Source organism: Arthrobacter sp. P2b, from assembly GCF_900168295.1.
Classification (GTDB): Bacteria; Actinomycetota; Actinomycetes; order Actinomycetales; family Micrococcaceae; genus Arthrobacter.
This window is the reverse complement of the sequence record NZ_FVZL01000009.1, coordinates 1-57671: the sequence shown is the minus strand read 5'-3', so window position 1 is coordinate 57671 and position 57671 is coordinate 1. Positions and strand designations below refer to the sequence as shown.

Here is a 57671-nt window from a genome sequence, read left to right as displayed (position 1 = left end):
ACAGGCTCAACCACCGGTGGTTGAGCCTGTCGAAACCAAAAGGAGTGAAAATGACTGAGAACAAACTGATCATCGGCACCGCTCCGGACTCCTGGGGTGTGTGGTTCCCGGACGACCCCAAGCAGACGCCATGGGAGCGCTTCCTCGACGAAGTGGCTGAGTCCGGCTACAAGTGGATCGAGCTGGGCCCGTACGGCTACCTGCCAACCGACCCCACCCGCCTCGCAGAGGAACTGAAGCAGCGCGACCTCAAGGTCACCGCCGGCACCGTGTTTACCGCGTTCCACCGTGGCCTGGACCAGTGGGAAACCGCCTGGGAGCCGGCCCGCAAGGTGGCTGAACTGACGGCAGCCATGGGCGGCGAGCACATCGTGGTGATCCCGGCCATGTGGCGCGATGACGTTACCGGCGAAGCCGTGGAAAGCGGCACGCTCAGCGACAAGGCCTGGGGTGACCTGTTCGCCGGGCACAACCGCCTGGGCAAGACCCTGCTGGAGGACTTCGGCCTGAAGCAGCAGTTCCACTCGCACGCGGACTCCCACGTCGGCGTGCAGGAGGACATCGAAACGCTGCTGGGCGCAACGGACCCGCAGTACCTGAACCTGTGCCTGGACACCGGACATGCTGAATACTGCGGCGCCTCAAGCCTCGAACTCATCAAGAACTACCCGGACCGGATCGGCTACCTGCACCTGAAGCAGATCAATCCGGAGATCCTCAAGAAAGTCAACGAGGAAAACATGACCTGGGCGGCCGCCAACCTGGCCGGCGTCATGACCGAACCGCCGAACGGACTGCCGGACCTCCGCGCCGTCATCGAAGCCGTGGAAGCGCTGGACCGCCCCATCTTCGGCATCGTGGAGCAGGACATGTACCCCGTCGCCTTCGACGTGCCCATGCCCATTGCCAAGCGCACGCGCAACTACCTGCTGTCCTGCGGCTCCCGTACCGCCGTCAGCTAACCCCCGCCACAGACACTCAAAAGGACAGAACAATGACTGAAACCCTCCGCGTAGCCGTCATCGGCGCCGGACGCATGGGCGCCGACCATATCCAGCGGCTCCACACACGCATCCACGGAGCCGAAGTTGCCGCCGTCGTGGACGTTGACCTGGCCCGTGCACAGGCGGCCATCGAAGGCATCCCGGGCGCCGTCGCCCTGGCCGACGCTGAAAAAGCCCTCAACAACGGCGACGTCAACGCCGTGCTCATCGCCACGCCCGGTTTCCTGCACGAGGACATCCTGCTCAAGGCGATCGCGAAGGACATCCCGATCCTCTGCGAAAAGCCCCTCACGCCGGATGCCGAGTCCTCCTGGAAGATCGTCCAGGCCGAGATTGAACTGGGCCACAAGCGCATCCAGGTGGGGTTCATGCGCCGCTTCGACGCAGAGTACGCCTCGCTGGGCAAGATCATCTGCGACCATGAACTGGGCGAGCTGCTCATGCTGCACCACCAGCACCGCAACCCCACCACGCCGGAGGGCTTCACGAACGAGATGCTGATCAACGACTCCGTTGTCCACGAGTTCGACGCGATCCGCTTCTTCACCGGCGAGGAGATCACCAGCATCCAGGTCCGCCTGGGCAAGGCCACCAAGAACGCGCCCTCCGGCCAACACGATCCCCAGCACGTCCTGCTCGAGACCGAGTCCGGCGTCCTGGCCGACGTCGAGATCTACGTCAATGCCAAGTTCGGCTACGAAGTGGCCACCCAGGCTTCCTTCGAAGAAGGCATCGTTAGCATCGGCGGCGACAAGGGCCCCTACACCCGCAGCGCCGGCCGCTGGGGCGGTAATGTCACCCCGGGCTTCGAAGAACGTTTTGGTGCGGCGTACGACGTCGAAATCCAGTCATGGGTGGATGCCGCACTTCGCGGCGAAATCGGCGGTCCCACCGCCTGGGACGGCTACGCCACCGCGGCTTGCTGTGAAGCCGGCGTTGAGGCGCAGAAGAACGGCGAAAAGGTGGCTGTGAAGCTGGCCGCCAAGCCCGACCTGTACAAGTAGATGCAGGAGAAGGGGGCGGAAAAGTCCGTCCCCTTCGCGGCTTCTCCCATAACTGATCCACAATGGAGTGTTTTACGTGAAAATCGCGCTTGACCCCACCCCGTTCCACCACTCGCACAGCCTGCTCGAGTTCCCGAAGGTGGTTGCGGACCTCGGCTACAAGTACATGCAGATGACCCCGCACGCGGACTTCATCCCCTTCTACAACCACCCTAAAGCGGATGATGAACTGGTGGGCCAGCTGAACAAGGCCTGCAGGGATGCGGGAATCGAAATCGCATCCGTCCTGCCTGTGCTGCGCTGGTCCGGCCCGGATGAGGATGCCCGGGAGGCGGCGGTCCGCTATTGGAAGCGTGCCATCCAGATCACCGTGGACCTCGGTGTCAGCACCATGAACACCGAGTTCAGCGGGCGCCCGGAGAAGGCGGAGGAGTCCGAGCGGGCCTTCTACCGCTCCATGGAGGAACTGCTGCCCATCATCGAGCGGGAGGGCATCGACCTGCTGATTGACCCGCACCCGGACGATTTTGTTGAAGAAGGCCTCGCCGCCATCCGCGTGATCCGCGGCCTGAACTCGAAGAACGTGGGCATAGTGTACGTGGCATCGCACAGCTTCCACATGAAGAACCAGCCACTGGACATCATGCGGGCGGCAGGGGATAAGCTGCGCCTGGTGCACGTGGCCGACACCATGAACCACCACGCCTCGCACGGACTGCGCTACATCACCAACCCGCCGGGCAACCCCGTGCGCGTCCACCAGCACCTGAAAATCGGCGACGGCGACGTGAACTGGGACGAGTTCTTCGGCGGCCTCAAGGAAATCGGCTTCCTTGACAGGGACGACACCGTGATGGTGTCCAGTGTCTTCGCCGAGGACGAGAACGCCGAGGACGTCTCCCGCTACCAGCTGGACGCCATGAAGCAGTACATCCAAAAGGTCAGCCAATGAGTGGCCCTGCGCCTGCGGCAACCGGAACGAAGCCCCCCAATCACAGGAAGGCGCTCCGGACCGTCACCATCATCTCCACGTTCGGTGGCCTGCTCTTCGGCTACGACACCGGCGTGATCAACGGCGCCCTGCCGTACATGCAGGAGGACCTGGGGCTGACTCCCCTGACCGAAGGGCTGGTGACGTCCTCGCTGCTGTTCGGTGCAGCGTTCGGTGCCCTGTTCGGCGGCCGCCTCGCGGACCGCAACGGACGGCGCAAGATGATCATGGTCCTTGCGGTCATTTTCCTGGTGGGAACGCTGGCCTGCACGTTCGCCCCCAACACCGAGGTGATGATCGCCGCCCGGTTCGTGCTGGGCCTCGCCGTCGGCGGCGCGTCCGTCACCGTGCCCGTCTACCTCGCCGAAGTATCGCCAAGCGCGCGCCGCGGCCGGATCGTCACCCAGAACGAACTGATGATCGTCACCGGGCAGTTGCTGGCCTTCATCTTCAACGCCTACCTTGGCAACACCTTCGGGGAATCCGGCGGCATCTGGCGCTGGATGCTGGTGATCGCGACGCTTCCCGCCATCGCACTGTGGATCGGTATGAACTTCATGCCGGAGAGCCCGCGCTGGCTGGCGTCGATGGGCAGCTTCGGCGAGACCCTCAGTGTGCTGCAACGCATCCGCTCACAGGCCGAGGCCCGGACGGAGTTCGAAGAGGTCAAGGCGATGGCCGTTGAGGACTACAAGTCCAAGATGGGTTCCTGGAAGGACCTCGGCATCCCGTGGCTCCGCCGGATCTTCTTCGTGGGCCTGGGGCTGGCCGTTATCCAGCAAATTACCGGCGTGAACTCCATCATGTACTACGGCACGCAGATCCTGGCACAGTCCGGTTTTGGCCGGGAAGCGGCACTGACGGCCAACATCGCCAACGGCGTGATCTCTGTGCTTGCGACGTTCGTGGGCATCTGGCTGCTGGGCAAGGTGGGCCGCCGGCGCATGCTGATCACCGGCCAGGTGGGAACGACGTCGGCCCTGCTGCTGATCGGCCTGTTCTCGTTGATCCTGCCCGAGGGCGCCGCCCGCGGCTTCGTCATCCTGTCGCTGACGGTCACCTTCCTGGCGTTCCAGCAGGGGGCCATCTCACCGGTTACCTGGCTGATGCTCTCCGAGATTTTTCCGCTCAAGATGCGCGGCCTGGGCATGGGTGCTTCCGCGTTTGTGCTGTGGATCGTGAACTTCCTGGTGGGCTTCGGCTTCCCGCAGCTCCTGGCCGCCATCGGACTCTCCAGCACGTTCTTCGTATTTGCCGTTCTGGGCGTCGGCGCCATCGCCTTCGCCGCGAAGTACGTCCCGGAGACCAAGGACAAGAGCCTGGAAGACCTGGAGCACTACTTCAAAAACGTGGCGGGAAAGAAGCCTGAAGCCGCAGTGGGCCGCAGCCTCTAACAGCAGCCGCCGTACAGCACGGGACGGACGAGTGCCCCTTTGAGCCAGTCTCAAAGGGGCACTCGTGGTTGTCGTGTCAGGCCCGGACGTGCAGCTTTGGCAGGGCGTCCACGAGGGGTGCCAGTTCGGGGATGTCCAGCGCCCCGGCCAACGCGCGTTCCAGCGTTTCGTCATGAACCGGCCGGGCTTTTTCGAGAAGGCTGATGCCGCTCGAGGTGAGTTCGGTGTAGATTCCGCGCCGGTCGTCGTCGCAAAGAATCCGCGTCAGGAGTCCCCTGTCCTCCAACCTGTTGACCAGCCGGGTTGTGGCGCTGGGGCTCAAGGCGGTGGCCCGGGCGAGCTGCTGCATGCGCATGTGCCAGCCATCCTGGCGGCTGAGTGCGTCCAGGACCGTGTACTCCACAACGGACAGCTTCGAGTGCGCCTGGAGTGACCGCTCCAGTTCGTTCTCAATCAGTCCGTGGAGGGCCGCCAGGGTCCGCCATCCCTGCGCGCGGACCTCTACGGCGTCGTCCTTGATGCCCATGACAATGCTCCTTGAACGGGCGGCCACGGAAGGCCGCGCACCGGTTGCGGCGGGATAGTTGCTTGCGCGGGGTATTTGCGCGTGCAACAATAAATACCGCGTCTGCAACTATCTTAGGTGCCTTCCCGTACCGAGTACAGCTCAAAGGAGCATTTCGCATGCCTACTGGTTTACTGGCCCTTGCCCTCGGCGGGTTCGGAATCGGACTCACGGAATTCGTCATCATGGGGCTGCTGCCCGAGGTGGCCGCCGACTTCGGTGTCAGCGAGGCATCGGCGGGGTGGTTCATCTCGGGCTACGCACTGGCCGTGGTGGTGGGCGCCCTGGGACTGACGGCAGCGGTGACCCGTCTCGACCGGAAACCCGTGCTGGCCACCCTGTTGGTCCTGTTCATCGTGGGGAACCTGCTGGCGGCAACGGCGTCAGACTATTGGCCCATGATGCTTGGCAGGGTTATTGCAGCCCTTGCCCACGGCGCTTTCTTCGGCATTGGTGCCGTTGTGGCGGCGGACATGGTGGCGCCGGCGAAGAGGGCAGGCGCCATTGCCCTGATGTTCACCGGCCTGACGGCAGCCAATGTCCTGGGTGTTCCGTTCGGGACCCTGCTGGGCCAGGCTGCCGGATGGCGCGCCACCTTTTGGGCCATTACCGTGATTGGCGTGGTGGCGCTCGCCGGGATCCTGGCACTTGTTCCTGCCACCGCCGGCACCAGGGGGCAGGCCGGCGGGCTGCGGCGGGAGCTGCAGGCCTTCCGGTCGGGCCAGGTCTGGCTCTCCATCGCAGTGACCATCCTGGGATTCGGCGGCATGTTCGGGGCCTTCACCTACATTGCGTACACACTGACCGAAGTGTCCGGTTTTGCCGCCACCACCGTGCCGTGGCTTCTTATTGTGTTTGGCGTTGGCCTCTTTGCCGGCAACACCCTGGGCGGCAAGGCCGCCGACCGGAATGTGGACCGGACCCTGCTGGTGGTGCTCGCCGTCCTGGGTGCAGTTCTGGTGGCCTTCGCGCTCACGGCCGGTAACCAGGTGCTGACGGTTGCCTCCCTGGTCCTGATGGGCGGCTTCGGTTTCGCCACTGTTCCCGGACTGCAGATGCGGGTGATGAAGTATGCCAGCAATGCGCCCACGCTGGCGTCCGGCGCCAATATCGGTGCATTCAACGTGGGCAACGCGTTGGGCGCGTGGCTGGGCGGGGTGACCATCACCGCGGGGCTTGGCTACACTTCGCCGATCTGGGCCGGCGCGGGCATCACGCTCCTGGGCCTGGCAGTGATGGCCTTCGCCGCGGCAGCCGCCAGGCGGAGTGACGCACCCGGTCCGGTGGAAGTACCGGAGCGGGCCGGTGACCCACTTCCCGCCCGCTGATACCGGCGGGGCCCGAGTGCAGGGACTGTTGCGCACCGGGGTTAACCAGGTGTGACCTGCACAACCTGTTGGCTGGCAGGTCACACCTGGCATTGGCGAAGATGCCGTGGACTATGCGGACTTACTCAGGTTTTGGACCTGCATCCGCGTTGGCAAGTGCTTTCCTGGCGTAGGCCCGATACCGGAGCACCTTGTACGCCAACAAGGCGGCAGCAGCCAGGAGGCCGCCGGTGGTGATGGCCGCGACCACGGCTCCGGGCCCGGTGGAAACGTACCCGGCCAGGGCCGCGAGGGCAATCGGTGCCACCGTGCCGAACGTGCCCCCGAAAGGTGCACTGCCCGGAGCCGGCGGCTGGTCCTGTCCGGCGGCTGCCAAGGGTGCTTCCGCATCCCGCTCCACGGTGCCGCGCTGGTTAGCCCTGGTGCGTTCCTCGGCTGTGGCGCCGGGGGTGACGGGCTTACTCAGCTCGGAAAAGACGGGTTCGCCTTCCCCGGCGGGGGCAACCTGGAACCGGTATGCTGCACCGTTCTCCAGGCCACGGACCACCATCCTCGAGGCGCCGTTCTCAGCAGCCTGGATGGCACCCACCTGGTTACCGTTGGAATCGACGGTCCGGACGAGGAAGCCTGCCGGTGCGGGATTCGCAGGTGCCGGGTTGACCGGTGCGGGATCGACGGGTGCCGGGTCCGCGGGTGCGGGGTCGACCGGCGCGGGATCGGCGGGTGCCGGGTCCACTGGTCCCGAATCCACGGGTGCGGGATCGACGGGTGCCTGGTCCACCGGTCCCGAATCCACTGGTGCGGGGTTCGGGTTGGCCGGAGCGGGATCCACCGGTGCGGGGTTGGGAGCTGGATCCGTACCCGGCGCCGGGTCAACGATCACCACAACCTCGCCATCGCCCGGAATGACATCCACGCCGTCGTTGGCACCGTCGTCGGTTCCGCCGTCGGTCCCTTCGTCGACCTCGTCCTCGGTCACGTCCTCGGTCCCGTCGTCGGTTCCGCCGTCGACGCCGTCTTCGACTTCGTCCACGTCGTCATCCACGTCTACGGGATCCTCATCCTCCACCCCGTCCCCTTCACCGTCGTCGAGCCCGTCGCCGAAGACCAGGGTTTCGATGTTGTGTAGGGTGTCCGTGCCGTCCTCGCCGCCGTTGTGGGTGACTGTGGTGACAGAGCCAGGGGAGCCCATGGTGCCGTCGCCGCCGGTGGTGGTGATGGTGTAGTTGGCTTCCAGGTCCGAGAAGACCGCGCTGTCCGTCCCTTCGGCGGAGGTCAGGATTTCCCGCACCACGATGATGTTGGCTGGATCCACGGTCCCTGCGAACACCGCCTGCTGGAGCGTGGGTCCGGTGAGGGCGCCGTCGGCGGTGCGCTGGTACTGGGCGGTCATCGAGGTGGCGCTGCCGATCTCGGTGGACGCATCTGCAGCGTTGGTGCGGATGCTGAGCCGGATGCTCAGGTAGCGGTCGCCGTCGATGATATCGTTGCCGCCGCGGCCTTCGAGGACGTCGCCGCCACCGCCGCCGAGAAGGATGTTGCCTTCGCCCCAGACCTGGGGCCCGTTCAGCACGGGGCATTCCTGGGATGCGGATGCGTTGACGACGTCGGCGAGGGGCGTCGGAAGGGACGGGATGAGCTGGTTGAGCCCGGCGATGCGGTCCACGCCGGCCTGGTCCAGGACGTCGCAGCCGATGAAGCCGCCACCGCCCCTTGTGCTCGGGATGATGTCATCCCCCCGGAGCACGTCATTGAGCGGGCCGCCGGAGAGGGCTTCCACCTCGTTGTACCTGTCCCGGACGCCAACCTGGAGGATGTCCAGCGGCTCGATCGGAAGCTCGAGGTCGGCGTCCTGGGGCTGGGGATCGAAGAGCCCGATTTCCCAGTCGTAGCCGGACGCGCCCGCCACTTTTTCGACGCCGGGGCCGGCAATGCCGATGTCGTCGCCGCCCTCCATGTCGTAGTCGTCGTCGCCGCCCTGGCCCATGAGGATGTCATTGCCGGGCTTCTGCGAGTCGTCCAGGAAGAACAGGTTGCTGGAGTCGCCGATCAGGAGGTCGGGGCTGTCGCCGCCTTCCACCCAGTCATTCCCGCCGCCGCCGAAGACGGCGTCCAGGCCTTCACCGGCAATCACGAAGTCGTCATCTTCACCGGCGAACGTCTCGTTTGAGTTCGCACCGCCGTTGATGAAGTCCCTGCCGTCGCCGCCGATGAGGATGTCCAGGCCGGGGCCGCCGTCGATCGCGTCATTGTCCGGCCCGCCCTTCAGGATGTCGTCCCCGGCGAGGTCGGTGATGATGTCGTTTCCGTCCCCTCCCAGGACGGTATCGGCGCCGTCACCGCCTTCGATGACGTCGTTGCCGAGGCCGCCCCACATGGTGTCGTTGTCCACACCGCCGTAGATGCGGTCGGCATTGCTGGATCCGTTGTACACGGCCTGGCCGTTGATGCCGGACGGGTCCACCGAGTTCGAAGCACGGTACTTGATGGTGCCGTCGGGCATGCGGATCAGCAGTGCTGCCTCGTTGCATTCCGACGCCGGATCGTCCGCGACGGTGTTGCCGGAAGCGGCGAAACCTTCCGGAGTTCCGGCCAGGTTCTTCAGCTCGAACTTGCAGTCGGCAGTGGCAAATGCGTCGGCTTTCAGCGCCTGGGCATTGGTGTTGCGCATGATGATCTCCGCGAAGGAGTTCCCTTCGAGCTGCGCCATCAGGTTCATCCCGGGGGTGCGGGCCAGGTAGTAGAGCCGGTCACCGTTCTGCAGATCGGTCATCTGGCTCTCGAAGACGTAGTTGAACGTGCTGCCGAGCAGGCCGCCGAACAGGTTGGTCCGTTCGGCCAGGCCGCCCATCCACAGGTCGATGTCATCGAGTCCGGTGGTTGAGGCGGTGCCGTTGTTGGCCCAGCCGTCGATACTGTTCATGAACGCCACGGCGTCCTCCGGCGCAACCTCACCGGCCAGGGTGTCCGGGCTGACGATCAGCCGGGCCGCCGTGCGCTTGGCCTCAAGGGTGGTGGCCTGCACGATCGAGGGGTGCTTGCCGTAGGCGGCCACGAAGTTGACCAGCGACTCCGGGTGCTTGATGTTTTCGCCGAAGTCGATCCAGTTGGTGTACGGCTTGAGCTGGCTGTCGTTCGTGGCGCCATGCAGTTCCCGGCGCAGCGCATTCAGCGTGGGCAAACCTTCCGACCGGGCACGGGTCAGGTTGATCGCGGCCAGGTCCATGGGCAGTCCCAGCAGCTTGTTCCGCAGCGTATCCGTGACGAACTCGTCCAGTTCGCTCCCGACCTGGTCCGACATTCCCATGATGATGCTGCCCGCGGCCTCCTCGGAGGTCAGCGGCCCGGCGGGGCCGCCGTCGGTGTATTCGGGCGGATTCAGGAAGCCCTCCAGGAGGGAGATATCGTTCTGGGACCCGCGGACGTCGTCGGAATTCCCCCACACCCCGTCGGCACCCGGGCCGTCCTCGTTCCGGCGGGAAATGGTCTCCGTCAGCATCGAGTGGCCGAACCGGTACACGGCGTGGGCGAACTCGGCGCTGACCGCGGGATTGATGTCCGTCTGCGAGAAGGCGAAGGGTTCGAAGAGGTTGATGGCGGGCTGGATTTTCCGGGCGAACTCCTCGAAGACCAGGTGCTGGTACTCCATTTCCGCGATGAACCGCGCGGCCTGGAAAAGCCGTTCGCCGTTCCAGCCGTCCGCGCCGGTGGCAAGCTTCCACTCGGGCAGGGCGGCAGCGCCCCGGGTGGACGTATCGGTGCTGAGAACGCGCTTGATATCTTCCACCAGGCGGTCATGCTCGGAGTGGAAAACCTGGTGGATGGCGGTCAACCCGATGTTCTCGTTGACCCTGCCGTCGCCGGCGATGAAGTGTGCGTTCAGCATTTCGTCGTCATACGTGCCGGGAGCCTGGCTCATGAAATCTGCAGACGCGGAGGTGTCTGCATCCGGCACCGGCGCGACACGCGGTGTTGCCGGGTTGTGGTCGGTGTCCTGCGGCGACGGATCGGCGTTGTGCGCGATGTCCGTCAGGAACGGTGTGTGGAAGTACAGCACGTCCTGCGGCACCAGGGTTCCCAGGCCACCGTTCGCGGTGCGGTCTGCCTCGACCAGTCCTGACCTCGTGACAAACTGCGGGAGCCCGTTCTTCGGGCCCGGGATGAACTTCCCATAGGCATCGGCGGCGAGCATGGGGACGTTGAGGACATCCTTGTCCAGCAACTGGATGCCGAGCAGCTCCCGGGCCTGCTTCTTGGTGGTGGCCCAGGTGGCCATGCCGCCGGCCTCGGGCGTGCCGGCCGGGCCGCCCAGCAAGGCACCCGTCGATACCGGCTGCCCGGCTGCGTTATTGACGTACTCGCGCAGGAACACCTGGTGGGAGGAATGGGACGTGTACGTCTGGCTCTGGTCTACCCAGGGCGAGTTGGTGTTCAGGGCATCCTGGACATCGTCCTGCGTCCCCAGGACACCGTCCGCGCCCGGCTGGTTCATGCCGCGCGTCAGGACCATAAAGCGCATGTGCGGATTGAGGTCATCCGCGTTGCCGAACACGTGGTCCGGCCCCGCGATCAGCGGGTCATCGGCCTTGAGCGGAACATAGACGGTGCCGCCGCCCTTGACCGTCTGGTCGATGCCATGGTCAAAGAACTGGCCGAAGAGGGTGAAAAGGGAGTTGTAGGGCGGTGAGAGTCCGACGTCGGTGGTTACGTTGGGAATGAACAGGGTGTTGTGCGAGGGGACGCAGCCGTCCGGCTCGGCGGCAACGGGAGGAACCGCCTCCGGGTCCGGGTCGACGACGCAGGGCACCACGCCCTCGTTGCCCTGGGTCCGCGCCGGGAACCCGGCGGCGGCCACAGCGGCGGGGTTGGTTGACGTTTGGTCGGCGATCAGGTTGCTGATGGTTCGCGGCCGCGAGTCGAAAACGCTGCCGGACTTCTGCATGTAGCTCGTGGCGACGGGGGGACCGCCAAAGGAGCCCCTTTCGGCGTCGCCGAACGACTTGGATCCCAGCCGCGGGAACACCTGGTCTGCCGCGCCGAAGGTCTCCTGGCCCTGCTGGAGGTTGTTGCAGCTTCCGTCAACTGTGCGCAGCCCGTGGGACAGCAGCGGGCTGGCAAGCTGGTTGGGGCCGGGTCCCACCAGGGCGCCGCAGGGCCCGGTCTCGGACGTGGTGTTGGCCACGTGCGCTTCGGCGATCTTGATCTGCTTCAGGATGAAGGACAAGTCCGAAGGTGTCACCGTGAACCCTGCGCCCACGGGGGCCTGCACGGCATGGGCCGCGAGCGGCGGCAGGCCCATGGAGGCAGCCAAAGCGACTGCTCCTGATGCTGCCAGCGCCTTAAGGCCCCTTCCGCCGGTTTTCTGCTGTCCTGAGTGCGCTGACCCGCGTCGTATCGCTTTCATCCTGCACATGCTCCCCAGTAGCGCCGACTTCCCAGTCGAGTCGGCTGAACAAGGTCATGGTGCAGGGATGTTCTAGGGAAAAGCTTGGTGCCATCCCAAGGTCTACCGGTCACCGCCTTTGTCGTCGCCCGGGCCGTCGTCTGACTCGCTGTCGTCCCTGAGCCCGCCTTTGTCGTCGCCCAGGTCGTGCAGGGGGCCGTCGTCGGAAACCCCGTCCGGCCTGAGCCCGCCCTTGTCGTCACCCACATCGTGCAGGGGGCCATCGTCGGAAACCCCGTCCGGCCTCAGTCCGCCCTTGTCATCGCCCACGCTGTGGGTAGGGCTGTGGGTCGGTTGCAGCGGGGGATACGTCTGCAGTTCAACCTGGATGCGTTGTGTCTCCGGGGCCGTGTGGTCAGGTATCGCGGTGATGCTGGGCGTGGAAGTGGGCGTGGGCGTCGGAGTGGCAAGCAGGGCCGGCTGTTCCCCAGGTTTGGCGGTGCCGCTGCCGGACTGCACGTCGGCCACCACCACTCCGGGAGAGACTGCAGGGGGCGGGCCCGCATTGGCCTGTGCCCACACCGTAAGACTCGCCGCACCTGCCACTGCTGCGATGGGGAGGTACCAAAACTTTTTCATCGGTTCGCCTTTCCTTGTTGTGTTCCCACCCTGCCGGGCCACGGTGAGAGGGGGATGAGACTTTTATGAGAGACCTCTCATCCGCCGGAACGGGCAGGGGATGGGGCATCCTGAAGGGCCACGAACCGGTACCCGGCGCCGCGGACTGCCACAATTCTTTGGGGGCCGAGCTTGTTGCGCAGGTACCCCACGTAGACATCCACCACGTTGGAGGACCCGTCAAAGTCGTAGCCCCACACCCGGCTCAGCAGCTGTTCCCTGGTCAGCACCTTGCCTTCGTTTTCCACGAACACCCGGGCCATCGCGAACTCCCGGGCGGACAACGGCACCGTCCTGCCACGGACAGTTGCGCTGCGAAGGTCGACGTCCAGGCTGAGGTCACCGCTTGTGGGGGCCGGTGGGGCCGGAAAGCCCGCCGTGTGGCGCAGCCGCAGGCGGATCCTCGAGAGCAGCTCCTCGAAGCGGAACGGTTTGCTCATGTAGTCGTCCGCGCCGCCGTCGAGCGCTGCCACGGTGTCCTGGACGGAATCCTTGGCGGTCAGGACGATCACCGGAACCGTGCAGCGCATAGCGCGCAGCGCGGTAAGCACCGCAAAGCCGTCCATCCGCGGCATAGCGATATCCAGGATGAGCAGGTCGAACTCGCCGGAACTGGCGTAGTCCAGCGCCCGGATGCCGTCCTCCGCCGAGGAGGTGATGTACCCGGCAGCCGTGAGGCCCTTGGCGATGAAGCTCACGATCCGTGGTTCGTCGTCGGCGATCAGTATTCGGGTCATGGGGTTCCTCCGGGCAGGGAGAGTACGAATGTGCTGCCTTCATTGACCTGCGAGATCACCCGCAGTGACCCGCTGTGGGCTTCGGCGATGGCCTTGACGATCGGCAGCCCCAGGCCGGATCCTTCCGTGCCACGCGATACTCCGGCCCGGGCGAAACGGTCAAAGATCCGTTCCTGGTCGGCAGCGCTGATGCCGCATCCCGAGTCCGCCACCCAGATTTCGACGCCGGCCCCGGAAAGTGCGGAAGGTGCAGGCGGCACAGTGCCGTCCGGCGCCGCAACCCAGGCTGCGCCGAGGGATATCAGGTCATGCCGCCGGGTGGACTGCACTGCATTAGCCGCCAGCTGCTCCACCGCCTGGGTGAGGCGGTTGCGGTCCGCGCGGAACCGTCCGCCCGGCATAGTGTCGATCTGCCACCGCCGGTCCGCCAGGACCTTGATCCTGTCCATGGCCGCCACAAGGAAGGAATCGGCGTCGACCCACTCCAGCCGGACAAAGTCGGGCCGGCCGCTCCTGGCCAGCAGCAGGAGCTCGTCCACCAGAGACTGCATCCGGTCCAGTTCCTCCAGGAGCAACGCCTGGGTCTCACGGACGTCCCGGGGGTCTTCCGCCTGCAGCAGTTGAAGATGGCCGCCGATGATGGTCAGGGGAGTCCGGAGCTCATGGCTGGCGTCATCCACAAATTGGCGCTGGTCCGCGATGCCCGCCTCCAGCCTGTCCAGCATGCGGTTGAAGTCCGTTGCCAGCTGCGAGACGTCGTCGTCACCGGGCGGCACAAGGACGCGGCTGCTCAGGTCCTCGAACGTAATGGATTCCGTGGCCTGGCGCAGGCGGCGGACCGGAACAAACAGCCGGCCCGTGACGGTGAAACCTACCGCTCCCGCCAGCAGCAGCGTACCCAGCGAAGCCACGCCGAAGGTGCCAAACGACGCCATCATCTGCTCGCGCTGGCGGCCAATTTCGTTCGCTGCCACCAGGAGCCCGCCGGGGGCCCCGCGTTCCAGGGATACGGACGTGATGGCCAGGCGCACCGTCCGGCCGTCCAGCGTCACGTCATGGAAGGCGGTGCGGCCCTCCACCTGCGCGGCGCGTGCTGCATCCAGCACTTGGGAAGCATCGGGGGTGCTGGGTTGCCCGGCGGCTGGCAGGAAGGTGTTGCCGCCGATCACGGTGGCCATCACCGAGCCGTACCTGCCCGGAGCGTCACCCTGGAGGAACACGGTGAACAGCTCATCCAGGGAGGTATACGGCCCTCCACCCGGAACGCCCTGCTCCACGATGTCGTGCAGCCGCCCGGATTGAAGGAGGAGGTCCTCATTGACCCGGTTGTTAAGGTTGCCCAGGTCAAGGGTGAGGGTGGTGATGCCGGCGGCCAGCAGCCCGGCCGCCAGGAACCCAAGGACCGTGGCCAGGACACGGAACCGGACTGTTCGCAGTCCCGCCCGTACCAGGTGCCAACCCCGGCCCACCCGGATGGTGGCCACCCTCGCGGTTCCGGTACGCAGTTTCATCGTGTTTCCCATCCTTTGCCGGACGGCTGCACCACGGCAGCTGCCCGTTGCAAACCGCCCAGCAGCGGTTTTCTGCCACCGTAGGCTGGCCGGCTTGGGGAATTCTTTGGCGGCGGCGCGCTGGCTCCGCCCAGGACTACCTAGGTTTTTCCCAACATTTGAACCCGAAAATGAATCCGCGTGTTGACCAGCAAAAACGCGCTAATAGGCAGCTTTTTTCCCCGCACATCTGCCGGGCTTCCGCCGGATGGATTCCGAGTACCTGCCCTTAGGTACCAAGTACCTGGAAGGAAAGGCCACGTGAAGAAGCGAGTAATGAGCACTGTTGTTCGCCTGCTGACCCGTCAGTTCAATGGGACGCAGGCAGTACTCAACTACTTGGGGGGCACCATCGTGGCTACATTGGAGATGGCGAAGAAGAGCGGCGGTCCGGGGCTGGTTGCCGAAGTGTTGCCGCAGGCACCGGTGCTGACGATTTCGGTTTTTGGCCCGTTGACCATCCGCCGCGGGAATACGGAGCTGGGCTCGAATGATCTTGGCGGGCCCAAGCCCCGGCAGGTGCTGGAGATCCTTTTGTTGAACTTCGGCTCGGCGGTGTCCAAGACCCGCATCATGGACCTGCTGTGGGGTGACAATCATCCGTCGGTGGCGTTGCCCACCCTGGAAAGCTATGTCAGTGTCCTGCGGCGGCATTTGCAGCCGGGCACCGGGCGGAGCGGTCCGCTGCGGACGGTCACCGGCGGCTACGCGATCGACAGGTCGCTGGTGGACCTGGACCTGAACCGGTTCGACACACTGACCAAGCAGGCCAGCCAGGCCGACGCGCCGGCAGCGCTGGCGCTGCTTACCGAAGCACTCGAGATCGCTTCTGCCCCGCTGCTGGGGGATGAGTTGCTGCCGGCCTGGGCCGAGGAGGAACGGGCCCTTCACGCAGCCCGGGTCAGCCTCGCCCGGGTCCAGGCTGCTGAGACCGCCCTGGCCGTGGGGGAGGTGGTCAAAGCGATAACGTGGGGCGGCGCGGCGGCCAAGGAAGACCCCCTGAACGAACGGGCCTGGACCGCCCTGATTCTGGGGCTGGAACGCAACGGCGAAAAAACCGAGGCGCTGCGGGCGTATGACCGTTGCCGCCGGGTAATGGACGAAGAACTGGGTTGCGCGCCCAGTCCGGTGCTGAAGGAGGCACACGCCAGGCTCCTGACCAGCACCGCAGCCGCCCAGGGGCCAGCAGAAGCCCGTCCCTCCATCCACGTGGTGGCCGGCAGCCGCGACGCTGCACCGCAGCTGACCAAGCAGGAAACCGAACGGCTGCGGATCCTGATCGTTGATGACCACACCACCTTTTCGGACCTGCTGGCCGGGGCACTGGACCGGGAACCGGACCTGAAAAGTGTGGGGGCGGCGAAGTCGGTGGAGTCCGCGGTGACCATGTTCCGCGAGCTGCAGCCCGACGTCGTCATTATGGACCTTTACCTGACGGACGGCTCCGGCCTCAAGGCCGCCGAACACATCCTGTCGGAAGCCTCGGAAGCCCGGATCGTTATGCTCACCGGCAACCCTTCGCAGGACGCGCTGCGTGAGGCTGCCTCGATGGGTATTTGCGGGTTCCTCCCCAAAGACGGAGCCCTGGGAGTCATGCTTGACACCCTGCGGCACGCCCACCCCGGCAACATGATCGTCCACCCGGCCCTGGTGGCGGGACTGGGCGGCGCTGCCGGATCCCTTCCGGAACCTGCGGGCATGTAGTTAGGCCACCTACAGTGCGCGTACACCACGTGGAAGCGGCCTCCCACAGCATGAACAAGGCCCCTGGAGTAGACGAGCGTCGTGAGGTCCGGTCAGCTGTTACACGGTTCCTCACCGCGGGGTTCGTGGCCCTCGTCCTGGTTGCCACCCCCGTCGCGTTCTGGATCTGGGCTGAAGCGGAACGGCACGCCCTTGCCAACGCAAGGGACTTCACGCAGCGCCTGGCCGATAACGTGGTGGGGCCGCTGCTAACCGACCAACTCCTGGCCCGCGATCCCGCCGCGCTGGAATTACTCGACGAGCGGTTGGCGCCATGGCTGGCCAACGGCGGCGTAACCAGGATCAAAGTGTGGGACGAGCACGGCCGGGTGGTCTATTCGGACGTGAAGTCGCTCATCGGGCAGGATTTTGAACAGGAGGAATGGGCGCGCCGCCTCCTTGAGGGCGGGCCGGCGACCGCCACCTTGGAATCCCAGACCGGGGAAGAGAACGAGTACGAGGCTGATTCCGGCGAACTCGTGGAGGTCTACGCCCGCTCTTCTTCCGCGAGCGGCGCACCGATGATCTTTGAAACATACTCGTCAGGTGTGGCGGTGCGCGGCGAACAGCGGGCAGTGCTGATGGGCATGATTCCACCGATGCTGCTGTCCCTGGCAGTCCTGCAGCTGACGCAACTGATTCCCGCCGTCCGCCTGGCCCGGCGGATCCAGCTCGATCAGGTGACGCGCAATGCGCTGCTGCGCTGCGCGATTGAAGCGTCTGACCAGGAGCGCCGGCAGATCGCCAGTGAACTCCATGATGAAGTGATCCAGGACTTGTCGGGGCTGGCGTACGCTTTGGAATCGGAGGAGCGCTACGGTCCGCCCGAACTTCAGACGGTTTTCTCCAAGGCCAGGACGATGCTGCAGAACAACATCCGCAGCCTGCGCGCCATGACCAGTGAGCTCTATCCTCCAGACCTCGAAGAGCTTGGGCTGAAGGCTTCCCTCCTGCGGCTGGAGACACCCCTGGTGGAGCGCGGTATTGCCTTGACCATGGAGATCCCGGACAAGCTTGTGCTGGACCGGGACCGGGCCGTCCTGGTCTATCGCGTGGCGCGGGAAGCCCTGGTGAACGCCACGAAGCATTCCGCGGCCCAATCGGTGGCACTCCGGATCCGCCATGCCGGCCAGCGCACCCAGATCACGGTTTCAGACGACGGCCGCGGCTTCGATACAAGCCAGCCCCGCCCGGAAGGCCACTTTGGCCTGAGGATCCTGGGGGACACGATCCGGCAGGCGGGCGGCACCCTTGGGGTCCTTTCCACGCCCGGCGCAGGAACGTCCGTCACAGCGACCTTCGGGGCCGCCGCGCCTTCCGTCCGCTGGGCAAGCCGGCATCCCGCTGCGTCCCCACGCGAGGACTCCTTGCCACAGCATGTGCCGCTGAGGTCCCTGCCCGAACGCGGCGCCCTGAGGTAGCCGCCAGATGCGACTGGATGACGAAGAGGATTGAAAACGGTACTGATGGATGACAGCGGCCGGCGGCGCGCCCCCCGGCACCGGCTGCCGGGTACGACCCCCGGGCCAGCCGGGAGACACTGGCCCCGCCTCATCGCGTTGGCTGTGATTCCGGCCCTGGTGATCCTCGCCGTCAGGGCGTGGCTCCTGGAACCGTTCACTGTCTCGTCGGACAGCATGGAGCCGACCATCCCCATGGGGTCGGTGGTGCTCCTGTATAAGCCGGGTGCGGGCTTGATCCGTAACGGGGTGGTGGTGGCTTTCACCAGTCCCGTCGACGGGCGCACGGCCATCAAGCGGGTCATTGGCCTTGAAGGGCAGACTGTGGCTATCCGCGACTCGGAACTGTATGTGGACGACGTCGCCGTCCCGGAGCCCTTTATCGACCACAGCCGCATCGACGCCACCTACTTCGGCCCCGAAACAGTCCCGGCAGGAAGCGTTTTTGTGCTGGGGGACAACCGGGGAGTATCGATCGATTCCAGGGATTTCGGCGCCGTGCCTTTGTCCGCGGTCCGGGGCACCCTGCTGACCGGCCAGAAGTAGGAACCGGGGGAGTCCGTGCTACCCGGCGGCCGGATCCGAGGAGCGCCGGACCAGGAGGACGGGGTCCAGCTTGCGGGTCACCGCCGGGCCGGCCGTACCGCCGATCCGCTCCAGCATGACCTGCGCCGCCAGCTGCCCCAGCTCCCGGGCATGCTGGTCGATGGACGTCAGCCCGATCAGTGGTGAGGCCGCCACTTCGATGTTGTCGCAGCCCACCACGGCAACGTCATGGGGGACCGAGAGACCGTGGGAGGCCAAGGCTTCCATGATGCCGATGGCCGTCAGGTCGTTGTGCGCAAAGATGGCCGTGGGCACCTCGGCGCCCGAGGCCAGGAACTTTTCCATCACGGCCCGGCCGCCGCGCTCGGTCATGTCGCTGTGCACCAGCATCGGCTCCAGGCCAAGCTTCTCCATGGCATGCAGGTAACCTTCCCTGCGGGCCGTGTACGGAAGCCAGTCCGAGATGTCCACGTGCGCAATCCGCCGGTGCCCCAGTCCGTGGAGGTGCTCCACCGCAAGCGCTCCGGACCGGAAGTCGTCGCACAGGACGGAATCCACGCCGTCGATCTCCAACTCCCGGGTGATCACCACCGCCGGCGTCCCGCGCAGTGCGGCGGCCAGCTCCTCGGCTGAACCGGTGTAGCCGGCCAGGATGACGCCGTCCACCCGCAGGTCCACAAACGAGCGGACCGCCTCCAGCTCCGTCCCCGGGTCGGCGGAGCCGACGGCGACCATCACCTGGTTGCCGCTGCCGGCGGTCCCTTCGGTGATGCCGTCATAGATGTCCGCGAAGACGGAGTTGTGCAGGTCCAGGAACAGGACGCCCAGCGTCCTGGTGCGGTGGCTGGCAAGGCGGCTGGCCAGCCTGTTGGGGGAGTAGCCCAGCGCGGCGGCGCTCTCGAGCACCGCCGTGCGCCTGGCAGGCGACACCTTGGGGGAATTGCGCATCACCAGTGACACCAGCGCACGGCTTACCCCGGCCTCGCGGGCCACGTCCTCCATGGTCACTGACCGCTGGGCGGGGGAAGTCTGCTTCACAGGACTCCACTATGCCATTTGCGGAAAGGGCGGCTACGCGCCGAAGGGCAGCCTCGGGTCGATGTCCTGGCCGTCCCAGCCCTGGCGTACCCAGCCGTGGTGCGGGTCGTCGCTGATCAGCCACTCGCGGACCGGGCCGGGGCCTGCCATGACGTTGAGGTAGTACAGGTCGTAACCGGGAGCTGCCATCGCGGGGCCGTGCCAGCCGTAGGGGACCAGGACCACGTCGCCCGTGCGGACTTCGGCTGAAACGTCGATGGGGCGCTCGTCAGAGGCGTAGACGCGCTGGTAGCCGATGGCGTCAGCGTCGGCGGGCGCGGCGGAACCGGCTGCCACCTGGGTCTCGAAGTAGTAAATCTCCTCGAGATGCGTCTCGCCGTCCTTCTCCTCGTCGTGCTTGTGCGGGGGATACGAGGACCAGTTCCCGGCGGGGGTGAGGACCTCGCAGACGATGAACCGGTCGGCCTCCAGCGCTGCGGGAGTGCCGAAGTTGTGGACCTGGCGGGAGCAGTTGCCGGCCCCGCGCAGCTCCACCGGCGTTTCCGCTGCGGTGATGAGGCGGGTGGGGTAGGACGCGTTGGCTGGCGCCGTGGCGACGGCAACACGTCCGCCGTCGGACGAGCTGATGGTGACCGTCCGGCCGGTGCCCGAGTACAGGACGTCGCTGGGACCGGAGAAAACGGTGGAGCGGCCGTGCAGCTCATAGGGGTCCCCGTCCACCGTTACGGTGAAGGATCCGTTGAGCGGCACCACGATGCGTTCCTCATCGGAGGCGGAAAGTACGACGTCGGCCCCTGCGGCCAGGGTGGCCACCTTCAGTCCCGTGTGTGCCCACCCCTCCACGATGAGGGAAGAGTCGGAGGTTCCGATCGAGACGTCCCACTTGCCGTCAGTGGCGGTGCCCAGCGGGTAGACCCAGTTGGTCATGGAGTGTGCTCCTTGCGGTTAGCGCTGTACGAGTGTCATTTCAAAGCTGTAGGAATCGGCGCGGTAGACGTGGTGGCCCGTCTCCACGCGCCGGCCGGTGTCATCGACGGCGGTGCGCTCCATGGTGACCAGGGCTGAGCCCTCGGCGGCTTCCAGCATGGACGCCTGGTATTCGTTGGCGGTCATGGCGCCGATCCGCTGGGTGGCCAGCCGGAAGTTGACGCCGCCGCGGCGGAGGATCGAGTAGAGGCCTTCGGCGGCGAGCATGGCTTCGTCCATGTCCGCGATGTCGTCACGCACCCAGTTCTCCATCAGTGCCAGCGGCTTGCCGCCCACCTTCCGCAGCCGGGTGAAGTGGTAGACCTTCGATCCCGCCGGGAGCTGGAGTGTGGCGAGGGTGGCCTCGTCCGCCTCCAGGTGGGCGAAGCTCAGGACGTCCGTGGTGGGCTTCTTGCCGTTGTTGGTGAGGTCGTCATACAGGCTGGACAGCTCCAGCGGACGGCGCACCTGGCTGGAGACCACTTGGGTGCCCACCCCGCGTTTGCGCACCAGCAGGCCGGACCGGACCAGTTCGTCCATGGCCTTGCGCATGGTGGGACGGGACAGGTTCAGCTGGGCCGCGAGGTCGATCTCGTTGTCCAGACGGCTGCCCGGCTCCAGGACCCCGCTGTAGATCGCGGCTTCGATGCCCTGCACCACCTGGTGGTAAAGGGGCACGGGGGATGAACGGTCGATGCTGAGACCCAGGTTGTTCGCCACGTTTTCGTTCCTGTTCTTGGTTGCGGCTCCAGCCCGCCGGATGAGGTGTAAGCGGCCGCTTTGCCACCATATGTTCTCTTGATAGGACATACTTGCGCCTTCGATCGTAGCAGGCAGTGCTGCCGGGTCAAGGCTGATGCTTTCACTAAGCCATGAATCGGCCGGAAATTTATTTGTGCTGACATTAGGACTTTTCCTTGACGCGAATGATTAGAGCGCTCTAAAGTCAGTGTCACGCATCACATCTCAGGCCGGTTCGTCCCGGTCCCCAAGAGAATCTGAGAGGCAACAATGCAGTTGCAGAAACAAGCCCTGAACGCCCCCGGCAGCCAACGCCGCGGGTACCTGGCCCGTTTGACCGTGATCTCCACACTCGGCGGCCTGCTCTTTGGCTACGACACCGGCGTCATCTCCGGTGCCCTGCTGTACATGAACGACTCCCTGAACATGACCGCCGTCGAGGAAGCCACCGTCGTCAGCGCGCTGCTCTTTCCCGGCGCGGCAGTGGGCGCCCTGACCGGCGGCCGCATGGCGGACAAGCTGGGCCGCCGCGGATCCCTGCTGGTCTGCGCGCTGCTGTTCCTTTTCGGGGCCATCGGCTGCGCCATCGCCCCGAACGTTCCGTTCATGATCGCGGCCCGCATCCTGCTGGGCCTTGGTGTGGGAGCTGCGGCCGTCACCTGCCCGCTGTACCTCGCGGAAATGGCGCCGGCCCACCTGCGTGGCCGCATGGTCACCATCAACGAGCTCATGATCGTGACCGGCCAGATGCTGGCCTTTGCCATCAATGCCCTGCTCGACGCCCTCATCCACGACACCGAGGTCTGGCGCACCATGCTGGGCATCGCGTCGCTGCCCGCGCTCGCGCTGCTCGCCGGCATGCTGCTGTTGCCCGAGTCCCCGCGCTGGTACGCCATCCGCGGCCGGCTGGAAGACAGCCGCCGTGTCCTGAACCTTAGCCGCAGCCCGCAGGAAGCAGCCGCCGAATTCGAGGAGATCGCCGAGGCTGCCCGGACGGCAAAGGAGGAGCGCGGCCACGCCTGGCGTGACCTCCGCAACAACCCCTGGATGCGCCGGCTTCTGTGGATCGGCATCGGCCTTGCAACCGTGCAGCAGGCCACCGGCATCAACACGGTGAACTACTACGCCCCCACCATTCTGGAAAAGAGCGGGCTGGGAGTGAGCGCATCGCTGGTTGCCACCATCGGCGTCGGTGTCACCTCCGTGCTGATGACCATCCTGGGCATCTGGCTGCTGGGCTTCATTGGCCGCCGCAAGATGCTGGTCATCGGTTTCTCCGGCGTGGTGGGCTCGCAGGCGCTGCTGGCAATCGTCTTCCTGCTGCCCCAGTCCGACCTTGCCAGCTACACCATCCTCGCCGCCATGATGCTGTTCGTCGCCTTCGTCCAGTGCTTCATCGGCACCTGCGTCTGGCTGCTCCTCTCCGAGATGTTCCCGCTGGCCATCCGCGGCTTCGCCATGGGAATCGCGGTGTTCGCCCTTTGGACCGTCAACGCCGCCATCTCGTTCCTGTTCCCGATCGTCGTCGAGGCACTGGGGTCCACCGGCACGTTCGGCCTGTTCGTCCTGGTCAACGTCGCGTCGCTCGCCTTCGTCATCAAGTTCGTTCCCGAAACCAAGGGCCACTCACTCGAGGACCTGGAAGCGCACTTCCGCGAAGGCGCCGTTCCGGCAAAGCTGCCTGCCTGATCACCTACCCCTGGGAGCAACGCGGGGTCAGACCCAGCCCAATCCGGAGCTTCCGGAGGGCCGGATCTGACCCCGCGTTGCTTTTGCCGGTGGCCTACGCTGGGTGGATGAGCAGCAGAAGGCGGCAACAGCCATGAACCTTTCGGGAAACCTTGGCCCCAGTCCGCGCAGCCTGGAAGTGGAAGACCTGGAAAGCTTCGACCGCATGCTGGCGGCCGGTGCCGTGCACCTGCAGGGCTGGCACGCGCAGTCCCTGGACCTCCGCGGCCGGGCTTCCGCCCTGGCCGGCCTCGATGTGGAGGGCGCCATTTTCCTTGGCTGCACCTTTGACGAGGGAATGGAGGATGCCCTCCGCAACCGCGGAGCGCTCATCTTTCCACGGCTCACGGGAGTCCCCTTCAACCCGTACCGCTCCACGCTCTACTCGCCCGGCGAACTCTATGACGGGCTCGCCGACGCCCCCTACGAGGAGCTGCCAGACGCGCGGATCTATCAATGGAGCATCCAGCCGGGCCAGCGGCACCGGGTGGACGCCACCCTCGCCTCAGCCCTGCACGACCATGCCATCGGCGACGCGCTGGACGAGCTGACCCATTCCCACCCCTGGTCAGGGCAGCCCATGGTGGGAGTGATGGGCGGGCACGCCGCCCAGCGTGGCAGCGCGGACTACGCGCAGGCGGCCATGCTTGGCAGGCTGCTGGCAAGAAACGGCTATTCCGTTGCCACCGGCGGCGGGCCCGGCGCCATGGAGGCCGCGAACGTGGGTGCCTACCTGAGCCAGGCGGACGACGACGGCCTGCAGGCTGCGTTGGACATGCTCGCGGCCGTTCCCGGCTTCCGTCCCTCGGTGTCGGCGTGGGCGCGGGCGGCGGCGGCCGTCGTCGAACGCTTTCCCGGCGGGACGCCGTCGCTGGGAATCCCCACCTGGTTCTACGGCCATGAGCCGCCCAACTGCTTTGCCACCCACATCGCCAAATACTTCGCGAACGCCATCCGTGAAGCCATCCTGCTGGAGCTCTGCCAGGGAGGGATCGTGTTCCTGCCCGGAGCCGCCGGAACTGTCCAGGAAATTTTCCAGGACGCCTGCGAAAACTACTACGGAGCCCCGGAAAAGGTCACACCCATGGTCCTGGTGGGCAGGCACCACTGGGAGCACCAATACCCCGCGTGGCCCATGCTCCGCAGCCTGGCGGCGGACCGGCCCATGGCGGACCGGATCTTCCTGGTGGACAGCGTGGAAGAAGCGGTGACCGTCCTGCTCCGGTAGTCAGCGGTCCTTCAGGCCAAAGGTCTGTAGGGCTAAAGGTCTATTCGGCTAAAGGTCTTTCCGGCACTGGGCCTTGCTCAGCTCGAACAACCCGTTGAGGTCGCCCGCGGACAGACCCTCGGGGGTGCCGATCTCCGGGTACATCAGCTGGGTAGGGTCTTCCACATGGTCCAGGCCCACCACATGGCTCAGCTCGTGAAGGATCACCGCGGTGGCGTAGAGATGTCCATCCGGGTTCAGCAGCTCGTTGGCGATCTGCGGCGCGTCCAGGTCCAGGCCGCCGGTCACGAACGTCTTGGGCCCGTCGTCGTAACTGAAATGGGTGCTGCCGCCGGTGCCGATCACTTTCCCCTCCAGCTGCGGTGCCACCTCGGGCGTGGTCCACGCAATGAGCAGCGGTGCCCAGCGCTCGCCGTACGCGTCCGGCTGGTAGGGCTGCCGTTGCGGCGAGGGCTGTTCACGGGTGGTGCCGTCATCAATGAACCTGATGCCTGTTGCTGCCGAAATGGTGGCAATGGCCCCCGGAACCAGGTGCTCCGCACCGGCCGGGGCGAGGTCGGCGTTCACCACGTAGTGGAGGGGCCGGCAGGGCGAATATCCCACCGGACTGCCGTCACCGTTGACCGCAAGGAACCGGTACGAGTCGCTGCCCGCGGCAGGCGGGGAAGGGGCGCCGAGGGGAGCGTCTTCCTCCTCGAAGCCCGGGGGAGGGGTGTCCAGGCTGGCCTCTGCCGCAGGCCGGGTGCCGGCTTCACCGGACGGCGCAGCATTGTCCTGTGCCACACTGTCCTGTTTTGTACGGTCCGGGCCGCCACCCGGCTGCCGTTGCTGCCCGTTGCCCGGGCCAATTCGAAAGTCCAGGAGCTGCTTTACCCTGGGATCGTCCAGCACCAGCGCACCGCCCAACACTCCGGCCACGCAGAGGGCGCTGACCAGGACCACCCTGAATCGTGGGCCTGCGCCTTCCCGCCGGGTTCGGTAGCCTGCGTGGCGCGGGGGCCGGTCTTCATCCACTAACCCACCACGGTGCCGAAGACCAGCCCCAGCAGGTAGGTCACCGCGGCGGCTCCCAGCCCGATGGCGAGCTGGCGCAGGCCGCGGGTCAGGGGCGAGGTGCCGGACAGCAGGCCCACGATGCCGCCGGTGGCAAGCAGGGCAATGCCCACCAGGACGCCGGCCACCACCAGGGCAGCCACACCGGTCATGCCAAAGAGGAACGGCAGGATGGGCACGATGGCGCCGGAGGCGAAGAAGCAGAAGCTGGACAGCGCCGCACCCCATGCCGTGCCGACAGCTTCATGCTGGTCTTCGTCCTCCGGCAGCTCCGGCTGCAGGGACAGGCTGGGATCACAGTCGCAGGACAACAGGCCCATGCGCTCTGCCACCCGGTGCTCGGCCGCCTCATGGGACATGCCCCTGGCCAGGTAGACGAGAAGGAGTTCGTTGTGCTCGATGTCCAGCTTCGGGGCCGCGGCCAGGGTGATCTGCGTGGGGCGGGTGGCCGCCAGGAGCTCCCGCTGGGACCGGACGGAAATGAATTCACCGGCGCCCATGGACATGGCACCCGCCAACAGTCCCGCGATGCCGCTGAGCAGGACCACGGTGCTGGCCACGCCGGACGCGGCCATGCCCATCACCAGGGACAGGTTGCTGACCAGGCCGTCGTTGGCGCCGAAGACGGCGGCGCGGAACGTTCCGGCCAGGCGGTTGCGGCCGCGTGTTGCCAAACCGCGGACTACTTCCTCATGGATCTGTTCGTCGGCGGCCATCGCAGCTGTGGCGTTGGGGTCCTTGGCATAGGGGGAGCGGCCTTCTGCCCGTTGCGCAAGCGCCAGTACGAACACCGAGCCGAAGTGCCGTGCAAGGAAGCCAAGGAACCGGCTGCGGAACGAGGCCTGCCGTGCCTTGCCCGCCTGTTCTCCCAGCAGGGCCAGCCAGTGCGCTTCGTGCCGGCCCTCGGCTTCCGCCAGGGCGAGGAGGATGTCGCGTTCCTCGCCCTGCCGGTTCTGCGCCAGGTCGCGGTAGACGGCGGCTTCGGCACGCTCGTCGGCAAGGTACTGGCGCCACCGCTTGATGTCCGCCGCGGACGGTGCGGCAGGCTGGGGCTGGTTCGGCTGGGCCGAATTTGATGTGCCCGAATTCGATGGGGCATGGTCGGGCTGGGCGTGCTGTGACACGGAAACTCCTGGGCTGGATAGGGCATGTAGCGGCCCCATTGCAGTGCCCAGCTTACTGCGAAATTCCGGGGTTTTTTGGCTGGCAAACCTCGCTGGGAGGTTTCGGTCTGCCTCAATCCGGTGGCCCCGCAGCCCGGCCGGCAGGGCTCCGCATCTGCTATTGACCCGCCTGCCGCGCGGTGTTGTGATGAAAGTGTGGCGCAGCCGGCGCCCTCACTGAAAGAGCACGTCAGGCGAACAAACGGAGGTTGAATCATGAGCACCACCGGACAGCACCCGGACATGCCGCACCTGGACGCCGTCGAAGCGGATCCCGCCTACGACTACGCCGAGGATGCACCGGTAAATGAGGACGACTGGGACACCGAGGATGAATTCCTGGACGAGGAGGAACCGGTGGTACAGCCCGCCCCGATAGTCATCGACGCCGAGGACCGCCCGGTCCCGCTGGACCCGGACGAGGTCCGCGACACCGAAACAGAGTAGGCATAGGACAGACGACGACGGCGCCTCCTTCCGCGGTTCAGCGAAAGGAGGCGCCGTCGTCGTGCGTTGGCCGTGGTGCATGGGCCGTCGTGGCGCTGGAAGCGGCCGTCAGGGAGCGGTGACTGCTTCTGCCGGGGTTTCCTCGGTGTCCTGGCCGGCGACGCGGCGCTGCCAGTTCCGCATGACCTGGGGGTCGGTGGGCGGGGTGATGAGGGAGACGGCAATGTAGACCACGGCCGAGGCGAGGAGGCCGTAGTAGATGGGCTCGTTGGCGTAGATGCCGTCCAGCGGCGCCTTGGCGTTGATTTCCAGGACGATCATGGTGCCCAGGGTGACCACGGAGCCCACCGCCATGGAGGCGGCGGCGGCGATTCCGGTGCCTCGCTTCCACACGAGGCCGCCCAGGATTGCCACCAGGAGGCCGCCCACCAGGATGTCGTAGGCGATGGTCAGGGCGGCCACAACGTCCTTGGTGATGATGGCGATGACGATGGCGATGATGCCCAGGGTGAGGACCCAGATGCGGTTGGCCTTGACGTCGTGCTCGGGGTTGTCCGTGTCCTCGGTGCTGATGTTCTTGCCGAACCAGCTGGCCACGAACGGCAGGACGTCCGCGCGGGCTACGGTGGCGGCGGCGATGAGGGCGCCGGAGGCAGTGGACATCATGGCCGCGACGGCGGCGGCCAGGACCAGTCCGCCGATGCCGATGGGCAGCAGGTTCTGGGCAACTTCGGCGTAGACATCATCCTTGGCGGTGATCTCGATGTTGGACAGCGCCACGCTCGCGGCCATGCCGATCAGGGCGCCGGCAACACCGTAGAGGATGCAGTAGATGCCGGCCGTGGCTCCGCCCCAGCGGGCTACTCCGGGCGTCTTGGCCGTGAAGACGCGCTGCCAGATGTCCTGGCCGATCAGCAGGCCCAGGGTGTAGACGACGAAGTAGGTGATGATCGTCTGGAGGCCGATGCCGTCGATCTGGAAGAAGCTCTCGTCAACGCGGCTGCGGATGCCGTCGATGCCACCGGCGGCGTTGAGGGTGAAGGGGAGCATCAGGAAGAAGATGCCGACGGTCTTGATGACGAACTGCACCTGGTCTGCCAGGGTGATGGACCACATGCCGCCCACCGTGGAGTACACCAGCACGATGGCGCCGCCAATCGCGATGGCCAGGGCGCGGTCAAGGCCGAACAGCACCACGAAGATGGTGGCGTAGGCGCCCGTGGAAGTGGCGCACAGCATCAGCGTGTAGGCGAGCATCACGATGCCGGAGGCCTCAGTTGCCCGGCTGCCGTAGCGCAGGGTCAGCATCTGGGAGACCGTGTAGATCTTCAGTTTCTGGATGGTCCCGGCGAAAAGCAGGCTCAGGAGCAGGACGCCGGCGCCGATGGCCACCACCAGCCACATTCCGGAGATGCCGAACTTGTAACCCAGGCCCACGCCACCGACGGTTGAAGCCCCGCCAAGGACGACGGCGGCCATGGTGCCGGTGTAGAGGAAGGGGCCGAGCCGCCGGCCGGCGACCAGGAAGTCGCTGTTGTTCTTGGTGCGGGACTTGCCCCACCAGCCGAAGGCCAGCATTGCGAGAAGGTACACCACCACGATGGCGATGTTGATGACTTGTGCGTCCATGTTGGGCTCCTTGGAGCTGTTTGGCAGCCGGGGGTTGCATCCGGAGCGGGGGGACGGCCGGATGCCGCTGCGAAAATTGGGGTGAGAGGGGGCTCTCGATAATTGCCCTATAGGCAACATGTGTTTTCCAAAGGTTAGGCTGTGACGGCAGTAACAGTCAAGGGGGAATTAGGTAGCCCGGACCGCGCGCCATGGAGGCGTCACAGAAGAGGCTGGCCATTAGTATTGCTCCAGAGTGGGGCCGGACTGCCGGCCATGAAAGGTTCGTAGATGAAGGCACTGCCAGTTGAGCCGAGCAACGTTCCGGTTGCCATTGGTTCCCGGATCCGGGCCGCCCGGCAGTCCCAGCGGCTCACCATTGAGCAGGTTGCCGATGCCACCGGGCTTACCAAGGGCTTCCTGAGCCGGGTGGAGCGCGACCTGACGTCCCCGTCAGTGGCCTCGCTGGTGACGCTGTGCCAGGTCCTGTCCATCTCGATCGGCGACCTGTTTGCAGCCCCGGAAACGCACTTGACCAAGCGCAACGACGGGCCGCGGATCTCCCTAGGTGGCCAGGGCATTGTGGAGCGACTGCTCACGGCCCGGTCAGAACGGCGCATCCAGATCATCCAGGCCTGCATCGAACCGCACGGCCGCGGCGAATCCGAACTCTACGCTGTCGACTGCGACGTGGACGTGCTTCACGTGATCAAAGGCAGCATCCGCCTTATCCTCACCAACGAGCAGTACGACCTTGACGCGGGCGACACCGTCACCTTCCCCGGCCGGGAGCCGCACACCTGGGTCAACCCCACAGACAAGCCTGTCGAGGTGCTCTGGGTTCTGGTTCCGGCCGCCAGCCGGTAGCGCCCCCCGCGTTGCCGTACGTTCCTGCCCGGTTTGTGGCCGGCACACCCGCGTTCCTTCCCCCGAGTTCCCCGGAATGTGGGGCCTCCCAACATGGCGGGCAGCGTCAAAGCGGGAAGGAACGCACCGGTCCCGGCGTCCAGCACGGCCCTGATTTCCGTCATGACTTGCTCCGGGTGGAACCAGATGTGTTCGGGCATATAGCGGAGGACGGCGTAGCCGGTGACCGTGGAGGTGTTGTTGCGTTGCCGGTCCCTGAGCAGGAAGCCGGCAAGCAGGAAATCCACGCGCCCAATTCCGGGCAGGACCACGTGGGCCTCATATCCGATGCCGTTGGTTCTGAACAGATGGTGGGCATCCACCTCCACGATGGACTCCGCCCGGAGGTCGAGGTCCCGCAGTGCCCGCAGGACCGGGCGGGAGCGGTCCCCGCGCAGTTGGGCTTTGAGCAGCTCAAGGGGAACGCCGTGCAGCCGGATAGCCGATGTCGCCAAAGCCGTTGTGCTGAATCGCGGCAGCAAGGATTTCGTCGCAGCCCTGCACCGCGTACACCCCGCGCCTTGGCTGGGCGGCTCCGCGCTCCGCCAGGCGCCTGATGTCCCGCCGCGAGTAGCCCGCGTCAAAAAGATGTGCGGCCCGGGCGACGCCCCCGTTGCTCTTGAGGTACTCAAAGATGTCCATTCATCAATTGCAGGTTGCCCTGATTGGGCTGCGGAATGGGACAGCGGCGGTATGTGGACAGCGCTTTTGCGCGAGGGCTGCTCATTCCTTCCCGGTTCGTTTCGGACGTCAGCGGCAGGAGCGTGCGGGATTCCTGTGTTTTCCGCGAAAGCCAGGGCTGAGGGTGGAGAAGCCGGGCAGGAACCGGGCAGGAATGGACCGAACCCAAGAAGGTAAACACTTGGTGCTCATTAGAAAACCAGGGTGTATGATGGCAGTCACATAGTCACTCAACTCCTCGAAGGAGAGGCCTCCATTGGAAGAGCTGCGCATCGAAGCCAACGGCAACCTTGGCCCCATCGATTCATCCCGTATTCCCCGTTATGCGGGTGCTGCCACTTACGCCCGCCTCCCGCGGCTGGACCAGGTGGCCAAGGCCGACATCACGGTGGTGGGCGTTCCCTTTGACTCCGGCGTCTCCTACCGCCCCGGCGCCCGCTTCGGCGCCAACCACGTCCGTGAAGCCAGCCGCCTGCTGCGCCCCTACAACCCGGCCTGGGACGTCAGCCCGTTCGAAAACGCCCAGGTGGCAGACGCCGGGGACATGGCGGTCAACCCCTTCAACATCAACGAGGCAATTGAAACCGTCCAGCAGAACGCCCTCGACCTCACGGCCGGCGGCAGCAAGCTGGTAACCCTTGGCGGCGACCACACCATCGCCCTGCCCCTGCTCCGTGCCGCCGCCGAGCGTGCAGGCGCGCCGGTTGCCATGCTGCACTTCGACGCCCACCTGGACACCTGGGACACCTACTTCGGCGCCGAATACACCCACGGCACGCCGTTCCGCCGAGCCGTAGAGGAAGGCATCCTCGATACCGAGGCGATCAGCCACATCGGCACCCGCGGCCCGCTCTACGGCAAAAAGGACCTCGACGACGACCATCGCTTCGGGTTCGGCATCGTCACCTCCGCCGACGTCTACTACCAGGGCGTCCTGGAGACCGTGGCCAAGGTCCGCGACCGGATCGGCAACCGCCCGCTGTATATCTCCGTGGACATCGACGTGCTGGATCCCGCGCACGCGCCCGGCACCGGCACGCCCGAAGCCGGCGGCATCACCAGCCGCGAACTCCTGGAAATCATCCGCGGCTTCCGTGGCATGAACCTGGTGGGCGCAGACATCGTCGAGGTCGCCCCGGCCTACGACCATGCGGAGATTACGGGTGTGGCCGCCAGCCACGTCGCCTACGAACTGGTGACCCTCATGGCGGACAACGCTGTGCCGGGCGACCGTTTCGGGGCTGCCAGTGGATACGCTGCGCAGGCCCTTGGCCAGGAGGTCCGGCGGCCTGCCGGTTTTGCGGCAGCCGGCAAGGAGTAAGGCAATGATCGACTTCGATCCGGGAACGGCCGCCCCCACAAAAGCGACCGGCGCCCGTAACGGCGGGGACCTCGTCGTCGAAACGCTGGAAGCCCTGGGCGCGAAGACCGTCTTTGGCATCCCCGGCCAGCATGCGTTGGGCCTCTTTGATGCGATGGGCCGGGGCAACCTGCAGTTCGTGTCCTCGCGGGTGGAGAACAACAGTGCCTTCGCAGCGGACGGGTACTCCCGCGCCACCGGCGAAGTGGGGGTCCTGTTCCTGTCCACCGGCCCGGGGGCTTTGACCTCCCTGGCAGGCCTGCAGGAGGCCTACGCCACGGGTGTTCCGATGGTGGTGGTGGCCAGCCAGATTCCGCTGGAAGGCCTGGGCGCCCGGCGCAAGGGCATGCTGCACCAGCTCGATGACCAGAAGGCGTCGGCGGCGAATGTCACCAAGAGCCAACGGCTGATCCAGCACGCCTCAGGCATCCCGTCAGCCATCCAGGATGCCTGGACTGAGGCCATTTCCTCGCCCCAGGGTCCGGTGTGGATCGAGATTCCGCAAAACGTGCTGCTGGATCCCATCATGGTTCCGCCCGTGGAGGACGCCTTGGCCGAAGCAGCGGACAACCCGCCCCGGGTGGAACTGGTGCGCGAGGCCGTGAAGTGGCTGGCAGCTGCCGAACGGCCCGCGATCATCGCCGGCGGCGGCACGCGGCGGGGGAGGGCGGAGAAGTCCCTGCTGTCCATTGCGGAGAAGCTGCGCGCCCCGGTGATCTGCACCCCCGGCGGCAACGGCGCGTTCCCCTGGAACCATGAGTTATCGCTGCAGTCCTGGATCGAGGACCGCCACATGACCGATCTGCTCGAGGATGCCGATGTCCTGGTGGTCATCGGCTCGTCCCTGGGCGAGGTCACCTCCAACTACTTCACCTTTGAGCCCCGGGGCAAAATCATCCAGATCGACGCCGAACCGCGGGTCCTGGAGTCCAACCGCCCTGGCCTGGGGATCCGCGCCGACGCCGGCCAGGCCCTGGCAGCTTTGGACGAGGCCCTGGAGGTTGACCCTTCAGGAGCCAGGGCCAACTGGCACGGCACCGCTCCCGAGGAGCTGGTCAAGGAATCGGTGGCGAAGGTCAGGGCACGCCTGGAGTCCCAGGACCTCGGCAAGGAACTGAAGTTCATGGCCGACATCCGCGAGGCCGTCCCGGCGGACATGCAGACGTTCTGGGACATGACCATTGCCGCCTACTGGGGCTGGTCCTGCTGGGACGCCCGGCAAGGCCAGTTCCACTCGGCCCAGGGCGCAGGCGGGCTGGGCTACGGCTTCCCCGCGGCCATCGGCGGCGCCGTCGGCCTGGAAACTGTGGGCAAGCCCGGCCGGGTGCTCGCAGTATCCGGTGACGGCTCCTCGATGTACTCCATCTCGGAACTGGCCACCGCCAAGCAACACAACGTGCCGGTCACCTGGCTGATCGTGGACGACGGCGGCTACGGGATCCTGCGCGAATACATGGTGGGCGCCTTCGGCAAGGCCACCGCGACCGAACTCGCCAGGCCCGATTTCGTGAAGCTCGCAGAAGCCTTCGGCGTCCCTGCCACCCGGGTATCGCCCGAGGGCGTGGGGGACGCGCTGAAGGCGGGATTCGCCGCTGACGGGCCCAACGTCGTCGTGGTTGAAACGCTCCTGAAGATGTTCGCCCCCACGCATCTGGAAGCCTGACCAAACCAAACACACGAAAGGGCCCCGCCTCCAGCAAGGAGGCGGGGTCCTTTCGTATACCCGGCCCTTCAAGCGTGCCCGCGGGGAATAGTTTCCTAAAGCAACCAATGTGGGATATAGTTGCTTCAGGCAAACAACTGAGGAGTCCCTGGAGCCATGGCAGTAGCCACTGATACGGCAGCCGATCTCGTGTACCAGATCTTCGACCTCCAGCGCGCGGTGCGGTGCATCGCCACAGCCAGCGTGCGGGGCAAGGACACCGGGGTGGCGCTCCAGGGCGTCCTGCGGTTCGTGGGGGAGGGGGAGTCCCGGGCCACCAAACTTGCGGAGCGGCTGGGCGTCAGCGCTCCGGTCCTCAGCCGCCACATCGCGGACCTGGAGGAGCAGGGTTTCGTGGTCCGGAGGCAGGATCCCGACGACGGCCGGGCGCAGCTGGTGGCCCTCACGCCGTCGGGCGCGGAGAAGCTCCGGCACATCGAGGAGCAGCGTACAGCCGTCCTGCAGGACTACCTGCGCGACTGGAGCGAGGAAGACGCCGGAGCCACGGCGAAAACCCTGCACAAGCTCACCGAATCACTCAAGACATCAGCCCGGGCAACGGCGGCCGGAACCACCAAAACCACCGTTTAGGAGCATTCTTATGGCAAGCCAGACCGCCGCGCCGAACACCTCAACCCAGGCCGGGCCAACAAACCCCGCGGCCCCGCCGGAGATGTCCCACCGGCAGATCATGGAGGCCCTCACCGGTCTCCTGGCCGCATTCTTCACCGCCATCCTCAGCAGCACCATCGTGGCGAACGCGCTGCCCACCATCATGTCCGACCTGCACGGCACCCAGACCGACTTCGCCTGGGTCATCACCGCTGCGCTGCTGGCCAACGCCGCCACCACACCCATCTGGGGCAAGCTCGCCGACCTCTTTAACAAGAAGGTCCTGGTCCAGCTCAGCATCATCATCTTTGTGGCCGGGTCCGTCATGGCCGGCCTCTCCGAAACCATCCCGCTGCTGCTGGTGGCCCGCGTCATCCAGGGCGTGGCGATGGGCGGCCTCACGGCCCTGGCCCAGGCGATCATCGGTACCATGATCCCGCCGCGGAACCGCGGCAAATACTCCGGGTACATGGGCGCGGTCATGGCCGTGGGAACCGCCGGCGGCCCGCTGCTGGGCGGCTTCATCGTGGACAGCCCGCTCGGCTGGCGCTGGACGTTCTTCGTCTGCGTGCCGCTCGCCGTCGTCGCACTGGTCCTGCTGCAGGTCACGCTCAAGATCACCCATGTGCGGCGCCCGGCCAAGATCGACTGGCTCGGTTCCATCCTGCTGACCTCCGGCGTCAGCCTGCTCCTGATCTGGGTCTCCTTCGCCGGCAACCCCGCCTACTACGACTGGATCTCCTGGCAGTCCGCCCTGATGGTGGGCGGCGGCGTCCTCCTGCTGGCCCTGCTGGTGCTGGTGGAATCCAAGGTGGAACAGCCCATCATCCCGCTCAAGATCATCTCGGAGCGGACCACCGCGCTGGCCATCCTCGCCTCAGTAGCGGTGGGCGTCGCGATGTTCGGTTCCTCCACCTTCCTGGGCCAGTACTTCCAGGTTGCCCGCGGGGCCACGCCAACGGAGGCCGGCCTGCTCACGCTTCCCATGATCGCCGGCAACCTGGCCGGCTCGGTGGCCTCGGGACTCCTGATCACCCGAACCGGCAAGTGGAAGGGCTACCTGATTGCCGGTTCCATCCTGCTGATCGGCGGACTTGGGCTCGCCGGAACCATGGACCACACCACCGAACTCTGGCACACCGGCATCTTCACCGCCGTCCTGGGCCTTGGCCTGGGCATGCTGATGCAGAACCTTGTCCTGGCGGTCCAGAACACGGTCCGCGCCTCCGACATCGGCACGGCCAGCGCCTCGGTTGCATTCTTCCGGTCAGTAGGCGGCGCCATCGGCGTTTCCGTCCTCGGCGCCGTCCTGGCCAACCGCGTGAGCGGCCTTGCCACGCAGGGGCTGGCCGCCGCCGGGATTCCCGTCCCGGGCGGCAGCGCAGGCAGCAGCATGGACCTGGCCCACATGCCCGAACCCGTGCGCGAGATCATGCGGGCCGCGTACGGCGACGCCACGGCCGAAGTATTCCTGATTTCCGCGGTGGTGGCGGTGGTGGCACTGGTGTCCGTGCTGTCCATCAAGGAAAAGCCGTTGCGCCGCACGGTTGACATCCAGCCCGCGCCGGCAGCAGAAAGTTCGACGCCGGAGCTTGCCTCCGCAGGAAAGTGACCCGCCGGGGTACGCCCCTCGGATGATCTTTCCGCAGGCTGTTTGACGGGCGAAGGGAGTTTCGTAGAGTGGGAAGGCTAGGGATGTCAGCCCCGGCTGCTACTACTTAACCTTCCTGCTCCACTCACTCATCCCTAAGGATCCGCGGGCATGCTCCTCACCCTCATCAAGAGGTTTTCCAGGCCGTACATGCCGTATCTGGTGGCCGTCATCGTGTTCCAGCTGGCGTCCACCATTGCCGCGCTGTATCTCCCCAGCCTGAACGCACAGATCATTGACGAAGGGGTTTCCCGCGGCGACACCGACTTCATCTGGCGGACCGGGGCTGTGATGCTGCTCGTGGCGTTCGTCCAGGTGGGAACGGCCATTGCCGGCGTCTACTTCGGTTCAAAAACGGCCATGGCGCTCGGCCGTGACCTGCGGCGCGCGGTGTTCCGCAAGGTCACCAGCTTCTCCGCCAAGGACGTCAACGCCTTTGGTGCTCCAACCCTGATCACCCGCGGCACCAACGACGTCCAGCAGGTCCAGATGCTGATGCTGATGGCCCTGAACTTCATGGTGGCCACGCCCATCATGTGCATCGGCGGCATCATCATGGCGCTGCGGGAGGACCTGAACCTCTCGTGGCTGGTGTGGGTTTCGGTCCCCCTTCTGACCGTTGTGGTGGGCTACCTGGTGGTCCGGCTGATGCCCCTGTTCCGGTCCATGCAGAAAAAGATCGACCGCATCAACGCGGTGCTGCGCGAGCAGATTATCGGCATCAGGGTGGTCCGGGCCTTTGTCCGTGAACCGTACGAAACGGAGCGGTTTGGGGAAGCCAACGGGGAACTCACCGATGTGTCGCTGAAGATTGGCGCCCTGTTCGTACTGATGTTCCCGGCCATCAGCATGATCCTGCACCTGTCCACGGCAGCGGTGCTGTGGTTCGGCGGGCAGCGGGTGGATTCCGGCGAGATGCAGGTGGGCGCGCTGACGGCCTTCCTGCAATATCTGCTTCAGATCCTGGTGGCGGTCATGATGGGCACCTTTATGGCCATGATGATCCCGCGGGCTTCGGTCTGTGCCGACCGCATCGGCGAGGTGCTCGACGTCGAGCCCTCCATCCACGATCCCGAGGAGCCCCAGGCTCCGGCGTCCCTCACGGGCGTGGTCGAGTACCGCAACGTCACCTTCGCCTACCCCGGCGCCGAGTCACCGGTATTGAGCAACATCAGCTTCACCGCCAAGCCCGGCCAGACCATTGCCATTATCGGCTCCACCGGTGCGGGCAAGACGTCGCTGCTGTCCCTGCTGCCCCGGCTGTACGACGCCGCCGAGGGCGAAGTGCTGCTGGACGGCGTGCCTGTGGGCCTGCTGGACCGCGCCGAGATCACCAAACGCGTGGCCCTGGTACCGCAGCGGCCCTACCTCTTCTCCGGCACCATCGAGCACAACCTCCGCTTCGGGAAGACCGAGGCAACGGACCAGGAACTTTGGGACGCGCTCCGGGTCGCCCAGGGTGAGTCGTTTGTCCGGGAGAAGAAGAACGGCCTGGACGCCAGGATCGCGCAGGGCGGAACCAACGTCTCCGGCGGCCAGCGCCAGCGCCTCTGCATCGCCCGCGCGCTGGTGACCAAGCCCAGGGTCTACCTGTTCGACGACTCCTTCTCCGCACTGGACGTCGCCACCGACGCCCGGCTGCGGGCAGCGCTCAAGGGCACCACTGCGGACGCCACCGTCATCATCGTGGCCCAGCGGGTTTCCACCATCACCGAAGCGGACCAGATCCTGGTGCTGGACAACGGCCGGATCGTGGACCGCGGAACGCACGAGGAACTCCTGGAAACCTCACCCACCTACCAGGAAATTGTTGAATCCCAGCTGAGCGTGGAGGAAATGGCATGAGCCCCCGCAAAAAGGACTCCACACCCATCGCAGAAACTGCCCCCGGATCCACGGACCAGGCCGAGGCGGGGTTGGCCGGCGAGGACGAATTCCTCGAAGAGGAATACAAGCCCTCCGAAGCGGACGGGGACATGTTCGGGGGGATGCCCGCCAAAAAGGCCGAGCACTTCTGGCCCTCCGCGAAGCGGCTAATGGGGCTGCTGAAGCCCGAGGCCCTGGGCATCTACGTGGTGGTGGCCATGGTGGTGGTCGCCGTGGTGCTCAACGTCATTGCCCCGAAGATCCTTGGCCAGGCCATGGACGTCATCTTCGCCGGAGTAGTGGGCAAACAGCTCCCGGCCGGCGTCAGCAAGGACCAGTTTGTCGACGGGCTGCGCCAGCAGGGGCAGGACAACTTCGCGGACATGGTTTCGCGGATGGAACTGGTAGCCGGCACGGGCATCGATTTCCAGAAGCTGTCCTTCCTGATCGCCATCGTCCTGTTGATGTACTTCGTGGCCAACATTTTCCTGTGGCTGCAGGGCTACGTCCTGAACCGGATTGTCATGAAGGTGATCCGCCGGCTCCGCGACGACACCGAAAAGAAACTGAACCGCCTGCCCCTGAACTACTTCGACACCCGGCAGCGCGGCGACGTCCTCTCGCGGGTGACCAACGACGTCGACAACATCCAACAGGCACTCCAGCAGGCCTTCGCCCAGCTGATCAACTCCCTCCTGACCGTGGTGGGCATCGTGGTCATGATGTTCATCGTTTCCTGGCAGCTGGCCCTCATCGCACTGGTCGCGCTGCCCTTGTCCGGTGTGGCGGCGGGCATGATCGGCGTGCGGAGCCAGAAGCTCTTCGCAGCCCAGTGGAAGAACACCGGCGCGCTCAACGGCCAGATCGAGGAATCCTTCTCGGGCCACGACCTGGTCAGGGTCTTCGGCCGCGACGCCGACATGCTGGAACGGTTCGAGGAACGCAACGAGGCCCTCTACAAGGCAAGCTTCGGCGCGCAGTTCGTCTCCGGCATCATCTTCCCGGTGATGCAGTTCGTCTCCTACCTCAGCTATGTGGGCATCGCCGTGGTGGGCGGCCTCCGGGTCGCGTCGGGATCCATGTCGCTGGGCGATGCCACAGCGTTCATCCAGTACTCGCGTGAGTTCACCCAGCCGCTGGGCCAGATGGCGGGCATGGCCAACATGCTCCAGTCCGGCGTTGCCTCCGCTGAACGGGTGTTTGAGTTCCTGGATGCCGATGAACAGGACCCCGAGACCGCCACCGAGCACCTGCCTCCTAAGACCGACGGGCACGTGGACTTCAAGGATGTCACCTTCAGCTACACCGAGGACCGGAAACTCATCGAAAACCTGTCCTTCACCGCAGAACCCGGAAACACCGTGGCCATCGTGGGGCCCACCGGCGCCGGAAAGACCACCTTGGTGAACCTGGTGATGCGCTTCTACGAGCTCAACTCCGGCTCCATCACCCTGGACGGGGTAGACATCACCCACCTCAGCCGGTCCGAGCTTCGCTCCAAGGTGGGCACGGTGCTCCAGGACGCCTGGCTGTTTGGCGGATCCATCTACGACAACATCCGCTACGGCAACCTGGACGCTACCGAGGAACAGGTCATGGCCGCGGCCAAGGCCACCTTCGTGGACCGCTTCGTCCGGGCCCTGCCAGAGGGCTACAACACCATCATTGACGAAGAGGGCAACAACGTCAGCGCCGGCGAAAAACAGCTCATCACCATCGCCCGCGCCTTTGTGGCAAACCCGTCACTGCTGATCCTCGACGAAGCCACCAGCTCCGTTGACACCCGCACCGAACTCCTGGTCCAAAAGGCCATGGCAGCGCTCCGCACGGACCGGACCAGCTTCGTGATCGCGCACCGGCTTTCCACCATCCGCGATGCTGACACCATCCTGGTCATGGAGGACGGCCGGATCGTCGAGCAGGGCAACCACAAGGTTCTCCTCGCCGCCCGCGGCGCCTACTACCGGCTCTACATGTCCCAGTTCGCCGGAGCCGACGCCGGGGACGTGCCGGTGGATGATGCGACGGCGGTGCACAGCTGAGCGCCCAGGTAGACAATGTGCAGCAGCTGGACAATGTACAGCCCTTGGACAATGTGCGGCACTGAGACAACGTGGAGAACTGAAACAACGTGGACCAAGCAGACACAATGGAGCAAGTGGACACAGTGGAGCAGGTAGACACAGTGGAGCAGGACAGGCACGCGCGGCAGGACCACGGGAAGCACGGACACCGGCGCATTGAGGTCCTGGTACCCATGCGCTGGGGCGACATGGATGCCTACGGCCACATCAACAACGTGCAGATTGTGCGGATGCTGGAGGAAGCCCGGATCAAGGCCTTCGGGCCTCCACGGGGAGCGGGACTTCCCGGCGTTGAGCCGCAGGTGTCACTCTTCAACGCCGTTCCGGAAGGGACCATGGCGCTGGTGGTGGACCACAAGATCCGCTACGTCAGGACCCTTGAGTACCGCAATATCCCGGCCGTGGTCCAGGTGTGGATCGGCGCCGTCAAGGGCGCCAGCTTCGACATCCACTACCTCGTCAAGGACCCCGTGACCGGGGAGGACTGCGTCAAGGCCAGCACCCACCTGGCCTTCGTGGACGAAGCCACCGGCCGCGTGCAGCGGCTGACTGCCGAACAGAAGGAACGGCTGGCTCCCTACACCCACTAAGCCTCTGGACAAGACTCCAGCGGACAGACTGGACTGGAAACACCCGAACGAAAGGAAACCCAGATGGCCAAGAACAAGACCAGCGCTGCCAGGAAGAAGAAGACCTGGAAGGAGATGTCACCGTCGGCAAAGGCCGGCACCATTGTGGTGGGCATCGCCCAGATGTCGCTGCTGGTGGCTGCGCAGCGGGACATCTCCCGGCGGCCGGATGCCCAGATCAACGGGCCGAAAGCGGCGTGGCGGGCCGCCTCCTTCATCAACTTCATCGGCCCCATGGGCTACTTCATCTTTGGCCGGAAGCGGGGTACCCCCGGCGTATAGGCAGCAGGAAACGGGCGGGCGGCCGGAGGTCAAAAGGTCCCCGCGGGACTGCCCATCCAGGGACGTTTGAGCCGCCGCCCAGCTTGACCCTGTAAATTTGAATCCATGACCCCCGCCTCCACTGCTGCCATGACCCGCGCCCTCGGCATCTCACGAGAGATCGAAGATGCGGCGTGGTTCGTTCTGGGGCCAGGGCTGCAGGGCAAACCGTCGGCCCTGGACGGCAGGACGCTGACCTGGACGTCGGAGGCCGCCGCCGAACTCCTGGACCGGCTGGAACGCGGGACGCCGGACCCCAAAGCGCCCATGATGACCAACCTCCGGCAGAACCTGGACGGCGCGTCCCGCGAGGCGAAGCAACTGGCCGTCGAGCTGCTCTTCCTGCAGTCCCTGCCCCTGGCACACGAGGTGAAGTCCCTCAAGGTCAAGCGTGCCCGGGTAGCTGAGGCCGCTTCATGGCTTGAACCTCCGCTCGAGCTGCCTGACGAGCTTTACCAGGGCATGACGGACCACGGAGTGATCCGGGACCGCACTGCAGAGTTCAACTGGACCATCTGGGACCACCTGAAGTGGCTGTGCCGTTTTGTGCAGCACGTGGACCAGCAGCCTCCGGCACAGATCACCGGTGCCCTGCAGGACCCGCTGAAGTTCCACCGGCTTGCCTCGGCCACTCCGGGTGACCAGCCCGCCATCCGCCGCAGCATCGAGTTCCTGGCCTGGCCCAGCTACTTCGAGCCCGTTGTCGCGGACATTGAGCGGCAGGAAATCCGGGACGCTTTCGCCTCCCTGGTGGGCGGGGCCAAGGGGGACAGCGAAGACGACATCACCGCGGATATCCACCGCATCCGTCTGCATCTGGACGAGCAGGCGGGCCAGCGCATCGACTGGTATGCCCGGCAACTGGTCAGCCAGTGGCGCAAGGTGGGAGACCCCGGCCACCGGGCCTGGCTGCTGCGGACGCACGGCGACAACACCGAACTGCTCACTGCCTGGCAGGGCGAAGAAAAGGTGACCCTCGACGTCGAGCACCTCCGGCTGCTCAACCCGGGCGTCACCGCGGGAGTGGTGCAGCACGCCGTGGACGAGGACTACAAACACCTCGGCTACGTGGAACGCGAGGACACCAAAACCGCCGTCTTCGCCTTCCTCACCGTGATGAAGCCCGGGGACCTGGTGCTGTACCAGCACGCCGGCACGGTGCGGCTGGGCGGCGTGCTCGGGGAACCCGACTACAACGATGACAATCGGCGCCTCCGCCGCAAGGTCCGCTGGTTCGATGAAGGACACCCCACCACAAGCCTGCCCCGGCACGTGCAGCGGCAGCTGGCCACCGCCGGCATCGTGGTGGACGTCACCCGCGTGGCGCAGGCGCTGCAGGCCCTCCTGCCGCCCGAAGCGGAAGCCGAGCCCGACGGCGATGCTGAAGCCGCCGTCGTCGTGCCTCCCGTCCAGGAGGGATTCCGCCCGCTGACCCCGGAATTCGCAGACTCACTGCACATGGAGCTGGAACCGCTGCAGGAGATCGCGGACCTGCTGGAGGAGAACCGGCAGCTGGTCCTGTACGGCCCTCCCGGTACCGGCAAGACCTACCTGGCGAAGCACCTGGCAGCCGAGCTGGCTGACGACACCACCGACGAGCGCGTCAAGCTGGTCCAGTTCCACCCGTCCTACGCCTACGAGGACTTCTTCGAGGGCTACCGGCCGGACAAAACGGACGAGGGCCAGGTGTCCTTCAAGCTGGTGGCCGGGCCGCTGCGGCGCCTCGCAGAAGAGGCCGCCAAGCCCGGGAACGAGAAAAAGCCGTACTTCCTCATCATCGACGAGATGAACCGCGCCAACCTGGCCAAGGTGTTCGGCGAGCTGTACTTCCTGCTGGAATACCGCGACGACCGGATCTACCTGCAGTACAGCCCGAATGAGCCGTTCACCCTGCCGGACAACCTGTACATCATCGGCACAATGAACACCGCGGACCGGTCCATCGCCATGATGGACGCCGCCATCCGCCGCCGTTTTTCCTTCATCGAACTGCACCCGCAGACCGAACCGGTGAAGGGCTCATTGCTTCGGTTCCTGCAGGCCCGGGAGCTGGACACCACCCCGGCGTTGCTGCTGGATGCCTTGAACAGCGCCATCGACGAGTGGGACCGCGACCTGATGATCGGCCCGTCCTACTTCATGAAGCCTGCCGCGCAGACCCCGGCGGGGCTGCGCCGGATATGGAAGTACGAGCTCATGCCCCTCTTGGAAGAGCACTACCACGGCCAGCTCACCCGGGCGCAGCTGGAGGAACGCTTCGGGCTGGACCGGTTGCTGGGACGCCTTGCAGCCGGGTAGCTCCGGCCCGTCCCTGCGGCACCTGGTCCTTGATGAGCTGTCCCGCGGAATGGTGGAACGGCTCGACCCCGCCAGCGCCTCCTTCCTGAACTCCAGCGGCCTGGCCAAAGCCTCGCCCATGGGCATGGGGCTGTACCGGATCGAGCCGGTGGGCAAGGTGGGTTCCGTCCGAACGCCCACCGTGCAGCTGGACGTCCGCCCCAAGGACCGGCTGAGCCTGAGCCGGCTCCTGTTCCTGCTCAGCTACGCCGGCGAGCAGGGCTTCAGGCCGGATACCGTGGCGGCCGTCGAGGACCGGGATTTGTGGAGCGCGCTTGCCGAGTCCTTGGCGCAGCTTGCCGAACGCGCCTTGGGCCGCGGCGTGCTGCAGGGCTACCTCACCGTTGATGAATCGCTGCGGACCGTCAAGGGGCGGATCCGGATTTCGGACCAGATCTCCCGGCGGCCGGGGATGCTGGTGCCGCTGGAAGTCTCGTATGACGAGTTCACCGAGGACATCGCCGAGAACAGGATCCTCCGCGCGGCACTGGAACGGATGGGCCAGATCCCTCGCGTCCGCCCCGAGGTGCTGAGCCGGCTGCGCCTGCTCAAGGGAAAGCTCGACGCCGTCACGCGCCTTCCAGCAGGCGCTCCGCTGCCGCCGTGGAAGCCCACCAGGATGAACCTCGGCTACCACGCGGTGCTAAGGCTGGCCGAACTGATCCTCCGCAACGCGTCGGCGGAAGCGGGGGAGGGCAGGCAGCAGACAGCCTCGTTCGTGGTGGATATGAACCAGGTGTTCGAGGACTTCGTCGGTACCGCCCTGCGTGAGGCGATGGCGGCTTACCCGGGGGAGCTGCGGCTGCGGTACAACGCGCTGCTCAGTGAAGCGGTGCGGGACGCGGACAGGCTGTCGGTCCGCCCGGACGCGGTTCACCTGCTGGGCGGCCGTCCGGTGGTGGTGTACAACGCCAAGTACAAGGCAGCCACCGATGTCGGCGCTTCCCTGACGGCTGACCACTACCAGATGCTGGCCCACAGCACCGCACTGGCAGTGCCCACCGCCTGGCTGGTCTACGCCGGATCGGGTGAGATGAAGCTCCGCCGCATCCTCAACACGGACATCGACATCGTGGAGTTTCCGCTGGACCTGTCCATGGCGCCCGCCGACATCCTCGCCTCGGTCCGCGATCTGGCCCGGCAGTCCTGGGGCGAGGTGGTCCGGCAGGCCCGGTGATTGGGCGCACCGGTGATTGAGCCTGTCGAAATCCAGGTTCCAGCAGATGCGACACTGGAGATGGCTAGACCGGAACCCTGAAGGTGAACGTGGTGCCCTGGCCCAGTGCGCTGTCCACCTCGATGGTCCCGCCGTGCGCTTCGACGATCGCCTTGCTGATGGGCAGGCCCAGCCCCACTCCGGGGATGGCGGTGCGCCGGACGCTGCTGGTGCGGAAGAACTTGGCGAACACTTCAGAAGCGTCTTCGGGGCTCATCCCCATGCCGGTGTCCGTGACGCGGCATGCCAGGTGCCCGTTCTCCTGAGCCAGGGACACCACGACGTTTCCGCCGTCGGGGGAGTACTTGATCGCGTTGGACACAAGGTTGTCCAGGACCTGTGAAATCCGGGCGCCGTCAACATGGGCTTCCAGCCGCTCCGGCGTCTCTGCAGCCAGCACCACCCCGGACGCAACGGCTTTCGGCGTGGCCGACGAAACGCTTGCCCGCACAAGTTCCGCCACGTCCACCGCGTGGGGAGTGACGATCAGCTGGCCGTTGCGGCTGGCGAGCAGGTCGGAAACCAGGGTGAGGAGCCGTTCCGAATTCCGGCGGATGATCTCGAGCATCTGCCGCTGGGACTCCTCCGGCTCGTCGCCGAGCAGGATCTCCACGTAGCCCAGGATGGACGTCAGCGGGGTCCGGAATTCATGGGAGACGCTGGAGACGAAGTCGTCCTTGGCGGTCAATGCGTTCACCAGGTCCGTCACGTCGCTGAAGGCGATCACGGAACCGGCGAACTTCCCGTCGGCGTCCTTCATGGCCCGAGCGGTGGTCACAAAAGCCCGCTGCTCCTTTTCCGCGCCAAGCCACACCAGATAGTCGGTGAAGGTTTCGCCCAGGACGGCGCGGCGGACCGGGCGCTCCTGGACGGGAACCAGTGTCTTGCGGTCAGGGCCGAACACGAGCAGCTGGGACTCGTTGGGGTCCTCGATGTCCTTGGGCCGTGCCAGCTCGTGGTTGGCGCGCTGTTTCCGGTTCATCAGGATGTCATGGCCGTCGGCGTCCACGGCGAGCACGCCCAGGTGGACCGTGTCCAGGACCGTGTTGAGCAACGACTCCTGGCGCTGGCTGGTGAGCAGGTTGGCCTGCAGCTGGGCGTCCTTCTCCTCCAGTTCACGCTGCTGCCGCATCATGCTGAGCGTCAGGACACTGACGGACACACCAATGCCCAGCATCATCACCGGCAGGAGCAGGGAGCGGGCAAAGTCCTGCGCGGTGAAGCTGCCTTTCAGGAGCAGCGGAACCCAGATGATGGCAAGCGGTGCAAGGAAGGAAAGCCACAGGGCCAGGCGGGGGTAGTAGCCGGAGGCGCACCACCAAATAACGGGGAATACTGCCAGGAGGCTGATGCCCGTGAGGCTCTCCTGCCCGCCTTCCCGGCCGAAGGCGATGGAGACGAAGTCGAGCAGGGGGATGGCCAGGAAGCTTGTGTAGGGCAGGCGGTCCCAGGGGACCAGGTAGCACAGGGCCATGAGGACCAGCTGCGACACCAGGAACGTGAGAAAGAACGGGTTGTTCATGGTGGCCGGGAAGAACGCCCACATCAGGAAGGCTGTCAGCAGCGTGGTCACGAAGAGCGGCATCTGGCTCATCGCCACCCGGTCCGTCAGCCGGTATTCATGGAAGGGCCGGCGGAAAAACCGCAACTTGCCCGAGGACCATGCTGTGGGACTAGTCATGGCGTGACGACTTCGGGGACAGGGTGTGCAGGGCCATACCAGCAGGATATCCGCAGGCCGCTATACTTCTGACGTTGGCTGCTGAGGGGACGCTATGAGTGATGCACGTGTGGGACTGGTCATCGAGGATGACCATGACATCCGGGAACTGGTTCGCACGGTACTGACCCAGGCCGGCTTCGACGTGACCGTGGCCAGTACCGGCGCCGAGGGCGTACTGATCGCCAAGCACCTCAATCCGGACGTCATCACCCTTGATCTTGGGCTGCCGGATATCGACGGTTTTGAAGTGTCGCGGCAAATCCGCGAATTCTCCGACGCCTACATCGTGATGCTCACGGCCCGCACCGAGGAGCTGGACACCCTGATTGGGCTTGAGTCCGGCGCCGACGACTACCTCACCAAGCCGTTCCGCCCCAGGGAACTTCGCGCCCGCGTTGCCGCGATGATGCGCCGCCCCCGCTCCGTCCCGGATGCAACAGATACCTTCTCCGTGGAGGCAGCAGCCGAGGGCCACGGACATCCAGAGCGTGGGAACTTCAGCCACAACGGCCTGGAACTGAGCTACGCCTCCCGCACCGTGGTGGTTGACGGCAAAGAGATGAACCTGACCCGCACCGAGTTCGAACTTCTCCACGCCCTGCTCGAGGCGGGCCGGACCGTCCGTACCAAGGCAGACCTGGTGCGCCGGTTGCGGGACGAGGATTACGACGTCGGCAGTTACATCAGCGAGGCCGACGAACGGTCCGTCGAGGTCCACATGGGGAACCTCCGCAAGAAACTTGGGGATTCACCGCAGCAGCCGCGCTGGCTGCAGACGGTCCGCGGCGTGGGCTACCGGCTGGCACCCGGAGAGCACTGAACCTGCAGCCGGTGCATGGTCAACCGGCTGCATTGGTTGATGGGCCGCAGGAACGTGGCCGCCAGCCTGGGCAGGACGACGGCGGCTTCCGCCTCACGCGCTTCGGTGCGGATTTCGCCTTCCAGGTCCGTGGCCAGGCCGGCAAGCCGCTCGGCGCCCACCATCTGGCTGGATGTCTTCAGGCTAAGCACCGCGTCCACCGCGCCCTCCAGGTCTCCGGTGGTCAGGGCCAGCCGCAGGCGGCCGATCCGTTGCGGCAGGCACTCGATGAAGTTCCCCACAAACACCATGGAGTACCCTTCGTCCTCCTCCAGCTCTTCACGGAGCCGGTTGAGGACGGACTGGTCCACCAACGGCCGGGAAGCATCATCTGAAGCGCCCATGAGGCTCCTTTCAGCCGGGGGATGCCACTCCGGGAACAGTGCGGGTGGGTGGGGCATGTGCTCTTTCAGGTTAGGTCTGCTGCCTCGCGGTGGCTGGTTTTCCGGCGAGAATTGTGGGTTTCTTGATAAGGCTGTGGGTTTCAGCGCCACCACGTAAGACAGGGTTTCTTTACACCTGGAAATTGGTTGCAGGCACCGGCCGTCAACACGGAGCGGGACACCTTGTGGCACGGTCCGGGGCGGTCGTGGCCCGGGAGCTGGCTGGCAAGAAGGGATGGCACTGCTCCGGACTGTCGGTGGGGATTTCCGCCCGTAAGGACGACGGGTTCATCCTTCCGCTCCACTATCAAGAAGCCCGGCGGCAAAAGCCAAAGATTGCCTCAAGATGGCTGGCGGCCCTCCAGGAACTCCACCAAGTGGGCTTCCAGCGCCGAGCCGTCCTTGAGCTCGCACTCCCAAACGGTGAGGACTTCCCATCCGGCGTCTTCGAGCTGGCGGCGCTGGCCGGCGTCACGGTCCCTGGTCCGGGAGCGCTTGGCTTCCCAGAATTCCGCGTTGGCCTTGGGGGCGTGCTGGCCCACCCGGCAGTCGTGGAAGTGCCAAAAGCAGCCATTTACGAAGATGACCTTGCGCCGGCCTGCGAACACCAGGTCCGGGTTGCCGGGCAGCCGGCTAGCCCCGGAGCTGCCGTGCAGGCGGTAGCGGTACCCCTTGGCATGAAGCAGCCGGCGCACCAGCAGTTCGGGCTTCGTGTTCTTGCCCCGGATCCTGGACATGTTCCAGCTGCGCTGCTCCGGAGTGAGCTTGTCCGCCATGCCTTAAGTCTAGGAGGCGGGCAGCTCGCCGGAGTCAGCGCTCCGGCTGCTCGCCGAGCTGGAAGTGCCGGCCGCTCACGGACAGCGGCTCGATTTCCACGTAGAAATCCTTCAGGGTTGGAACCCAGGACTTCAGCCCCAGCTCTTCCACCGCCGCCAGTTCCGCCGAATTGCTGAGCACCCGGGCCTTGCCGCGGAGCACCACGGACCAGGCTTCGTCAGACGTGATGCCGTCCGTTTCGAAGAGCACTGTGGCGTTGATGGTCAGCTGGGCCAGCTTGTTGCCCGGCGCCGTCCGCAGGTACACCTTCCGGCCCGACGTCACGTAGTTCACCGGGAAAATGTCCGGCTCGCCGGCGACGGAAACCACCAGCCTGCCGTGCTGCGTGCCCTCAAGGAGGCGCCAGGACTGCTCATCATCGAGTTCCAGGACGGGATTGCCGTCTGCATGTTCAAACATCATGCCGCCATTCTTCTACGTAAGGTAGAAATATGCCAGAGGGTGTTGGATACCGCGCGCTGGACGGACTGATGCTTCTTCCGAACGTGCCTTTCCCGGTGCCGGGTGGGCCCGTCAGGAGGTGGTGGCTCCATGCCGGGAGCACTGCGCCCACCAGCCCAATGGCGAGACCTGCACCTTGAGCCGCCGTCCGCAGCACACGCAAAAGCGTGGAGGCTCCAAGTGCAGCCGTGCCGCGCACTCCAGGTGGAGGTCCGACGGCGGTGCGCTCCCGCCGTCGGACGCTTGCCTATCGAAGGTCCTGCCGCAGAGGCCGCAATGCTGTGCCTCCTGGCCGGGCGTTTGAGGGGCGGTGCTCATAAGGTCTTCTGGAGTTCCTTGATGGGCATGTTGAGGTCCACCAGGAGGTTGAGGTCGGCGGTGGCAGGGCGGCCGAGGGTGGTGAGGTAGTTGCCTACGATGACGGCGTTGATGCCGCCCAGGAGCCCTTCGCGCGTGCCCAAATTGCCGAGGGTCAGCTCGCGGCCGCCGGCGTAGCGCAGGACCGTGCGGGGCATGGCCAGCCGGAAGGCGGCGATGGCGCGGAGGGCGTCCTTGCCGTCTTCGCAGATCAAGATCAACGTCACCAATGCTTACTCCGGCTCGCTGGCGTGGACGAACAGCTTCACCCGGATCACCAAGACGTATCCGGGCCGGATGGTGTTCGTGGTGGTGAACCTGGCGATTGCGCTGGTCCTGATGGAAGCCAACATGTTCGACTTCCTCAACACCATCCTTGGCTTCTACGCGAACTGCGCCATGGCCTGGGTTGTCACTGTGGCGTCCGATATCGCCATCAACAAGTACGTCCTGAAGATCTCGCCCAAGGTGCCCGAGTTCCGCCGGGGAATGCTTTACGCCGTGAACCCGGTGGGCTTCGTGTCCATGCTGGTGTCCGCGGGCATCTCGATCGCTGTGTTCTTCGGGGCATTCGGTTCCGCAATCCAGCCGTATTCGCCGATCTTCGCGGTGGGCCTCGCTGTGGTTCTTCCGCCTCTGCTGGCTCTTCTGACTCGGGGGCGCTACTACCTGCGGCGCACCGACGACGGCATCGACCTGCCCATGTTCGACGCCGACGGGAACCCCAGCGACGCCAAGCTCCTGTGCCACGTCACGGGCATTGAGTTTGAGCGTCCGGACATGGTGCGCTCTGCCCAGGACGGGCCCGACGGCGGCCCGCAGTATGTCTCGTCGCTCGCCTTGTCGACGGACAAGACGGGGGAGTTGGTGCTGCCACCGCAGAAGTAGCTTCTTCTGAGGGAGCCCTTTTCCTATGACTTTTCCTTGGCTTTGTCCGGGTGGTAGAACCGGAAGCGGGTGCCTGTGGATAAGTTTGATCGGTGGATTGTGACGTGGGCTACCCTTAAGGCACTGTCCGGAGTAAGCCGTCTTGAAACTACTGGGGGAATAGCGGCCATGACATCACTCAACGTCTTTATGTCCCGTGGCTTTATGTCCCGCGGCTTGCGGTCCGGAGCAGTTGTGTTTGCTGCTGCTACTTGCCTGGCGTTGGCGGGTTGCGCTGGCGGAGCACCTGCAGATCCCGGTACCTCGTCCCCAGCGCCTACAACTTCTGCCACCTCCGACCCAACTCCGTCCCCAACGCCCACACCCAGCGCGGTGTACAAACCCGCCGACGCGTCCGGCCCCGCCCAAAACGTCCCCGTTCCAGTCCTGCCCGAGGTCGCAAAGACGGAGACGAAGGAAGGCGCTGAAGCATTTACTAAGTATTGGTTCTCGGTCCTGAGCTATGCATACGAGACGGGTGACACCGCTGCCCTATCGAAGCTGTCCAAAGCTGAATGCTCTTTTTGTCAGGGACTCATCAGCGATATTGAAGCTGCTTGGGCGGAGGGCAGATGGATTTCTGGCGGCCAAATAGAAATTCCGGTTGCAACCGCAAAGCCGTCAGCTGACGGCGATACGCAAGTCGTTCTTCAGGTGCTGCAGAAAGAACTCCTTATCCATAACCAAGACGGCAGCCCATATCAAGAGAAGACAGCTGCAACGAATGCGGGAAGCGTTGCGATGGTGAATTTCGCCGGTGCAGAATGGGTGGTCAACGACCTAGGGCTGATCCGGTAAACATGCATTACATGGGCAAGGTCCTCGCAATCCTCGCCTGCTGCGTGGTGTTTTTGACGAGCTCTCTTTTGACTGCCTATGCGGAAGAGGCGTCAAAAGAGAGGCCACATATCGGTGGGGGTTTCGTTGACTCCGGGCTTCAAATGGGTGCTGATAACTGGGGAACTGACCCCGACACTGGCGAATTTGTTCGCATTGGACCAACCACTGTGAGCACCGACCCCAATGAGTACAAATACGAACTTCAATGCCACCTGGGTGGCGGCGACTTTGATACTGAATGCCTTGGGCGCCAGGTGGAGTGCACTAACGGGCCGGACGGTGAAGAAGGCATTCCTGTCATTTGGTACTCGAAGCCGCGGGGTGTTCCTGGCGCAGTCTGGGCGATCCACTCCGGCCCAACCTGCCTCTATGACGCTCGGCCCGAGGACCTGCTGCCCCGAATCGCAGCCGATATCCAGCGGGAGTTCCAGAGCCTTCCAATCAGTGCCGGGACAGTCGTGGCCCAGCCCAGCCCGCACACGCTGCGAGGTGCTGAGACAAACTTCTACGCCGAAGCCATCGAACAGCAGTTCGACATCACGATGTTCGGCCAGGCCGTGCATGTGGTGGCAACCCCGGTCCAATACACCTGGAATTACGGCGACGGCACGGTGTTCGGCCCACAGCCCTCAATGGGTGGCCCGCTCCCACAGGACCGGTGGGGTGAAAAGACGCGGACAAGCCACGCCTACGGCGAAACCGGCGACTTCCAAGTAGTACTGACCACGTCTTTCCAGGGAACGTACTCCGTCAATGCCGGCCCGCCCCTGCCCATCCCCGGCCAGGGACAGTTCAATGCTCCGCCGCAGACTGTCAGCGTCTGGCGTTCCCTGACCCGCAACTACGCTGACGACTGCAACGCTAACCCGCAAGGCCAGGGCTGCCCGGGAGTGGCAACACCGCCCTAGTAAGCGGATGACCCGGTGTGATTCCGGTCGCACCCGGAATAGTTGCACGCGCGCCCCAGTTGGCATGAACAGTACGAACTTCAGCCTTCGAAAGGAACTGCGCATGCTGTTTTCCCCTCTCACCCTCGGCGAACTTGAGCTTCCCAACCGCTTGGTCATGGCGCCCTTGACCCGGCTCCGCGCGGGTGAGGAAGGTGTCCCCGGCCCCCTCCTCGTCGAGCATTACCGCCAGCGCGCCTCCTTGGGGCTTATCGTCAGCGAAGGCACCTACCCCAGCCCGGCGGGCCGCTCCTACCCGGGCCAGCCCGGCATCGTCACCGAGGAACAGGTAGCGGGGTGGAAGAAGGTCACCGACGCCGTCCATGCAGAGGGCGGCCGGATGTTCGCGCAAATCATGCACGGCGGCCGGGTCTCGCACCCGGACATCACCGGCGGCCACCCGCTCGTGGCGCCGAGCGCCGTCGCCATTGAAGGTGAAGTCCGGACCCCCTCCGGAAAGCAGCCCTACCCCGTGCCGCACGCCCTCACCACCGACGAACTGCCCCTGCTGATCCAGGAAATCGTCAACGCCTCACTGAACGCCGTGGAAGCCGGCTTCGACGGCGTCGAGCTGCACTCGGCCAACGGCTATCTCCTGCATGAATTCCTGGCCCCCAACTCCAACGTCCGGACCGACAGCTACGGCGGCTCCCCGGAAAACCGGGCGCGTTTTGTCATCGAGACAGTCAACGCGGTAGTGGCCGCGCTGGGTGCAAACCGGGTGGGCATCCGGATCTCCCCGGAGCACAACGTCCAGGGCATCTCCGAGACCGACGCCGCCGACGTCCGCGCCACCTATGAAGTCCTGGTGGACAGCATCGCCCCGCTCAACCTTGCCTACCTGAGCATCCTGCACCACGAACCCACGGGTGAACTGGTCCAGGACCTCCGCGCCCGTTTCGGCGGCACGTTCCTGGTCAACACCGGATTCGGTGTCATCACCACGCGTGAGGAAGCAGTCAACCTTGTCGCTGAGGGCCACGCCGACGCTGTGGTGGTGGGCCGTCCCGCCATCGCCAACCCGGATCTCGCCCGCCGCTGGAAGGAAAGCCTGCCGTTGAACCAGCCGGACCCGTCCACGTTCTACGCCGAGGGCGCCGAAGGCTACACGGACTACCCCGTCTACCAAAGCTAAGCAGCCCGAATTCGCGACAACGGCGGCACCCGGCTTTGGGTGCCGCCGTTGTTGGCTGCCGGTGTGCTGGGACCGGCAACGAGAGCCCAAGGCCATCCGACGACCTTCGGCTTTTATTCAATTTGGCCCGCCGGGCCCCTCTGGAAGCCGGCGGTGATCAGATGCTACTCCATCGAATGGACTTTTACTAGGCCTTAAGTGGGACAAGATTCAAGGGCGGAAACACTGGCTACAAAACCGCCTCCCGGCCCGTCCCTTCTGTCATGACCAGCCTGCCGTCCTCGATCGACACGAGCACGCTTTTGGGCTTGCCGCTGACCTTCGTGATCGCCTTAAGGCCGCGGTTGGTCACCTCAACCCCCACGTGCGCGCCCTTCGCCGGCAGCTCCACCGAAACCTCGGACGCTATGCCGAGGATGGGGTTGGTGGAAACGCCGAGCTCCCGCCACGCCTGTTTACCGTTGACCGTCACGGTGACATTGGCTTCCTCGAACCCCTCCTGAAACACAACAAGCAGTTCGCGCATGGCGGCCTCTTCCCTGAGCAGTGGGTGCCTGTGACGGCACCTCCACTACAGCACTTTGCGGGCGGGAGCGGAATACCCTTGCCCGGCACCATTCGGACGCCCTGCAACGGCTGCCAGCTCACTCCGCGGTGGAACCGGCAGTGGAGCCGGACAGGCGGGTAAGGCAAGATGTTCTGGTGACTCAACTGCCGCAAGCGCCCTCTTCCGTTGCATCTGCTGCCTCAAAGCCGGACGACGCCATCTACGCCCAGATCGCTGAAGAGCTGGGCGTGAAGGCCTGGCAGGTGAAGGCGGCTGTCGAGCTGCTCGACGGCGGGTCGACAGTCCCGTTCATCGCCCGGTACCGCAAGGAAGCCACCGGGACGCTCGATGACACCCAGCTCCGTGAACTCGACGACCGCCTGCGCTACCTCCGCGAACTGGCGGACCGCCGTCGTGCCGTCCTCGAAGCGATCGAAGCGCAAGGCCAACTCACCCCCGAGCTGAAGAAGGCGGTGCTCGCTGCGGACACGAAGTCGCGGCTCGAGGACATCTACCTGCCCTTCAAATCCAAGCGACGGACCAAAGCGCAGATTGCGCGCGAAGCAGGCCTGGAACCCCTCGCCGATGCCCTCCTGAAGCGTCCGGACCTCGACCCCGATCGTGAAGCCGCGAAGTACCTGAACACCGCACACGCCATTGGGGATGCCGCCGCAGCGCTCGCCGGTGCCCGCGCCATTTTGGTGGAGCGGGTGGCGCAGGACCCGGACCTCGCCGCCAACCTCCGCGAGCGGCTGTGGACGCAGGGCCGGATGGTGTCCCGCGTGAAGAAGGGCAAGGAAACCGAGGGCCAGAAGTTCGCCGACTACTTCGACTTCGCCCAGGCACCCGCCGGCATGCCGTCCCACCGGGTCCTCGCACTGCTGCGCGGGGAAAAGGATGGCGTCCTTGAGCTCGACCTCGCCGAGGCAGATCCGGCGGACGACGACGCCCTGGCCGCCGCCCGCTCACGGTACGAGTCCGCGGTGGCAAGGTGCCTCGGGGTCGCCGACCGCCGCCGTCCCGCCGATGCGTGGCTGATGCAGACCGCGCAGCTGGCCTGGCGGTCCCGGGTTCTGGCCAGGCTCACGGCCGACCTCCGCGGCAGGATGTTCGCCGCGGCCGAGGACGAAGCCGTCCGGGTGTTCGCAGCCAACCTGCGCGACGTCCTGCTGGCCGCCCCTGCGGGTAACCGCGCCACGCTTGGCTTGGATCCGGGCCTGCGCACGGGCGTAAAGGTCGCGGTGGTGGACGGCACGGGAAAGGTCGTGGCCACCGATACGGTGTACCCGCACGCTCCGGCCCGGAAGTGGGACGAAGCATTGGCGACGCTGGAGCGGCTGGCGCGGCAGCACGCCGTCGAGCTCGTGGCGATCGGCAACGGCACGGCGTCGCGGGAGACGGACAAGCTCGCAGCCGAGCTGATCAAGCGGCTGCCCAACGTGGACCGGAAGCCACAGAAGCTTGTGGTCTCCGAAGCCGGGGCGTCCGTCTATTCCGCATCCGCGCTCGCAGCCGCCGAATTGCCGGGCATGGACGTTTCCCTGCGCGGCGCGGTGTCCATCGCCCGGCGCCTGCAGGATCCGCTCGCTGAACTGGTGAAGATCGACCCGAAGTCCATCGGCGTGGGCCAGTACCAGCATGACGTGACGGCATCGAAACTCGACCGGAGCCTGGACGCCGTGGTGGAGGACTGCGTGAACGCGGTGGGGGTGGACGTCAACACCGCCTCACCCGCGCTCCTGAGCCGGGTGGCCGGCGTCGGGCCCTTGCTGAGCGAAAACATCGTGGCCTACCGGAACCAGAACGGCCCGTTCGCGAAGCGCGCCGACCTCAAGAAGGTGCCGCGGCTGGGTGCCAAAGCTTTCGAGCAGTGTGCCGGCTTCCTGCGGATCACCGGGGGAGCGGAGCCGCTGGACGCTTCCAGCGTTCACCCGGAGGCTTACGCTGTGGCACGCAAGATCCTCGTTGCGGCCGGCTCAGCACCGGCTTCTTCACTGGATCCGCGGGACTTCGTGGATGACACATTCGGCCTGCCTACGGTCACTGACATCCTCACCGAACTGGACAAGCCGGGACGCGACCCGCGCCCTGCCTTTGCTGCGGCGACGTTCTCCGAGGGCATCGAGAAGATTTCCGACCTCAAGCCCGGGATGGTGCTGGAGGGAACGGTGACCAACGTTGCGGCCTTCGGCGCGTTTGTGGACGTGGGCGTGCACCAGGATGGGCTGGTCCACGTCTCGGCCCTGGCCAACCGATTCGTATCCGATCCCCGCGAGGTGGTGAAGTCCGGGCAGGTGGTCCGGGTGAAGGTTCTGGAGGCGGACCCCGAGCGTAAGAGGATTTCCCTGACGTTGAGGCTCGACGACGAACCTTCCTCGGGCGGGCAGGGATCCAGGGGAGGCGGTGCTGGAAGGGCCGGGTCCGGACGGCCGGGTTCGGGACAACCTGGATCGGGAAGAGCAGGTTCCGGACAGCCAGGTGCTGGAAGGTCTGAGGGACGGCCGGCCGCGGAGCGTGGTGGAGCACAGAAGTCCGGTGGTTCCGGCCGGCAGGATCCGCAGCGGTCCGGCGGCCAGAAGCCGCCTAATCCCCCTGGGGGACGTGGCCAGTCGCCTAAGCCCGCACCCGTGAATACGGCAATGGCCGAGGCCCTCCGTAAGGCCGGCCTCGGTAAGTAGCGGCTTCTCTCCGGGGAGGCGATCCCTCCTGGGTGGCGGCATGCTGGCGGGCGGTGTTTCGGCGGAGCGGGGCCGGTCAGGCCAGCGACAACACGAATGCCAGGACGAACCCGGCCGCGGTGCTGAGCGCGACGGCCGGGCCGCCGTGTTCGTAGGCCTCGGGCATTAGTGTGTCTGCCAGGGAAGCGATGACGGCGCCGGCAGCGAATGCCAACGGTATCGAGATGGCCTCCGGGTCCGTTCCTGACAGCGGCCCGGCGCCGACAACAACGGCGACGACCAGCAAGGCCGCACAGCCCAGCCAGAGAGCCAGGATACTGCCGGTTGAACGCCCTTGGCTTCGCATGGAAGCTGAGCCGACAAGGGCTTCCGGGAAGTTGGAGACAAAGATGGCCGCGAGCAGGGCCAACCCACCGGTGCCTTCACCCAGGGCGATTCCCAGGGCAACGTTCTCCGGCACTCCGTCCAGGGTCACCGCGGCCAACAAAGCCAGCCCTGCCGCTCCCCGTGTTGAGGCAGAAGTGGGAGCTCTATCGGACGCGGCGGCATCCGTATCGAGTTTGGCGCTGCCTTGGAACTCGTCCGCAGGCGTGGCCTGCTCCTGCTTTCCGGGTTGCGCCCAACGGTCCAGCAAAGCGCTGAGGACCGTGAACACCACCGCGCCACCTATCAGCCCGATGGCTGCGCGGATGATCCCGCCACGTTCATAGGCATCTTCGAACAGTTCGAAGGCCAGTGCTGTGATCAGCGCCCCGGCGGCGAACGCCAGAAGCATGGCGAGGAGTCGCTTCGGAAGTTCAAACCGGACACCAATGAAGGCACCCAGAACCAATGCACTGGATGCTATGACGCCGAACCACAGCGACATCAACATGCGGTCAGTATAGGAGTGCTGCGCTGACGTGGGAATACGCAATTAGTACAGGCTGGGAGAGGTGACTTTCGATGATGGTGCGTTTCTGCAAAGGTGGGTTCATGACTTACTTCCTGGAGTACACCATTCCTGCCGCGTCCCCCGATGCCGAGTTTGAGTTTCCCCATGATGAGATCAACTCCGGCACCACGATCCCTTTGACCCAGACGGACGCCGAGGTGGTGCACACCCCCGAGCTTCCCGCGCGGACGGGCATCATCGGAGCCACCGCCCCTGAGGCAAAGCTTGAAGCGGAACAGCTGATCACCCACAGCCGCGCTTCCGAGGCGTCGCTGTACTTCGACCCTTCCAACTCGTTGCAGCCCGGGGTAGGCACGCTCGTGGCGACCTTCAGCGAAGGACAAGGCTGGCGGGACGCCTAAGCCCCAGGCAGCTTGCCACGGTGTCTTACCACCCGGGGCCGGCCGAACCTGGTCCGCACTCCGGGTGAGTAGAGGACAGAATCCGGCGGACCGCTCACACTGATGCCTGCCGACTGCACGAGGTCGTCCTGAAGGTCATGGAGTTGTGCCGCGTAAAGCGGCCACGGTTCATGGGTGTTCGGGATGTAGATTGTCCGGCCTCGGAATCTGCCGTGCATGCCGAACCTTGCAGTGAGGTGGATGGACAGCGGGTCATCGACCGGAGTCCCGAGGTCAGGAATGACGCTGAACGTGCTGTGTGCTCCCTGCCTGAATCGTCTGACGGAGTAGCCTGTGATTTCCTCCGGCGCGCGCCCGGACCTGGCCTCCCGGTAGCTTATCCGCGACCAGACGTAGGGTATTTCGGCTGCCCGTGCTGCGAGGACTACGGGCAGCCGGTTCGCGTCCAGACTCAGGAAAACGACGCCGCGGGTTCCGTCCGGTTCCCTTGAGTAGAGGCGCACGTTGACCTCATTGAAGCTCCCAAAATAAGGAACTCCGGGGCCGCCGCCGATGCCTGCATCCTTCATGCGAAAGCCGATAAGGCCCACCCATGACGTTCCATCAAAGAGGTCCGGCCGTACTCCTGCCGGCATAAAGCGGGCAGCCACCGGTTCGGGTATCCGCCAGTGCAGGAAAATGGCGTCAGTCCAGCGCTGGTCCATGACGGCGGGCGGGGGCAATTCAGGAGGGGCAGGCCAAAAGGCTGCTGCATCCACACGATCCGTCATGTGCAGGTTCCCTTCTTTGCGGCTCTTCACGGCTCTTTGCGGCCGACCGCTCCGAACCCGTTTGCTCATGATCCCTTGGAACCGCTCGTCCAGCATGAAACACCCGCTTTATTCCTTGGGGTGGGGTGGTGGTGGGGGTTTGAAGTAGTGGTTTTGTTGGGGTTTTTGGGGGGGGTCGATGTGGGGTGGGGGGATGAATGTTGGGGTGCCG

The 57671-nt window shown here is 65.5% G+C and carries 47 protein-coding genes and 3 pseudogenes; 30 read left to right on the top strand and 20 right to left on the bottom strand.

Annotation, left to right across the window (positions count from 1 at the left end):
• The first annotated feature begins 50 nt into the window (after nt 1–50).
• The 4 genes from B5520_RS14615 to B5520_RS14600 all read left to right on the top strand — a co-directional run bounded on the left by B5520_RS14615 (nt 51) and on the right by B5520_RS14600 (nt 4393).
• The gene (locus tag B5520_RS14615; protein WP_079597808.1) at nt 51–962 is read left to right on the top strand and encodes a sugar phosphate isomerase/epimerase family protein; all 912 of its coding nucleotides are present in this window, start codon (nt 51–53) and stop codon (nt 960–962) included.
• 32 nt (nt 963–994) lie between these two features.
• Complete coding sequence (locus tag B5520_RS14610; RefSeq protein WP_079597807.1) at nt 995–2008, top strand: Gfo/Idh/MocA family protein; 1014 nt, start codon at nt 995–997, stop codon at nt 2006–2008.
• A gap of 76 nt (nt 2009–2084) precedes the next feature.
• A complete protein-coding gene (locus B5520_RS14605; protein WP_079597806.1) occupies nt 2085–2960 on the top strand; it encodes a sugar phosphate isomerase/epimerase family protein in 876 nt (291 codons plus the stop codon).
• Complete coding sequence (locus tag B5520_RS14600) at nt 2957–4393, top strand: sugar porter family MFS transporter (RefSeq protein ID WP_079597805.1); 1437 nt, start codon at nt 2957–2959, stop codon at nt 4391–4393. The genes B5520_RS14605 and B5520_RS14600 overlap by 4 nt, the downstream gene beginning before the upstream one ends.
• Nucleotides 4394–4469: 76 nt before the next feature.
• Here B5520_RS14600 and B5520_RS14595 read toward each other — a convergent pair whose 3' ends face one another.
• A complete protein-coding gene (locus tag B5520_RS14595) occupies nt 4470–4919 on the bottom strand; it encodes a MarR family winged helix-turn-helix transcriptional regulator (RefSeq protein ID WP_079597804.1) in 450 nt (149 codons plus the stop codon).
• Nucleotides 4920–5077: 158 nt separating this feature from the next.
• On the opposite strand from B5520_RS14595, the gene B5520_RS14590 reads away from it, so the two are divergent.
• Nucleotides 5078–6286, top strand: coding sequence for an MFS transporter (locus B5520_RS14590; protein ID WP_079597803.1), 1209 nt, complete (start codon nt 5078–5080; stop codon nt 6284–6286).
• Between the two features lie 106 nt (nt 6287–6392).
• The gene (locus tag B5520_RS23260; RefSeq protein WP_368483727.1) at nt 6393–7415 is read left to right on the top strand and encodes a Cys-every-fifth RiPP peptide CefA; all 1023 of its coding nucleotides are present in this window, start codon (nt 6393–6395) and stop codon (nt 7413–7415) included.
• Between the two features lie 939 nt (nt 7416–8354).
• Here B5520_RS23260 and B5520_RS23255 read toward each other — a convergent pair.
• The 4 genes and pseudogenes from B5520_RS23255 to B5520_RS14570 all read right to left on the bottom strand — a co-directional run.
• A pseudogene (locus B5520_RS23255) lies at nt 8355–10172 on the bottom strand (peroxidase family protein); the annotation flags it as partial.
• Nucleotides 10173–11792: 1620 nt separating this feature from the next.
• Nucleotides 11793–12308: a hypothetical protein gene (locus B5520_RS14580; RefSeq protein WP_079597801.1), complete on the bottom strand. Its 516-nt coding sequence runs from the start codon at nt 12306–12308 to the stop codon at nt 11793–11795.
• A 77-nt stretch (nt 12309–12385) separates the two neighbouring features.
• Complete coding sequence (locus B5520_RS14575; RefSeq protein WP_079597800.1) at nt 12386–13084, bottom strand: response regulator transcription factor; 699 nt, start codon at nt 13082–13084, stop codon at nt 12386–12388.
• Complete coding sequence (locus B5520_RS14570) at nt 13081–14595, bottom strand: sensor histidine kinase (RefSeq protein WP_254865584.1); 1515 nt, start codon at nt 14593–14595, stop codon at nt 13081–13083. Before B5520_RS14570 ends, B5520_RS14575 begins: the two co-directional genes overlap by 4 nt.
• A 315-nt stretch (nt 14596–14910) precedes the next feature.
• Here B5520_RS14570 and B5520_RS14565 point away from each other — a divergent pair, with 315 nt between their 5' ends.
• From B5520_RS14565 to lepB, 3 genes are read left to right on the top strand one after another with little or no spacing between them, the layout of a single operon-like run.
• Nucleotides 14911–16338, top strand: a complete 1428-nt coding sequence (locus B5520_RS14565) for a BTAD domain-containing putative transcriptional regulator (protein ID WP_254865583.1) — start codon at nt 14911–14913, stop codon at nt 16336–16338.
• A gap of 14 nt (nt 16339–16352) precedes the next feature.
• Nucleotides 16353–17798, top strand: coding sequence for a sensor histidine kinase (locus B5520_RS14560; RefSeq protein ID WP_254865582.1), 1446 nt, complete (start codon nt 16353–16355; stop codon nt 17796–17798).
• 45 nt (nt 17799–17843) lie between these two features.
• A complete protein-coding gene (lepB, locus tag B5520_RS14555; protein ID WP_079597797.1) occupies nt 17844–18383 on the top strand; it encodes a signal peptidase I in 540 nt (179 codons plus the stop codon).
• Nucleotides 18384–18401: 18 nt separating this feature from the next.
• Here lepB and B5520_RS14550 read toward each other — a convergent pair whose 3' ends face one another.
• The 3 genes from B5520_RS14550 to B5520_RS14540 are packed head-to-tail and all read right to left on the bottom strand — an operon-like array spanning nt 18402 to nt 21107.
• Entirely contained in the window at nt 18402–19421 is a 1020-nt protein-coding gene (locus B5520_RS14550; protein WP_079597796.1) for a LacI family DNA-binding transcriptional regulator, read from the bottom strand.
• A gap of 33 nt (nt 19422–19454) precedes the next feature.
• Entirely contained in the window at nt 19455–20348 is an 894-nt protein-coding gene (gene iolB, locus B5520_RS14545) for a 5-deoxy-glucuronate isomerase (protein ID WP_079597795.1), read from the bottom strand.
• Nucleotides 20349–20366: 18 nt separating this feature from the next.
• Nucleotides 20367–21107: a GntR family transcriptional regulator gene (locus B5520_RS14540; protein ID WP_079597794.1), complete on the bottom strand. Its 741-nt coding sequence runs from the start codon at nt 21105–21107 to the stop codon at nt 20367–20369.
• 291 nt (nt 21108–21398) lie between these two features.
• On the opposite strand from B5520_RS14540, the gene B5520_RS14535 reads away from it, so the two are divergent.
• Both B5520_RS14535 and B5520_RS14530 read left to right on the top strand, forming a co-directional pair.
• Nucleotides 21399–22817, top strand: a complete 1419-nt coding sequence (locus B5520_RS14535) for a sugar porter family MFS transporter (RefSeq protein WP_079597793.1) — start codon at nt 21399–21401, stop codon at nt 22815–22817.
• Between the two features lie 133 nt (nt 22818–22950).
• Nucleotides 22951–24084 carry an LOG family protein gene (locus B5520_RS14530; RefSeq protein WP_079597792.1) on the top strand — a complete coding sequence of 378 codons (1134 nt, stop codon included), beginning with the start codon at nt 22951–22953 and terminating at the stop codon, nt 24082–24084.
• Nucleotides 24085–24132: 48 nt separating this feature from the next.
• Here the strand turns inward: B5520_RS14530 and B5520_RS14525 are convergent, their stop codons facing one another.
• Together B5520_RS14525 and B5520_RS14520 are read right to left on the bottom strand one after the other, a co-directional pair.
• On the bottom strand, nt 24133–25098 hold the full coding sequence (locus B5520_RS14525; RefSeq protein WP_079597791.1) for a matrixin family metalloprotease: 966 nt from the start codon (nt 25096–25098) through the stop codon (nt 24133–24135).
• Nucleotides 25098–26261, bottom strand: a complete 1164-nt coding sequence (locus B5520_RS14520) for a VIT1/CCC1 transporter family protein (RefSeq protein WP_079597790.1) — start codon at nt 26259–26261, stop codon at nt 25098–25100. Before B5520_RS14520 ends, B5520_RS14525 begins: the two co-directional genes overlap by 1 nt.
• Before the next feature lie 255 nt (nt 26262–26516).
• Between B5520_RS14520 and B5520_RS14515 the strand changes: the two genes are divergently transcribed.
• A complete protein-coding gene (locus tag B5520_RS14515) occupies nt 26517–26747 on the top strand; it encodes a hypothetical protein (RefSeq protein ID WP_079597789.1) in 231 nt (76 codons plus the stop codon).
• A gap of 108 nt (nt 26748–26855) precedes the next feature.
• Here the strand turns inward: B5520_RS14515 and B5520_RS14510 are convergent, their stop codons facing one another.
• Nucleotides 26856–28376 carry a sodium:solute symporter gene (locus tag B5520_RS14510; RefSeq protein ID WP_079597788.1) on the bottom strand — a complete coding sequence of 507 codons (1521 nt, stop codon included), beginning with the start codon at nt 28374–28376 and terminating at the stop codon, nt 26856–26858.
• Nucleotides 28377–28646: 270 nt separating this feature from the next.
• Between B5520_RS14510 and B5520_RS14505 the strand changes: the two genes are divergently transcribed.
• The gene (locus B5520_RS14505; RefSeq protein ID WP_079597787.1) at nt 28647–29222 is read left to right on the top strand and encodes a helix-turn-helix domain-containing protein; all 576 of its coding nucleotides are present in this window, start codon (nt 28647–28649) and stop codon (nt 29220–29222) included.
• Nucleotides 29223–29675: 453 nt separating this feature from the next.
• Here the strand turns inward: B5520_RS14505 and B5520_RS22775 are convergent, their stop codons facing one another.
• On the bottom strand, nt 29676–29903 hold the full coding sequence (locus tag B5520_RS22775; RefSeq protein ID WP_176156877.1) for a type IV toxin-antitoxin system AbiEi family antitoxin domain-containing protein: 228 nt from the start codon (nt 29901–29903) through the stop codon (nt 29676–29678).
• 295 nt (nt 29904–30198) lie between these two features.
• Here B5520_RS22775 and speB point away from each other — a divergent pair, with 295 nt between their 5' ends.
• The 10 genes from speB to B5520_RS14450 all read left to right on the top strand — a co-directional run bounded on the left by speB (nt 30199) and on the right by B5520_RS14450 (nt 43681).
• Nucleotides 30199–31263, top strand: a complete 1065-nt coding sequence (speB, locus tag B5520_RS14495; protein ID WP_079597786.1) for an agmatinase — start codon at nt 30199–30201, stop codon at nt 31261–31263.
• Nucleotides 31264–31267: 4 nt separating this feature from the next.
• Nucleotides 31268–32965 carry a thiamine pyrophosphate-binding protein gene (locus tag B5520_RS14490; RefSeq protein ID WP_079597785.1) on the top strand — a complete coding sequence of 566 codons (1698 nt, stop codon included), beginning with the start codon at nt 31268–31270 and terminating at the stop codon, nt 32963–32965.
• A 156-nt stretch (nt 32966–33121) separates the two neighbouring features.
• Nucleotides 33122–33595, top strand: a complete 474-nt coding sequence (locus B5520_RS14485) for a MarR family winged helix-turn-helix transcriptional regulator (protein ID WP_079597784.1) — start codon at nt 33122–33124, stop codon at nt 33593–33595.
• Between the two features lie 82 nt (nt 33596–33677).
• Nucleotides 33678–35228 (top strand): MFS transporter, encoded by a 1551-nt coding sequence (locus tag B5520_RS14480; protein WP_104443516.1) that lies wholly within the window; start codon nt 33678–33680, stop codon nt 35226–35228.
• Nucleotides 35229–35378: 150 nt separating this feature from the next.
• Nucleotides 35379–37112 (top strand): ABC transporter ATP-binding protein, encoded by a 1734-nt coding sequence (locus B5520_RS14475; protein ID WP_079597782.1) that lies wholly within the window; start codon nt 35379–35381, stop codon nt 37110–37112.
• Nucleotides 37109–39175 (top strand): ABC transporter ATP-binding protein, encoded by a 2067-nt coding sequence (locus B5520_RS14470; RefSeq protein WP_079597781.1) that lies wholly within the window; start codon nt 37109–37111, stop codon nt 39173–39175. The genes B5520_RS14475 and B5520_RS14470 overlap by 4 nt, the downstream gene beginning before the upstream one ends.
• 215 nt (nt 39176–39390) lie before the next feature.
• The gene (locus tag B5520_RS14465) at nt 39391–39807 is read left to right on the top strand and encodes an acyl-CoA thioesterase (RefSeq protein ID WP_079597886.1); all 417 of its coding nucleotides are present in this window, start codon (nt 39391–39393) and stop codon (nt 39805–39807) included.
• Nucleotides 39808–39870: 63 nt separating this feature from the next.
• On the top strand, nt 39871–40128 hold the full coding sequence (locus B5520_RS14460) for a PLDc N-terminal domain-containing protein (protein WP_079597780.1): 258 nt from the start codon (nt 39871–39873) through the stop codon (nt 40126–40128).
• A gap of 105 nt (nt 40129–40233) precedes the next feature.
• Nucleotides 40234–42465, top strand: a complete 2232-nt coding sequence (locus B5520_RS14455; protein WP_079597779.1) for an McrB family protein — start codon at nt 40234–40236, stop codon at nt 42463–42465.
• The gene (locus B5520_RS14450) at nt 42452–43681 is read left to right on the top strand and encodes a 5-methylcytosine restriction system specificity protein McrC (protein ID WP_079597778.1); all 1230 of its coding nucleotides are present in this window, start codon (nt 42452–42454) and stop codon (nt 43679–43681) included. The genes B5520_RS14455 and B5520_RS14450 overlap by 14 nt, the downstream gene beginning before the upstream one ends.
• Before the next feature lie 64 nt (nt 43682–43745).
• Here B5520_RS14450 and B5520_RS14445 read toward each other — a convergent pair whose 3' ends face one another.
• Nucleotides 43746–45401 carry a sensor histidine kinase gene (locus tag B5520_RS14445; protein WP_079597777.1) on the bottom strand — a complete coding sequence of 552 codons (1656 nt, stop codon included), beginning with the start codon at nt 45399–45401 and terminating at the stop codon, nt 43746–43748.
• Nucleotides 45402–45495: 94 nt separating this feature from the next.
• Here B5520_RS14445 and B5520_RS14440 point away from each other — a divergent pair, with 94 nt between their 5' ends.
• The gene (locus B5520_RS14440) at nt 45496–46263 is read left to right on the top strand and encodes a response regulator transcription factor (RefSeq protein ID WP_176156876.1); all 768 of its coding nucleotides are present in this window, start codon (nt 45496–45498) and stop codon (nt 46261–46263) included.
• On the opposite strand, the gene B5520_RS14435 is transcribed toward B5520_RS14440, so the two are convergent.
• From B5520_RS14435 to B5520_RS14415, 4 genes and pseudogenes are all read right to left on the bottom strand, one after another.
• Nucleotides 46236–46646 carry an Hpt domain-containing protein gene (locus B5520_RS14435; RefSeq protein ID WP_079597775.1) on the bottom strand — a complete coding sequence of 137 codons (411 nt, stop codon included), beginning with the start codon at nt 46644–46646 and terminating at the stop codon, nt 46236–46238. The two genes, B5520_RS14440 and B5520_RS14435, sit on opposite strands and share 28 nt — an antisense overlap.
• A 380-nt stretch (nt 46647–47026) precedes the next feature.
• A complete protein-coding gene (locus tag B5520_RS14430) occupies nt 47027–47461 on the bottom strand; it encodes a very short patch repair endonuclease (RefSeq protein WP_079597774.1) in 435 nt (144 codons plus the stop codon).
• 34 nt (nt 47462–47495) lie between these two features.
• Nucleotides 47496–47924, bottom strand: a complete 429-nt coding sequence (locus B5520_RS14425) for a pyridoxamine 5'-phosphate oxidase family protein (protein ID WP_079597773.1) — start codon at nt 47922–47924, stop codon at nt 47496–47498.
• Nucleotides 47925–48277: 353 nt separating this feature from the next.
• Nucleotides 48278–48523, bottom strand: a pseudogene (locus B5520_RS14415) (biotin synthase BioB); the annotation flags it as partial.
• A 1-nt stretch (nt 48524) separates the two neighbouring features.
• On the opposite strand from B5520_RS14415, the pseudogene B5520_RS14410 reads away from it, so the two are divergent.
• The 4 genes and pseudogenes from B5520_RS14410 to B5520_RS14395 all read left to right on the top strand — a co-directional run.
• A pseudogene (locus tag B5520_RS14410) lies at nt 48525–49208 on the top strand (hypothetical protein); the annotation flags it as partial.
• 372 nt (nt 49209–49580) lie between these two features.
• The gene (locus B5520_RS14405) at nt 49581–50045 is read left to right on the top strand and encodes a DUF6318 family protein (protein WP_176156875.1); all 465 of its coding nucleotides are present in this window, start codon (nt 49581–49583) and stop codon (nt 50043–50045) included.
• 209 nt (nt 50046–50254) lie between these two features.
• A complete protein-coding gene (locus tag B5520_RS14400) occupies nt 50255–50995 on the top strand; it encodes a hypothetical protein (protein WP_254865581.1) in 741 nt (246 codons plus the stop codon).
• A gap of 103 nt (nt 50996–51098) precedes the next feature.
• On the top strand, nt 51099–52169 hold the full coding sequence (locus B5520_RS14395; RefSeq protein ID WP_079597771.1) for an alkene reductase: 1071 nt from the start codon (nt 51099–51101) through the stop codon (nt 52167–52169).
• 229 nt (nt 52170–52398) lie between these two features.
• On the opposite strand, the gene B5520_RS14390 is transcribed toward B5520_RS14395, so the two are convergent.
• Nucleotides 52399–52695 carry a hypothetical protein gene (locus tag B5520_RS14390; RefSeq protein ID WP_254865580.1) on the bottom strand — a complete coding sequence of 99 codons (297 nt, stop codon included), beginning with the start codon at nt 52693–52695 and terminating at the stop codon, nt 52399–52401.
• Nucleotides 52696–52871: 176 nt separating this feature from the next.
• Here B5520_RS14390 and B5520_RS14385 point away from each other — a divergent pair, with 176 nt between their 5' ends.
• On the top strand, nt 52872–55394 hold the full coding sequence (locus B5520_RS14385) for a Tex family protein (RefSeq protein ID WP_079597769.1): 2523 nt from the start codon (nt 52872–52874) through the stop codon (nt 55392–55394).
• A gap of 76 nt (nt 55395–55470) precedes the next feature.
• Here B5520_RS14385 and B5520_RS14380 read toward each other — a convergent pair whose 3' ends face one another.
• A complete protein-coding gene (locus tag B5520_RS14380; RefSeq protein ID WP_079597768.1) occupies nt 55471–56268 on the bottom strand; it encodes a ZIP family metal transporter in 798 nt (265 codons plus the stop codon).
• Nucleotides 56269–56369: 101 nt separating this feature from the next.
• Here B5520_RS14380 and B5520_RS14375 point away from each other — a divergent pair, with 101 nt between their 5' ends.
• Nucleotides 56370–56690: a hypothetical protein gene (locus tag B5520_RS14375; RefSeq protein ID WP_079597767.1), complete on the top strand. Its 321-nt coding sequence runs from the start codon at nt 56370–56372 to the stop codon at nt 56688–56690.
• Here B5520_RS14375 and B5520_RS14370 read toward each other — a convergent pair.
• A complete protein-coding gene (locus B5520_RS14370; protein ID WP_176156874.1) occupies nt 56687–57460 on the bottom strand; it encodes a YqjF family protein in 774 nt (257 codons plus the stop codon). The two genes, B5520_RS14375 and B5520_RS14370, sit on opposite strands and share 4 nt — an antisense overlap.
• Between the last annotated feature and the right edge of the window lie 211 nt (nt 57461–57671).

Excerpts from the sequence above, each read along its gene's own strand:
- B5520_RS14570 (WP_254865584.1), bottom strand. The coding sequence starts at position 14,595 with ATGAAACTGCGTACCGGAACCGCGAGGGTGGCCACCATCCGGGTGGGC.
- B5520_RS14440 (WP_176156876.1), top strand. The coding sequence starts at position 45,496 with ATGAGTGATGCACGTGTGGGACTGGTCATCGAGGATGACCATGACATC.
- B5520_RS14455 (WP_079597779.1), top strand. The coding sequence starts at position 40,234 with ATGACCCCCGCCTCCACTGCTGCCATGACCCGCGCCCTCGGCATCTCA.
- B5520_RS14595 (WP_079597804.1), bottom strand. The coding sequence starts at position 4,919 with ATGGGCATCAAGGACGACGCCGTAGAGGTCCGCGCGCAGGGATGGCGG.
- B5520_RS14380 (WP_079597768.1), bottom strand. The coding sequence starts at position 56,268 with ATGTTGATGTCGCTGTGGTTCGGCGTCATAGCATCCAGTGCATTGGTT.
- B5520_RS14505 (WP_079597787.1), top strand. The coding sequence starts at position 28,647 with ATGAAGGCACTGCCAGTTGAGCCGAGCAACGTTCCGGTTGCCATTGGT.
- B5520_RS14395 (WP_079597771.1), top strand. The coding sequence starts at position 51,099 with ATGCTGTTTTCCCCTCTCACCCTCGGCGAACTTGAGCTTCCCAACCGC.
- B5520_RS14600 (WP_079597805.1), top strand. The coding sequence starts at position 2,957 with ATGAGTGGCCCTGCGCCTGCGGCAACCGGAACGAAGCCCCCCAATCAC.
- B5520_RS14510 (WP_079597788.1), bottom strand. The coding sequence starts at position 28,376 with ATGGACGCACAAGTCATCAACATCGCCATCGTGGTGGTGTACCTTCTC.
- B5520_RS14565 (WP_254865583.1), top strand. The coding sequence starts at position 14,911 with ATGAGCACTGTTGTTCGCCTGCTGACCCGTCAGTTCAATGGGACGCAG.
- B5520_RS14470 (WP_079597781.1), top strand. The coding sequence starts at position 37,109 with ATGAGCCCCCGCAAAAAGGACTCCACACCCATCGCAGAAACTGCCCCC.
- iolB (WP_079597795.1), bottom strand. The coding sequence starts at position 20,348 with ATGACCAACTGGGTCTACCCGCTGGGCACCGCCACTGACGGCAAGTGG.
- B5520_RS14610 (WP_079597807.1), top strand. The coding sequence starts at position 995 with ATGACTGAAACCCTCCGCGTAGCCGTCATCGGCGCCGGACGCATGGGC.
- B5520_RS14435 (WP_079597775.1), bottom strand. The coding sequence starts at position 46,646 with ATGGGCGCTTCAGATGATGCTTCCCGGCCGTTGGTGGACCAGTCCGTC.
- B5520_RS14425 (WP_079597773.1), bottom strand. The coding sequence starts at position 47,924 with ATGATGTTTGAACATGCAGACGGCAATCCCGTCCTGGAACTCGATGAT.
- B5520_RS14430 (WP_079597774.1), bottom strand. The coding sequence starts at position 47,461 with ATGGCGGACAAGCTCACTCCGGAGCAGCGCAGCTGGAACATGTCCAGG.
- B5520_RS14465 (WP_079597886.1), top strand. The coding sequence starts at position 39,391 with ATGCGCTGGGGCGACATGGATGCCTACGGCCACATCAACAACGTGCAG.
- B5520_RS14480 (WP_104443516.1), top strand. The coding sequence starts at position 33,678 with ATGTCCCACCGGCAGATCATGGAGGCCCTCACCGGTCTCCTGGCCGCA.
- B5520_RS14535 (WP_079597793.1), top strand. The coding sequence starts at position 21,399 with ATGCAGTTGCAGAAACAAGCCCTGAACGCCCCCGGCAGCCAACGCCGC.
- B5520_RS22775 (WP_176156877.1), bottom strand. The coding sequence starts at position 29,903 with ATGGACATCTTTGAGTACCTCAAGAGCAACGGGGGCGTCGCCCGGGCC.
- B5520_RS14575 (WP_079597800.1), bottom strand. The coding sequence starts at position 13,084 with ATGACCCGAATACTGATCGCCGACGACGAACCACGGATCGTGAGCTTC.
- B5520_RS14475 (WP_079597782.1), top strand. The coding sequence starts at position 35,379 with ATGCTCCTCACCCTCATCAAGAGGTTTTCCAGGCCGTACATGCCGTAT.
- B5520_RS14530 (WP_079597792.1), top strand. The coding sequence starts at position 22,951 with ATGAACCTTTCGGGAAACCTTGGCCCCAGTCCGCGCAGCCTGGAAGTG.
- B5520_RS14370 (WP_176156874.1), bottom strand. The coding sequence starts at position 57,460 with ATGACGGATCGTGTGGATGCAGCAGCCTTTTGGCCTGCCCCTCCTGAA.
- B5520_RS14460 (WP_079597780.1), top strand. The coding sequence starts at position 39,871 with ATGGCCAAGAACAAGACCAGCGCTGCCAGGAAGAAGAAGACCTGGAAG.
- B5520_RS14515 (WP_079597789.1), top strand. The coding sequence starts at position 26,517 with ATGAGCACCACCGGACAGCACCCGGACATGCCGCACCTGGACGCCGTC.
- lepB (WP_079597797.1), top strand. The coding sequence starts at position 17,844 with ATGGATGACAGCGGCCGGCGGCGCGCCCCCCGGCACCGGCTGCCGGGT.
- B5520_RS14390 (WP_254865580.1), bottom strand. The coding sequence starts at position 52,695 with ATGCGCGAACTGCTTGTTGTGTTTCAGGAGGGGTTCGAGGAAGCCAAT.
- B5520_RS14580 (WP_079597801.1), bottom strand. The coding sequence starts at position 12,308 with ATGAAAAAGTTTTGGTACCTCCCCATCGCAGCAGTGGCAGGTGCGGCG.
- B5520_RS14615 (WP_079597808.1), top strand. The coding sequence starts at position 51 with ATGACTGAGAACAAACTGATCATCGGCACCGCTCCGGACTCCTGGGGT.
- B5520_RS14590 (WP_079597803.1), top strand. The coding sequence starts at position 5,078 with ATGCCTACTGGTTTACTGGCCCTTGCCCTCGGCGGGTTCGGAATCGGA.
- B5520_RS14490 (WP_079597785.1), top strand. The coding sequence starts at position 31,268 with ATGATCGACTTCGATCCGGGAACGGCCGCCCCCACAAAAGCGACCGGC.
- B5520_RS14375 (WP_079597767.1), top strand. The coding sequence starts at position 56,370 with ATGACTTACTTCCTGGAGTACACCATTCCTGCCGCGTCCCCCGATGCC.
- B5520_RS14485 (WP_079597784.1), top strand. The coding sequence starts at position 33,122 with ATGGCAGTAGCCACTGATACGGCAGCCGATCTCGTGTACCAGATCTTC.
- B5520_RS14445 (WP_079597777.1), bottom strand. The coding sequence starts at position 45,401 with ATGACTAGTCCCACAGCATGGTCCTCGGGCAAGTTGCGGTTTTTCCGC.